This window comes from Bradyrhizobium sp. 23AC, from assembly GCF_054863025.1.
The window spans coordinates 1-55,221 of sequence record NZ_JAVAYN010000003.1 but is presented as its reverse complement, the minus strand read 5'-3'; the positions used below and the strand labels follow the sequence as shown (position 1 = coordinate 55,221).

Genomic DNA, 55,221 nt, shown 5'->3' with positions numbered 1-55,221 from the left:
ATCTTTTGCGAGGTGTAGGCGAAGATGTCCGAGATGATCCGCATCGAGGGCGCGGGCGGATAGATGTAGGTGTTGCGAACCATGAACTCTTTCAGAATGTCGTTCTGAATGGTGCCCGACAGCTTCTCCGGCGGCACGCCCTGTTCCTCGGCGGCGGCGACATAGAGCGCGAGGATCGGCAGCACCGCGCCGTTCATGGTCATGGACACGCTCATCTGGTCGAGCGGGATCCCAGCGAACAGTGTGCGCATGTCGTAGATGGAATCGATGGCCACACCGGCCATGCCGACGTCGCCGCCGACGCGCGGATGATCGCTGTCATAACCGCGATGGGTCGCAAGGTCGAAGGCGACCGAGAGGCCCTTCTGTCCGGCAGCTAAGTTGCGGCGGTAGAATGCGTTGGAATCCTCCGCCGTGGAGAAGCCGGCATATTGCCGGACGGTCCAGGGCTGGTTGACATACATGGTCGGGTAGGGCCCGCGCAGATAAGGCGCGATGCCGGGATAGGTCTCGAGGAAATCGAGCCCGGCCAGGTCAGCCTCGCCATAAGCGGGCTTCACCAGAATGCCCTCGGGCGTCAGCCACGGTTCGGCGCTGCCTGACGGCGCGGCGGTCATGGCGCGCTCGAAGGCGACGTCTGCGAAGTTGGGAATGCGGCTCATGGTTTCAACCATATCCTCAATCATGATCCGGATGCTGATGGCTGACGATGGTCGCCATCTTCTCCGGTCCGTAATTCTGCTGCGTGGTCTGGCTCGGCAGATTGGCGATGCCGACCACCCAGCCGAGACGGGATTCGGTGCCGAACTGTCGTGTCGGAATGATCTGGTCAGGACGGTCGAACGCGCCGGTCATGATCTCGATCCGGTCGCCGCCGATGCGGCCGAAGCTCAGCGGCGTGCCGCAGCCGGCGCAAAAGCCGCGTTCGGCGATGGTGGAGGAGCGGAAGAACGACGGCTGCCCCTTTGTCCAGGCAAAGTCCGTCTTGTTGATGTCGGCAAAGGAGGCGAACGGCGCGCCGGCCGCCTTCTGGCACATGCGGCAGTGGCAGATCGAAATCCTGGTTGGCGCCGTCGTGACGCCAAAGCGCACGGCCCCGCATTGGCAGCCGCCGGTGAGAACTGGTTTGCCTGGTTCGGTCATTTCTGTTCCATCCGTCGATAGGCGTCTTGCAGCGTGGCAAGCGCATCGCCTCCGGCGAAGACAAAACCCGTGACGCCAGCGGCCCGCAGCGCCGCCTCGGTCTCGCTCGGGCGGCCTGCCAGATAGATATGTCGCCCGCCGGCCGTTTGCAGGGCCTTCGCTGCAGCTTCGGCGTGTTCCGCATAAACCTTGTCGTTGGAACAAAGACAGACAAGCTCGGCGCCCGAGGCCTTGAACGCTGCCGCGACCTTCGCTGGATCGCCAAAGCCCTCGCTGTCGACAGCCTGGATGCCGCCGGCCTCGAAGAAGCTCTTGGCGAAGGTCGCGCGCGCCGTGAAATCGGCGGCCGTGCCGAGATTGGCCAGGAACACTTTTGGCCGCGCACCGCGCGACTTGAGTGCTGCATCCGACTTGTCGCGCAGCGCCTCGAACGGTTCCGCCAGCCGGATCGGCGGCAGCGCATCGAACTTGTATTTCTGTTCGCCGTAAGGCGCGAGCGCAACCGGCGTTGCCTTCAGCACCGTGGCTTCGCTCTCGTGCAGGTTCGGAAACTCGCTGGCGCCGGTCAGCACGTCGCGACGCTTTGCGATGTTGGCGTCACGCGCTTTTCGCGCGGTCGCGACCTTGCTCTGGAACAGGCCCTGCTGAAGCGCGGCGAAGGCGCCGCCGGCGGTCTCGCTCTCCTGGAACAGAGCCCAGGCCGACTCGCAAAGCTGCGCCGTCAGCGTCTCGATGCCGCCTGCGCCAGCCGCGGGATCGCTGACCTTGGCGAGGTTGCTTTCTTCCAGTAGCAGGGCTTGCGTGTTGCGCGCCACGCGCCGCGCGAACGGATCGGGCAGGCCGAGCGCCAGCGTGTGCGGCAGCACGGTGATCGCGTTGGCGCCGGCGAGCCCTGCCGCGAACGTCGCGATGGTCGCGCGCAGCATGTTCACATAGGGATCGCGCTGCGTCAGCATGCGCCAGGCCGTATCGGCGGCGATGAACAATGGTTTGGGCGTCAGCCCGCACGCCGTTTCGATGCGCGCCCACAACAGCCGCAGCGCGCGGAATTTCGCCATGGTCAGGAACTGGTCGGCATCTGCGGCAAGCCGCGCATAGACCATGCCTTGCGCGGCTTCGAGCGGAATGCCAGCGCCTTCGATCGCGCGCAGATAAGCGACGCCGCAGGCGAGCACGAAGGCGAGCTCCTGCACCTCGGAGCCGCCGGCATCGTGGATCACGCGTCCGTCGGCGGAGGCGAACGGTCCCTTGAAGCCGAGCCCGGCGAGGCCCTTGATCGCGCCGGTGACGGCGGGAGCGATCTCCTCCCAGGTATAGGGACTGTGGCCCCACACCGCGCCGGCCGCGAGCGGATCGAGTCCGAAGCGGATGTTGCAGGCGGCGGGATCGAGGCCGTTGCCTTTCACATATTCCGCGACGTGGATCGCGGCCATCCGCGATTGCGGACCGATCTCGAGCTCGATGCCGATGCCGGCGTCGAGGTGAATGTCCTTTAGGACCTTTGCGATGGCTTCGGCCGAAGGTTCCAGGCCGAAACCGCGTGCGCCGTTGGCCCCAGCAAACACCAGCGCGAGCCCGGTCGCACCGTTCTCCAGGTCCTGCAAAGCCTGCGCATTGGCGAGCGCCGGATCGGGATGGTCGATCCGCTGGATGATTTGCCAGGGTGCAGCGGCCGGCCGTCCCATCACGGGCGCAACGTCCTTGGCGCGCGGATAGAGCGGTTCAATCTTGATTCCGTCATAGGTCTTGCCGACCAGCTTCTCGAACGGCGCGCCCTTCAGCACGCCGTCGACCAGCTTGCGCCAATCCTCGACGGTCGCCTTGGGAAAATCGGCCGCCAGCGGCAGGTCGTCAGTCACGGAGGTCATGCGGCCAAGGGCTCCCAAACGTATCGTTATTCGCAGGCGAAATTGCCACGGCGGGCCGCCCCTGCAAACGGTTGTTTTTGGTTAACCGGTATCCGGAAGCCGCTCAATGCCTTGCGTCGAGACGCTGGCGAGCCCGTCGCGCACCGGAATGCCCGAGATCACGCGGTCGGGTGCAATCTCGGCCAGCGGCACCAGCACGAAAGCGCGCTCGAACAGGCGCGGATGCGGCAGGGTCAGATCCGGCTTCTGCAAGTTGACATCGTCATAGGCGATCATGTCGAGATCGAGCGTGCGCGGGCCCCAGCGCCGCTCCTTGTTCCGCGTGCGGCCGAATTTCTGCTCGACCTTTTGCAGCACGAACAGCAGAGCGTGCGGATCGAGGTCGGTCTCGATCTCGATGCAGGCATTGATGAAGGGCTCCTGGTCCTCGTCGCCCCACGGCGGCGTCGCATAGTCCGAGGATCGCGCGATCAGCGCAGCTTGCGCCATGCCGCAGATATGGGCGATCGCCTTGGCGAATGTCGCGCGGACATCGCCGACATTGCCGCCGAGCGCGATCAGCACGCTTGCCATCAGGGATGCCGCGAGCGGGTTAGCATGATGCCGACGTCGTCGAAGATCGCGGCGATCGGCGCATGCGGCTTGTGTACGGTGATCTTCACGGCGCGGATGCGCGGGAAGTGCGACAGGATGGCGTCGGCCACCGCGCCGGCGGCGCGCTCCAGAAGCTTGTAATTGGTATTCTTGAACGCCGCCGTCGTCGTCGCCACGACCTCGGCGTAGGACACCGTATCGGCGAGCCGGTCGCTGCGCGAAGGCTCCGACAGGTCGGTATAGAGTTCGAGATCGATGACGAAGCGCTGGCCGACTTCGGTCTCGTGATCCATCACGCCGTGGCGGGCGTGGATCGACAGGCCGGAGACGAAGATCGTATCGGTCATTGCTTGCCCTCGATTGCGTTCGCCACCCGCAGCGCCTGCAAGGTCTCGGCGACGTCATGAGTCCGGATGATCTTTGCGCCGCGCTGTGCGGCGATCAGATGCGCGGCGATCGAGCCGGCGAGCCGGTCCTTCGGCTCGGACGGCGACACCGAGGCGATGAAACGCTTGCGCGAGGCGCCAACGAGGATCGGCAGGCCGAACATCTCGAATTCGCGCAAGCGCGCCAGCGCGGTCATGCTTTGCTCGGCGGTCTTGCCGAAGCCGATGCCGGGATCGAGCACGATCCTGTCGCGCGCAATGCCGGCCTTTGCGGCGATGTCCAGCGAACGCAGGAAGAACGTCTTCATGTCCGTGATGATGTCGATGGCGGGATCGGCGTCGTCGCGGTTGTGCATGACGATGACGGGGACGCCTCTTGCGGCCACCAGCGGCGCCATCGCGGCGTCGCGCTGCAGGCCCCAGACGTCGTTGGCGATCGCCGCGCCATGGTCGAGCGCGAAGGCCACCACCTCCGCCTTCATGCTGTCGATCGAGACCGGCACGCCGAGCGCGACTACGCCCGGTAGGACCGGCTTCAGCCGGGCGAGCTCGTCGTCCGCCGTGACTGCCTTCGCGCCCTTGTAGGGCCGGGTGGATTCGGCACCGATATCGATGATGTCGACGCCATCCGCGATCATCGCCCGCGCCCGCGCGAGCGCCTGGTCGGGCGCGATGAACTCGCCGCCGTCGGAGAAGGAATCCGGGGTGATGTTGAGCACGCCCATCACCGCCGGGATCGGTCGTTCCAGCAGTTTCCGCAGCGCATCTGGCCTGGCCGAGCCGGCCGGCGGGACGGATGTGGAGGGCGAGGCATTCATGGCGCCCGCTTTGCGCGGTCGGGGAGGGGGAGTCAAGACCAACCCCTCGCTGTCATTGCCCGCGAAAGCGGGCAATCCAGTACTCCGAGGCATTGCGACGATACGGAGGAGGCGCGGCGTACTGGATACCCCGCCTTCGCGGGGTATGACGGAAAGAGCGTGTGGCTAATACGTAATCTTCGGCTGCAGCTTCTTCGCCTTGGCGATGATGTCGCCGACCGACTTCTCCGAAGGCAGGATGCGCAGCAGCTTCTTCTTCTCGTTGGCGTCCCGCATGCTCTGGGCGAGCCTTGCCGGATTCCGATAGGCGAGCTCGCGCACGGTCGTGACGCCGGCGGCGCGGACCAGGCCGACCTTGGCCCGGCCCATGCCGGGGATGCGCATGTAGTCGGAGACGTTGGCCCATTCCAGCAGCAGCTGCTCGCTGATGCCGGTCTTGGCGGAAAGCGCCTTGCGGCCCTTCACCGTGCCGGCCGCCTCGAGCAGCCCGTCGGTGGTGCGGATACCCTGCGCCTTCAACTTGTTGGCGGCAAAGACCGACAGGCCCTCAATCTCGGAGATCGGATATGTCATGATACTCGATATGAATTGCCAAAGCTTCAGGCGAACTGGCTGAGGCCCGGCGTCCCCGCAACGATCTTGCCCATCTGATCTGCTCCGATTTTGTCTCGGCCGAAGCGGAAAAGTTCACGGGCGACGTTTTGAATCTCCGACATGCCAAGTCCGAGGCCCATCAGGCGCGTGCCGACCGCCATCAAGCCGCCGCCCATCAGCCGCGACAGTCCGCCGCCGCTCCTGGATGCCTCGATCGCGGCTTCCGCTCCGGGGATCTGGTCGATCAGGACCTGCACGCTGTCGGAAGGACCCTCGTTGCGGAGGAAGCCCAGGATGATGCCGACGCTCTTTTCAGCGACAGCACTATCTATGCTGGCGTTTGTCGCCAGCCGCCCGATCAGCTCGTCCATAAGGCCCGCCCCTCAGCCGGTTTGCTTGCCGGAGTATTTCTTTCGAAAATGATCTTGAGCCGGTGTGATGTGAAATTCAAGCGATGAACGCACGCGCCGTCGCGATTCACCTTCGAACGCGCGAAAGGTGTTGCAGCGGTGCAAGAGCGGAGATGGAATCGGCGAAAAATTGCCGCGTTGCGAATACCTCGATCCTACTTTCGGCTGATGTCGTCCGTCTGTTTCCGACAATGTCGCATGTTCGGCCGCGTTGAACCGTTTTAATCGGCGCGCAACATGCGTTAAACTACGGAACTGGTGCATTTGAGTTTCAATACGCGAAACCCGGCAGAGAGATCAGAGAGAATAATGACCGCACAGGACAGCAAGCTCGGCGATACCGACGACAAGATCTTCGTCGGCAAGGGAGACGAGCAGGCATGGCTGACGCTGGCGCTCGCCAATCGCCACGGCCTCGTCACGGGTGCAACCGGAACCGGCAAGACCGTGACGCTGCAGGTGATGGCGGAAGGATTTGCGCGCGCCGGTGTTCCGGTCTTCGCGGCGGACATCAAGGGCGACCTCTCCGGCATCTCCGAGGTCGGCGAGGCCAAGGACTTCATCCTCAAGCGCGCTACCGAGATGGGGTTGACCTTCCAGCCCGACCAGTTCTCGACCGTGTTCTGGGACGTGTTCGGCGAGCAGGGCCACCCGGTGCGCGCGACGGTCACGGAAATGGGGCCGCTTCTGCTCGCGCGCATGCTCGACCTCAACGACGTGCAGGAAGGCGTGCTCAACGTCGCCTTCCGCGTCGCTGACGACAACGGGCTGACCCTCATCGACATGAAGGATCTGCGCGCACTGCTCGACGCCATCGTGCCCGATAGCGCGAAGAAGGGGGCGGACGTGGGGGAGGATCCGCTCGCCGCCATCCGCAAGGCCGCGCAGGGATTCGGCAACGTCACCAAGGCCACCGTCGGCACCATCCAGCGCCAGTTGCTGGTGCTGGAGAACCAGGGCGGCACCAAATTCTTCGGCGAGCCGGCGCTGACGCTGAAGGACTTCATGAAGACAGATCGCGACGGCCGCGGCATGGTCAACATCCTGGTCGCCGACAAGCTGCTCCAGAACCCCAGGCTTTACGCGACATTCCTGCTGTGGATGTTGTCGGAGCTGTTCGAGGAGCTGCCCGAGGCCGGCGATCTGCCCAAGCCGAAGCTCGTGTTCTTCTTCGACGAAGCCCATCTGCTGTTCAACGATGCGCCCAAGGCGCTGATGGACAAGATCGAGCAGGTGGTCCGCCTGATCCGCTCCAAGGGCGTCGGCGTCTACTTCGTGACGCAAAACCCGGTCGACGTCCCCGACCGCGTGCTCGGACAGCTCGGCAATCGGGTGCAACACGCGCTGCGCGCCTTCACCCCGCGGGACCAGAAGGCGGTCGCCGCTGCGGCCCAGACCTTCCGGCCCAACCCGAAGCTCGACACCGCCAAGGTGATCATGGAGCTCGGCAAGGGCGAGGCGCTGGTGTCCTTCCTCGAGGGCAACGGCACGCCGGCGATGGTCGAGCGGGTGATGATCCGGCCGCCGTCGGCTCGCATCGGGCCGATCACGCCGGACGAGCGCAAGGCGATCATGGCTGCAAGCCCGGTGAAGGGCAAATACGACACCGCCGTCGACGAAGAATCCGCCTACGAGATGATCCAGAAGCGCATTGCCGGCACGGCGGCCACCACGGACGGTTCGGCCGGCGGAAATGGCGGCGGGCTCCTCGGCCAGATCGGTTCGATCGTCGGCACTATCTTCGGCACCAACGTCAAGCGCGGCCGCCTGTCGACCGGCCAGGTCATTGCGCGGGACGTGACGCGATCGGTCACCAACCAGGTGATTGGCGGGATGGCCGCCAATATCGGCAAGTCCGTCGGCGGCCAGCTCGGCGGCTCGATCGGCCGCACGCTGGTCCGCGGCGCGCTCGGCGGATTGCTGCGGCGCTAGGCAAAACGCTTTGGGCAATTCCGCTTGCCCCCAAAAGGTCGTCATGCCCGGGCTTGTCCCGGGCATCCACGTTCTCAGTGCTGCGACAAAGGTCGTGGATGGCCGGGACAAGCCCGGCCATGACGCCGTGGAAGCTCGAACTCAGTCACCCAACGTGCCGTTGCCGGAGACCATCACCCCCTACAATTTCAGGTGAGGGGCTCTCCAAGCGTGCGCCGGTCTGCTACGTCCTGTTCGCCGCCGCACAGGACCACTCCGTGACCCCGCCCGCCCCGTTAGCCAAGCCTGACGCGCCCCGACACCTGTCGCTGCGCGCGCCGCTGGATCTGCTGTTTCTGTTCTGCTGCGTCCTCCTCACCGCCGACGTGCTCGTTCCCGAGATCTTCGGCAGCGGCAAGACCAAGGACTACCCGCTGTGGTTCTGGGCCGGGCAGCAGGTCTTGCAGGGTGAGCCACTCTATCCCGCCACCGCCGTCGAGTATTTCGAGTTCATCTATCCGCCGCTGCCGGCGATCCTGCTGGCGATCCCGAGCTGGTTCGGCAAATTCCAGCTCTATGTCGTCCTGTCGATCCTGAATGCCGCGGCGTGGTGGCACACCGGGACGTTCTCCCAGGTCATGGCCGGCTCGGGGCGCAGCCCCGGCCGCTGGCTGGAGGCGCTGCCTGCCGTCGTCACCGTGCCCTTCGTGTTCGACATGTTCGACCTCGGCCAGCCGAACCTCGTCCTGCTGGCCATGATGCTCTACGGTTTCTGGAGCTTGCGGCATCAACGTCCCTGGCTTGCGGGCTTCATGTTCGCGCTCGCCGCTGCCATCAAGGTGTTTCCGATCGCGGTCCTGCCGTATCTGGTCTGGCGGCGGAAATGGGCGGCGGCCGCCGCCACGGTCGCCTTCACCGGCATCCTTCTCTATGTCGTGCCGGCGCCGATCCGCGGCTTCGAGCGCAACGCGGCCGAGCTTGCGACCTGGTATCAGGGCATGGTCGGAACGAGCTCGGAAAAGGGCTTTGGCCAGCGTGACGAGCAGAACTGGTCGTGGGTCAACCAGTCCCTCATCGCCGTCACGCATCGCCTCGTCCGTCCGATCAACTTCAATCTGGAGGATCCCAGCAAGCCGCCGCGCACGATGAACATCATCGACGTCGACTACAGGACGGCGAACTGGATCGTGCTGGCGCTGTCGGCCTTGCTCGGGCTCGGCTTCGTCGCGATCATGCCGCAGCAAGCGCGGCGAACGGCGCGCTCGGATGCGGAGGAGCTCGCCATCCTGTTCTGCCTGATCACGGTGGCCTCGCCTTTGGCACGGCAATACTACTTCATGTGGCTGTTCTTCCCGATGACGGTGCTGATGCATCGCGCCGCCTTCGACGAGCGGGCGAATGTGCGTCTCGGAACCTGGCTCGCGCTCGGCGCGGCCGGCATTCTCATGCTGCTGGCGCTGCCGTGGTTTCCAACTGTCCTCCAGGCCTGGGGCAACAACCTCCTCGCGACCGCCGTTCTTGCAGGTAGTCTTGCATGGCACATCCGGCATCCGCCCGTTGCGGCTGGCTCCGAGCCCGCGACGGCGCTAAAACCCGGTACCTCTTGAGACTCGAACGTCAGGACCCACAACCATGGCCAATGCGCAGCTTCAATCCGTGCTCGACCACATCGACAAGGATTTCGACAACAGCCTCGAGCGCTTGTTCGCGCTGTTGCGGATCAAGTCGATCTCCGCCGATCCGGCCTTCGCCGGGGATTGCAAGGCAGCGGCCGAGCATCTCGCCAAGGACATCGCGAGCCTCGGCGTCGCCACTGAAGTGAGGCCGACCGCGGGCCATCCCGCCATCGTCGGCAAGACCGGGGCCGGCGGACGGCCGCATGTGATCTTTTACGGCCATTACGACGTACAGCCGGTCGACCCGCTCGATCTCTGGCACCGTCCGCCGTTCGAGCCCGTCGTCACCGACCATGCCGACGGCCGCAAGATCATCGTCGCGCGCGGCGCCGAGGACGACAAGGGCCAGGTGATGACTTTCGTCGAGGCCTGCCGCGCCTGGAAGAAGGTGACGGGCTCGCTGCCCGTCGACATCACCTTCCTGATCGAAGGAGAGGAGGAGGTCGGCTCGAAGAACTTCGTGCCCTTCATCGAGGCCAACAAGGACGAACTCAAAGCCGACTACGTGCTGGTCTGTGACACCGGCATGTGGGACCGCAACACGCCGGCGATCACGACCTCGCTGCGCGGCCTGCTCTATGAAGAGCTGAAGATCACCGCCGCCAATCGCGACCTGCATTCCGGCGTGTTCGGCGGCAGCGCGATGAACCCGATCCGGGTGCTCACCAAAATTCTGGGCGGCCTGTTCGACGACGACAACCGCATCACCATTCCCGGCTTCTACGACGGCGTGAAGGATCTGCCGCCTGATATCCTGGAGCAGTGGAAGAAGCTCAATCTGACGCCGGAGATGTTCCTCAAGCCGATCGGTTTGTCGATCCCGGCCGGCGAGAAGGGGCGCCTCTTGATCGAGCAGGCCTCATCGCGCCCGACCTGCGACGTCAACGGCATCTGGGGCGGCTATATCGGCGAGGGCTCAAAGACGGTGATCCCGTCGCATGCCTCGGCCAAGGTCTCGTTCCGCCTGGTCGAGGGGCAGGACCCGCAAAAGATCCGCAAGGCCTTCCGCGACTACGTGACGGCGCGCATTCCCGGCGACTGCAAGGTCGAGTTCGGCGACCATTCCGCCGCGCCCGCCGTCGCGCTCGACTGGAACATGAAGCCGCTCGCCGCCGCCAGCAAGGCGCTGACGGAGGAATGGGGCAAGGAGACCGTGCTGATGGGTTCAGGCGCCTCGATCCCGATCGTCGCCGACTTCAAGCGCACGCTTGGCTTGGACTCGCTCCTGGTCGGCTTCGGCCTCGACGACGACAACATCCACTCGCCGAACGAGAAGTACGATTTGAGAAGCTTCCAGAAGGGCATTCGCTCGTGGGCCCGCATCCTCGCTGCATTGGCGGAGGTGAAATAGCGCGAGCTGCCGTAGGGTGGGCAAAGGCGCAAAGCGCCGTGCCCACCATCTCTAAGTAATTGCGAAAGAACGTGGGCACGCTGCGCTTTGCCCACCCTACGGCTCTGCTGTCGTGGCGACCACCGCCCCAAAATAAAAACGCCGCCCGGAATTGGGCGGCGTTTCATTCCAAAAGGCGTAGAGGTTAGTTGGGAGCTACCCTACACCAAATCCCGAAAATCTCAAGACCGATAGCCCGGGAGCTCGCGGTCGAGCTTGCGCAGCAGCGGCGGCCACACGAGGTTGGTGGCGCGCAGCTCGGCGCGGTCGCGGTTGGCTAGCAGCTCGGTGTTCTTGTCGATTGCGGTATCGTCGACCGGGTAGACCGGCGTGCCGAGCGCGCGCGTGCGCACCTGCATCGAGCAGGCGCGCTCGAGATGATACATGCGCTCGAAGGCGGAGGCGACCGAACGGCCGACGGTGAGCGTGCCGTGATTGCGCAGCAGCATGTGGTTGTGGTCGCCGAGATCCTTCTGCAGCCGCGGCCGCTCGTCGTGATCGAGCGCGATGCCTTCATAGTCGTGATAGGCGAGGTCGTGGGTGACGAGCTGGGCGGTCTGGTTCAGCGGCAACAGGCCTTCTGCGCTGCTCGACACCGCGGTGCCGTCGAGGGTGTGGAGATGCAGCACGCAGATCGCGTCCTCGCGCACCTCGTGGATCGCCGAATGGATGGTGAAGCCCGCCGGGTTGATGCTGTATTCGCTCTCGGACAGCTGGTTGCCGTGCAAATCGACCTTGACGAGGCTCGAGGCCGTGATCTCGTCGAACATCAGCCCATAGGGATTGATGAGAAAATGATGGTCGGGACCGGGCACGCGCGCGGAGATGTGGGTGTCGACCAGATCGTCCCAGCCGTAGAGCGCGACCAGGCGATAGCAGGCGGCGAGATTGACACGTTGCTGCCACTCGGCCTCCGTCATATCAGACGGCACTTCCTTCAGGCGCGCTTCCGCTAGCGACATGGCTGATCTCTCCGAACATCGTTGTTGCGGGGAGGGAGCGTAGTACCGCTCGTGGCAAGCAGCAAGGCGCGACAAGCGCGCGGCAGTCAAGCGTAGCCCGCATGAGCGAAAGCGACATGCGGGGCCGCTCTGAGAGGGATTCCGGATGTCGCTTCGCTCATCCGGGCTACGGCTTCGAAGAAAATTATTACGGCGCCGGGATCGACAGCAGGCTGGAAATGCTGCGGCCGCGGATGTCGTAGACGCGGGCGAACACCACGTCGTCGCGCTTGATCTCGACCATCACGGGCGCGGTCAGGCCCTTGCAGTAGAACTCGCCGAGCGTCATCGCGAAATCGGCCGCGTTGGAATCCCAGCCGATGGTGAAGTCGGGCCCGAGCGCGACCTGGGCGGGGCGCTGCGGACCGCAGACCGCGACCTTCCATTTGCGATTGGTCGGCGGCACTTCCTGGCGCTCGACGATCTGCTCCCGCAGTTCATCGGAGGCCTGCTTCAGCGCGAGGCCCCAATAGTCCAGCATGAAGCGGTCGTCGGCGCCGCGCACGGTGCCGGCGATGTGGTTGAAGTGGGTGTACTGATAGGGATGCAGCCGGATCATCTCGGCGAGCGAGAGCGCAAGGCCAAAGCAGAACGTGGCGAGCACGACCGGCTGCCAGGTGCGGTGATTGGCGCGCAGGCGCTCCATGGCCCACGCGAAAGCGACGCCGCCGAGCACCGCCATCGGCGGAATCACGAAGACGAAATGGCGGATGCCGTTGTACAGCGCCGGCCGCTTCACCATCGCGATCGCGAGCGGCAGGGTCGCAGCCAGCGTCAGCATCAGCATGATGGTCTTGCGCCGCGCCGGCACCTCGCTTCGCGGCAGCATGGCGAAGGTGCTGACCACGGCGCCGGCCATCAGCACCAGCATCACCTCGGGCAGTTGCAGCGCGAACAGCGTCGGCAGATAGGACCAGGGCATGTCCGGCACGGACACGATCGCGCCGTCGAACATCTCCTTCCACGGCTTCTCGAAGAAGTGCGAGAAATAGGTCAGCGCCTCGAAGGGATTGCCGGGCTCCATGATCGACCACGGCCAGATCAGGCCCATCACGAGGTAGCCGAACGCCAGGCCGGGCAGCAGCACATAGACGACATGGGCGAAGCGGCGGACCGACTCGCGCAGGCCCTCGCTGCGCAGTTCCTCCAGGAACAGCGGGACGAAGCCGAGCACGGCGTAGACCAGCGCGAGCCCGCCGAGAACGCGGCAGCCCAGCGAAAGGCCGGCACCCAGACCGACGATCAGGATCGTGCGCGGCGACGGCTTGGGATATTCCTCGGCGAGCCGGACCAGGCCGAGCATCAGGATGATCATGGCCACCGCGAAGGGCGCATCCTTCGGATTCATGAACATGTGGCCGTAGAAGATCGGGCACAGCGCGAGCAGCAGCAGCGAGGCAAGACCGGCAAGGGGCCCGCCGATGCGGCGGCCGAGCCTCCACGTCACCGCAAGTCCGACCACGCCGACAATGGCGCCGACCAGACGTCGCGTCTCAAACAGCTCGAGCGGAATGATTTTGTGCAGGAGGGCCGCGACCATGTCGAAGCCGCCGCCATACATGTAGAGATTGGCGAAGGAGAGCGCCGCGGTGTCCTTGAAGCCGGAACCGAACATGCGCAGCAGCAAATCGGCATATTCAGCGTGGGTGTAGTCGTCCCAGCCGAGGCCGTAGTCGCGGAACGTCAGACCCGCAATGACCGCGACCGCGGCCAGCACCAGCATGGCGAGATCGTCGCAAGTCCGTTCGACCGAGCGCCGCAGAGGCGTGTCGATCGCCGAAGTCGTGATGGATGTCATGGCTATCGGTGCCCCGGAATCCCCTCTTGGCCCTGCTGGTGCGCGCGGGCCTGCTCCCCGGACTCCCTATAGCGCAGTTCCATTACCAAGTAATTGGGCATTATGGCTAAATTCCTGATGCGACGCAGCAATTCCGGTTACTTGAGAGCAGTCTAAGCAGTAGTGAGCCGTAGCTGAAGGGAATGTGAATAAGTCTCTGATTTCCTTCCCTTTAGGAACGCTACCGACGATTCCTCGTTGGCGTGGAACACCGGATGACGGTATCGTGGCGTAGCGGTTGTCGCGTGTGGATGGCGACCGGGGGTGAGTTCGATGAATCTGGCATTGTTGATCGCGGGGATTTTCGCCGTCGTGGCGGGCTTCCTTTCGATCCTGTTTGGCTTCTCCGTCAGGGAGTTCAGCCTCGGCAGCCCCCTCATAATCTCGGGCACGATCGCCGTCTGCTCCGGAATGTTACTGGGCGGCCTCTATGTCGTGGTCACGGAACTGAAGGGCCTCGCGCGCCGGCTGGCCGGTGCGCCGTCCGAGGTTCGGGTCAGGCCCGTGCTGCCGGGCCTCGCCGCATCAGGCGCCGCTGCGCCCGAGCCGATGCCTGCCGCTGCGGCGGCAAGGATCGAGCAGCCACCGCCGCCACCACCCGCCGCAGGCCCGCCGCCGTGGCAGAGCGAGGCCGCCGCGCGCGAGCGTCCGCGTGTCGAGACGCCGCCGGTGCCGGAAGCTCCAACGCCGCCCGCGGCTCCGGAAGCGCCGCGCCGGCGCAACCTGTTGTTCGCCTCGACCTCGCGCAAGGAGCGGGAGCGCGCGGAGGCGAAGGCCATCGAGGACGCTCCGCCGCAGCTACCGGCGGAGCCCGGTGAGGCCCTGGATATTCCGCCTGCAAGCTTTGACGATGCCTGGCCGAAGCCGGACCGCATGCGTCCGTCTGAGCCGCCGGCCGCCTTGCGCCGGCCGCCGCCGCGCTCGCCATCGACCTTTGCGGAGGCCGCTCCGCCGCCTGCACCCGAGCCGCCGCCCCCACCGCCACCTGTCGAGCAGCCGCCCGTCACCGTGCTCAAATCCGGAATCGTCGACGGCATGGCCTATTCGCTCTATTCCGACGGCTCGATCGAAGCGCAGATGCCGGAGGGCATGATGCGCTTTGCCTCGATCGACGAACTGCGCGCCCATCTCGACCAGCGGTCCTGAGCTCTGCCGCCAGAAGTAGAGCGCCGTTGTCGCACCGCGTCGGTCATCGTCTTGTTTCAGCCGAACGTCTTGTTGACACGGAAGAGTTCGGCGTCGTCTATCCCGTGAGGCGCAAGTGGAGGGGCGGGCCGATGTCGGACGCTGGGGCGAAGAATTTCATCGAGCTGACGGCGAGCATCGTGTCGGCCTATCTCAGCAACAATCCGACGCCTGCGACGGAGATTCCGAACCTGATCAGCCAGGTGCATGGTGCCCTGGTGCGGGTGTCGTCAGGTCGCACCGAGACCGCGCCACTCGAGCCGGCCAAGCCGGCGGTCTCGCTGAAGAAGTCGATCGCGCCCGATTATCTGGTCTGCCTGGAAGACGGCAAGCGCTTCAAGTCGCTAAAGCGCCATCTGCGCACGCAGTACAACATGACGCCGGAGCAATACCGCGAGAAATGGGGACTGCCCGCCGACTACCCCATGGTCGCGCCGAACTATGCAGTGGCGCGCTCGCAATTGGCCAAGCAGATGGGCCTCGGACAGCAGCAGCGGAAGCGGAAGTAGACCAGGCTTCGGATCTCGTAGGGTGGGCAAAGGCGCGCGCTTGCGCGACGTGCCCACGAATTCTCTCCAATCACACGCAAATTGTGGGCACGCTTCCGCCTTCGCTCTTCGAGCTACGGCGGACAAGCCGCTTTGCCCACCCTACGAGAGCGTCTTACGACGCCTCCGCGAGCGCCTCTTTCGCATCGGTCTTGATACGCTCGACCATCGAGCGCAGGCCATTGGAGCGCTGCGGCGTCAGATGATCGCGAAAGCCGAACTCGTTGAACACCGCGATCGCGTCGGTATCGATGATCTCCTGCGGCGTGCGGCCCGAATAGAGCGAGAGCACGATCGCGACCAGCCCGCGCACGATATGCGCGTCGCTGTCGCCGCGATATTTCAGGATCGGTGCTCCATGGCCGCGGTCGACCAGCTTCTGCAGCCAGACCTGACTGACGCACCCGTTGACCTTGTTCTCGGCGGAGTGTTCCGCCTCCGGCATCGGTTCCAGGGTGCGGCCAAGCTCGATGACATACCGGTAGCGGTCGTCCCACTCGTCCAGAAGCTCGAAATTATCCCTGATTTCGTCGATCGTCGTCATGTTGGCCCGTGTTCCCGTTAAGGCCAATATAAGGATGCGAGGAGATGAAATCGATAGGGTTTGGGCGCTAATTCGCCGCCGCCGGGCCGCGCCATTCCAGCGCAAGGTCGTCCTGGCTCAGGGTATCGCGCGGCGCCTCGGTCGATGCGGCATCGCCTTCGCCGGCCATCGCGATCGAGCCTGTGTGGTCGGGCGCCTTCTTGTCGTTCTTGTCGGTCTTCTCGTTCTTGTCGTTGGAGATCTGCTCTTTCTTGTCGTTGATGATCTGGTAGATCTTGCGCGCGCCATCCTGGGCGCGCTGGCCGATGATGGTCGCGGCCTGTCCGCCGACCTCGCAGGCCGCCGGCTGGCGCTTGCAGAACTGGGTCATGTCGGAGACGGCCGCGGTCGCAGCCTGCACCGCGTCGGCGGCACCGATCTGGGGCAGCTTCTCCGATTCGGGCGTCTTGTCCCTGGGCAGGAGCACCAGCACCAGCCCGAGCCAGAATGTGATGCGGAGCAGAAAGCGCATCTTATCGACCTGTTCGTTAGATCCCGCCCGCGGCGATGGTCCGCGCGCGTTTCGACCTAGCAACTCTCGATAAATCGCAAGTGATTGCCTTGAGCTTAATTCGCGGAAAATTTACGCAAAATTCTTCGGGATCGACGGTGTCGTAAATTTTCGATTGACGCCGGCGCCCGTGATCTTGCCGGCACGCATATCCACCAATTCGAAACCATGCCGGGAGGCGTGAAACCCTGTGTTCACCATCCTCGCCGAAGACGTCGCCAAATCGTCTAAAAAGCCCCGCGATGTCCCGGCGTTCGGCCGCACACCGGGCCGCCTTAGCACTCGTTTAAGGTCGCTCTGACACGGTGGCTCAACGACAAGGAGGCGTTGCGGCGCGTCTTCCAAAGACGATTGAGCCGAAGCGCGAGACCCGTGACAGTTTTGAGTATCATCCGCGATTGTCTCGATGCACTGCTGCATCCCTCCGCGCGTTACGATGCGCTGATGCGGGCGCGTCATCGTGCCTTCATGGCGCCGCGGCTGCTCGGCAGCCTGGCCGCCTTTGCCGCATTCCCGGTCTATCTCGCCATGCGTGGCGCACCGAGCGCGGTCGAGGTCGCCGCGTTCGCCTGGCTGATCGCGCCGATCCTGCTGTCCTGGTTCCTGTCGCGCACCGGCCGCTATGAAGGCGCCCACGTGCTGTCGTCGCTGGCGCTCGCCGGCCTGATCATGGCGGTCGCGGGCACCACGGGCGGCATCGAATCATTCGCCGCGGTCTGGCTGGTCGTGGTTCCCCTCGAAGCCGCGCTGTCGGCCTCGCGCCGCGTCGCGGCCTTTGCATCCTTGCTCGCGCTGTCCTGCGCGGGACTCCTGATCCTCGTCGGCCAGCTCGGCTGGCTGCCGGTTGCAGACACCAGCGCTGCTGAACGCGGCGTGCTGATGGCGTGCGGCGTCGTCTCGGCGACGCTCTATGCCGCCGGCCTTGCCTTCGGCGCGGAATCACTGGCGCGCACCAGCGTTGCGCTGCTGTCGCGCGAGGAGGAGCGTTATCGCCTGCTCGCCCGCAACATGAGCGACGTCGTCTCGCGGCATCAGCGCAACGGTGCGGTGCAGTTCATCTCGCCGGCGGCGGAAGCCATGCTCGGCATGCCGGTGGCGCAACTGCTGGGGCATGGCCTGTTCGACCGCGTCCATGTCGCCGATCGCCCGGCCTATCTCACCGCGCTCTCCGATGCCGCGCGCGGCGACGTGCGCAGCATCGAGTTCCGGCTGCGGCGTGAGCCTGACGGTTCGGAGCGCGGCCAGGTCGATTTCCTCTGGGTCGAGATGCGCTGCCGCCCGCTCGACGGGGATATCGGCCAGAATCCTCATAGCGACGTCACGCGCGAGGCCGAAGTCGTCGCCGTGATGCGCAACGTCACCGACCACAAGCTGTCCGAGCAGGCGCTGGATCAGGCGCGCACCGCCGCCGAGTCTGCCGATGCCGCCAAGACGCGCTTCCTCGCCACCATGAGCCATGAGCTGCGCACGCCGCTGAACGCCATCATCGGCTTCTCCGAGATGATCGCGCAGGAGCAGACCCTGATGCTGGGGGCGGCCCAGCGCCAGGAATACGCCCAGCTCATCAACGATTCCGGCCAGCATCTGTTGTCAGTCGTCAACGGCATCCTGGACATGTCGAAGATGGAGTCGGGCAATTTCGAGATCGCGTCCGAGCCGTTCGCGCCGCGCGCCTCGCTGTTGCATTGCTGCAATCTCTTGGCGCTGAAGGCGCGGGAGAACGGCATCGACCTCATCACCGACGCGCCGCAGGATCTGCCTGTCATGACCGGCGATCCCAGGGCGTTCAAGCAGATCGTGCTCAACCTCGTCGCCAACGCTATCAAGTTCACCGAGCGTGGCGGTCAGGTCTCGGTGACCGCTTCGGTGTCGGGTTCGCAGCTGACGCTGCGCATCAGCGACACCGGCGTCGGCATCGCGCCCGACGATCTCAAGCGCATCGGCGCGCCGTTCTTCCAGGCCGGCAAGACCTATCAGCGCCGTCACGAGGGAACCGGCCTCGGACTTTCGATCGTGAAGAGTCTCGTGGCGTTGCATCTCGGCGAATTGACGGTACAAAGCAGACTGGGAGAGGGCACCGCCGTCACCGTCAGGCTGCCGCTCGTCTACACGCCGCCGCAAGTCAAGCCGGTCGAAAGCAAAGTCGCGACGCTGACGCCGGTGCTGCGCCAGGACCTTCAGGACCAAACTCACGACCAGTCTCAGGACCAACCCGCTCTGGTGAAGAAAAGTGCCTAAGAAGTCTGCCAAGGACGAAGCCGCTCCGCGCCGCCGAGGCGCCAAGGCCGCGGTCATCGATGTCGAGACCGAGCGCAACCTCGTGATGCGCGTGCTGCTGCACAGCCCGAAGGACACGCTGGCTGGTCTCGTCGCCGTCGCCGCGATCGGCGCGATCGTTGCCAATGCGCTGTTCCTGCAGACCGGCCGGCATCCGGCGCCGATGTTCGGCACCGTGATCAATCTTCCCGCACCGTCCTCCGTGGCGCTGTCGAACCCAATGCCGCGTCCGCGCCCGGTCGGCGCCGATACCTCGCCGCTGGAGCCGCGCGCGACAGAGTTCCGCGCCGAGCCGAAACCTGCCGAGCGGGTCGCCGAGAAGCCGCCCGAAAAACCCGTCGAGGCGACCGCATCGACGCCGCGTGCGGGCAGTGATCCCATGACCAATCTGGTCAAGGCGACGACCTCGACGCCGCCGTCTGCCATGCGTCCGCCCGCGCCGATTCCCGTGCCGCAGAGCCCCGCCGCGCGGCGTATCGCCGGCGTTCAGCGCGCGCTGTCCGAATATGGCTACGGGAATTTGAAGATCACGGGCACGATGAGCGGCGAGACCCAGTCCGCGATCCAGAAGTTCGAGCGCGAGCACAAGATGCAGGTCACCGGCCAGCTGTCCGACCGGCTGCTGCGCGAGCTCGGCGCCGCGATCGGCCATCCCGTCGAATAACCCCACCGTCCGCTGTCATTGACGCCGATCAATTCCGGGCATCGCGCGCCGCCGCGCCCGCGCGCGGGCGATTTGCTTGGGATCAATGACGGCCGACAGCTTCGGGGAACATGATCGCTCATCTTCAACGAAGAAGAGAGGTTGTCATGTTCAAGGTCTCGGTTCTGGTCTGGATCATGCTGGGCACGACGCTGGCGGGCGTCAGTCTGATCGTCGTGCTGATGGTGCCGAGCTTCGCCGCCGACGCGATCAGGAACATCCCCTATGCAGTCGCCGTGGGATTCGCACTTGCGATGCCGCTGTCATATCTCGTCGCGCGCCAGATCAACGGCGGGCAAGGTGTAAGCAAGGCGTGACAATCGGACGCTGAGACTGGCGGCGCGCGTCACGCTGGCCTATCGTTCGACTCATGCGTTTGAAATCCAACATATGGGTCGCGGCTTACCTGCGTCGGTGCCAGACCGAGGGCGTGTTCGGCGCGGTGCGCCGTCGCGGTGCCGAGGAGGCGGGCGCGGTGTTCGTGAAGGTATCGCTGCTCGACGGCCATGCGATGCTCTACGCGCCGGCGCCGCAGACCGTCTATGACGATGGCCGTCCCGTCGATCGCTTCTTCGTGCCGGTCGCGCAGCAACCTCTGCCCGAGCACACGATCGAGGAGCGTCTGGCCAAGGAAATCCGCTTCGATCCGGACGCCTGGATCGTCGAGACCGAGGACCGTGCGGGCCGGCATTTCCTCGAGCTGGCGAAGACGTAACTGCTGCTCCCGTGTCCCGGACAAGCGGCGACGCGCCAGCGTTGCCGTGCAGAGCCGGGACCCAGAAGGCGACACGAACGCACGCGGAGAGATGGGCCCCGAGATCAACGATCCGATGACCCGTCGGTGCCGGTGCGGCGCGGCATCGCGCCGGGTTGCACGCCCGGCCGGGTCTGGCTTGCGCCCGCGCGGGCGCGCTGGCGTTCGCCGTCGTGCAGTGACGGCTGGTACTTTGCGCGGGTGACGGCGAGCGTCGAGCCGCGCCAGGCTGCCAGCATCACCAGCGCAGAGCGGTCGCTGAGCCGGTCGTAGAGCCGCGACAGCCGGTAGACCTCGTTCACGGACGTGCCGATCGCCGGTTTGAAGAACAGCAGGATGCGCTGGAACACCGGGCTCGGCATGTCGAGCGCGCGCGCGGCGACCGCGAGCGCCTCGCCGCCGGCGTCGTCGACGATCTGGGCCGCAACGCGCGAGGGCAGGATCAGGCTGTCGCCGAGCTCCAGGGTGAAATTCTCGACGTCGCCCGCGATCGCCGCCATCTCCAGGATATGAAACGCGCGCTTGGCGCGCACGGTCGGAATGCGGGGCGCGGCCTTCAGCGGGGTCTGCGCCAGATTGTGCAGGATCAGCGCGCGCTCGGAGGCGCCGGCGCGGAAGAACATGTCGTGGATCTCGGCGGCGTCCGTCGGCTGCATCGCCATGTTGGCGGCCATGCGCAGCTCGGCGTCGGTCGGCGTGCGGGCCGGCGAGGGGGCGGGTGCGGGCGTGGGGATCTCGCGGGCGAGCGGAACCCTGCGGCCTTCATGTGCGGCGACCAGCCCGAGCTTCTGCAGCACCGGGACGGGCGTCGATGGATAGATTGCGAGCTTGGCCTTGATGGCCGCGCGGGTCGCATCGTCGACCTGGTCGATCAGCCGCGTTGCAAGCTCGGTGAACTGGCGCTGCTCGTCGTCGCTGTGGATGCGCGTCTGCACATAGAGGTCGGTCAGCACGCGCAGCAGCGTCGGCCGAACATCGACGCCTTCGCGACGGGAGAGGGACATCAGCCCGTCGAATCCGGGAAACAGCGACTTGGTCATGGAGAGATACGCGACCTGGAAGAGATACTGCTCGCCAGCCTATCGCAGGCTCCTTTAAAGGCTCGTTAAGGAAAACGAGGCGTGAAGCCGAACGCTCGATTTGTAGCGATCCCAGTGCCGCAACGGGACGTCGCGGCCGGCCCGTGTGGTTACGGTCCGACCGCGACGTTTACACCCCGTTAACCATGAACTGATCTTAATGAATGCATGTTGCATGAGCGCGCTTGGTCGCGCGGCAATTGAAGAGAGCTGACATGGGGACCATCATTGAATTTCCGGCCGGTCGCCGGGTGGGCTCGTCGGGGGATGCCGCTCCGCGCGCGGACATGGGAACGATCCTGATCCTTCCCGTCATCCGTATCGAGCGCGAGGCAGACGAAACCAGCGGCGATCACGGGCCGGAGCAGGGCACAGCGCCGGGGCGCCGTCGTCGTCGTCGCTGATTTCGGGCCTTTGCAATGCCGGACACCATCCGCCAGATCCGGTCTGTCCTATCGGCCGTGCTGCTCACGCTGCTTGGCGCTGCGCTCGGCGCCTGTAGCGGCGGCGATTTCGGCCGCACCCGCGCTGACATGCGCAGCGACGACATGCATCGCTGGTTAGGGGCCGAAGCCACCGGCAGCGTCGGCCTGGGTCCCTCGCAATTCCAGCTCACCGACGAGGAGCGCCAGCTGCGCGACCTCGCCTATCCCATGATCGAGCCGCCGCTGTCGCGCCCCGCCTGGAAGAGCGTGTTCGGCGACTACAAGGCGATGCCCTCGCCCTGGCGGCAGAAGATCGTGTTCGACCGCACCATGTACGGTCGCACGCTGATCGACGAGCCGCACCGCTCGCATTCCTCGCGCTATGCGCAGCTGATCGAGGACGTGCGCAACGACATCACCCGCTTCGAGCCGTTCTTCGCCAGCGCGATCCGCGTCATCGACCTCGACAGGAAACGCAATGCCAGCATGGCGCGCGTCTCCGCGCTCTCGCCGAGAGAGAGGGACGACGCGGTCGCGCGGATGCAGGAGAACTCGCTGATCGTGCAGTGGGTGCAGCATTGTCTGGAGCAGCGCATCTCGTCCTATCGCTGGGCACTGGAGCGCCTGGTGATCCAGGCCCCTGACGGCATGGCCGCCGACGCAGACCGCCTGATCGGCGAGCTCGCCGCCCAGACCGCCAACCCGCCGGTCCAGGCGCAACCGCCCTATGGGCGCGCGGTGGTTTCGAAGGGCTGACGAACTCACCGGCCTCGCGCCGATCGCGTCACCGCTGCCCGTCATGCACGGAGATCTCGGATGCCTTGAGGCCTCCGATGCGCGCGTGGGGGCGGCCGCCGGTTGCCATCACGAGTCCGAAGGCGATCTCGTCGCGCCGCGGCGCATCCCACAGCGTCATCTCGGCCGTGCCGAAATGGCTGCGGACATAGGCGGCATGGATGTGGCCGAGCGGCACCATCAGGCGCGTGCCGGGACCGCCGATGGTTTTAGCAGCAGGGACGATCGCCTTCGGTTGTCCCAGCACCTCGCGCATGCCATGGCCGCCGGCTTCGTGCCAGACGGCGCCATGCTCGAGCTCGCCGTCTTCGCCGACGATGATGCCCTTGCCGTAGGCTTCGATCCGCGGCGCACCGCCGAGCTGCGCGATCAGCGCGCCGGCGAGCTCGCGCCCGAGCTCACGCAAGGCCGCCTGGAATGGCATCAGGTCAGGCTCATAGCGGCCGGCGAAGGGATTGCGGATCACCGCGACGGCGGTTCCGACCTGCAGCGGCTTCTCCAACCGCGGCCCGCGCTCATGCCAGATGGTCTCGACGCTGAGCGCGGTCTTGCGAATATCGTAGGACATCGGCGGCCCTACGCCTCGTCCACGACGGGATTGCTGAGCACGCCGATGTTCTCGATCTCGACCTCGACCACATCGCCCGGCTTGAGGAAGATCGGCGGCTTGCGGGTGAAGCCGACGCCGGCCGGCGTGCCGGTGGCGATGACGTCGCCGGGCACGAGGTCGAAAATGGTCGAGCAATATTCGATCAGCCGCGGGATCGAGAAGATCAACATCGAAGTGTCGGAGGACTGCACGGTCGCGCCGTTGACGCGGGTTTCGAGCTTGAGCTTGGTGGGATCGCCGATCTCGTCCGGCGTGACCAGCCACGGTCCGAACGGGCCGGTGCCGACGAAGTTCTTGCCGGAGGCGATCTGCTGGGCATGACGCTGCCAGTCGCGCACGCTGACGTCGTTGTAGATCGAATAGCCCGCCACATGATTCCATGCGTCGGCCTGGCTGATGTGACGGCCGCCCTTGCCGATGACGACGGCGAGCTCGCCCTCCCAGTCGAAATTGTCCGAGACCTTCGGCCTGATCACCGGCGCGTTGTGCGCAACCTGGGACCGCCAGACCCGCAGGAAGATCGGCGGGAATTCCGTGATCTCGCGCTTCATGCCGAACGCCACGGCTTCATTGTGGTGGTCGAGATAGTTGCGCACGGCGCAGACGATCTTCTCGGGCCGCGGGATCACCGGCAGATACTTGACGTCGCTCAGCGCCAGCGTGGGCTTGCGCCCGGCGACGATCGCCTCGCGCTTGGCGTAGTCATCGCTGCCGAGAAAGTCCGCAAGCGTCGGGTACTGGGGCAGGGCGCGGCCCAGATCCACCACGCGGTTTTCGACAACGGCGCCCCAGCTTTCCCGATTTCCATCCAAGAACGACAGCAGCTTCATGGTTTCGCCCCAAGGGTTCCTATTTTCGATCTAGCGTATTATTTTCGAAAATTTGTCCCGGCGCAAGCCCACGGCGCAAAAATGCCGGTCGCCTATTCGGCGTCGAGCAGATGGCCGGCGTATTTGGCGACGTTGTCGGAGGTCGAGCGGATATGGGTCTCGATCAGCTGCACGGCGAGATCCGCGTTGCGCGAGATGGCGGCCTGCATGATGGCTTGGTGCTCGCCGGCCTTGTCGCGCGGGCGCGGCCGGAAATTGGCGGAGAGATGCCGGTAGCGCTCGGCGCGATCGAACAGCTCGGCGCGAATGGCGAGCAACGTGGCCGAGCCGCAGGCGGAGACCAGCGCCTGGTGGAATTGGCGATGCGCGATCTTCCACTCGGGATCGCGCAGGGGATGCTCGGGATCGCGCTGCTCGATTCGCTTCAATCTGTGCAGGGTCGAGATCACGGCGATTTCCCAATCGTCATCGCCCCGCTCGATCGAGCGGCGGATCAATTCCACCTCGATCAGCACCCTTGCATCGGTGACCTCGACCAGATCCTGGCGGCTGACCGGCGCCACGCGAAAGCCGCGCTGCTCCTGGGCGTCGACCAGGCCTTCCGCGGCGAGCGCGGTCAGCGCCTCGCGCAGCGTCGTGAAGCTCGCGCCGAACCGTTCGCGCAGCACATCGAAGCGCAGCGGCTCGCCGGGCGGAAGGGCGCAGGCAATGATCTCCTCGCGCAGCCGATGCGTGATGTCGGCGGCGATGGTCTTGCCGAATTCCTTGCGGGGGCGGATGGCGCTCTCGGGCATGGGGATCTGTCGCTGAATCGATGCCTCAACATGCCGCGCTAACGAGCATCTTGCAATAATTTTCGTAAACGGTATGATTTTCGAAAATATGGTCTAGGGAGCACGTGAAGTCATGAGGGCGGTGCTGGTGCGTCAGCCGGGTGGGCCGGATGCACTTGAGGTGGTCGAGCTTCCGGTGCCTGTGCCCGGAGCCGGCCAGGTGCAAATCCGGGCCGAGGCGTTCGGGGTCGGCCAGCCCGACGTGCTGATCCGGCGCGGCGTCTACAAATGGATGCCGCCGTTGCCGGCCAATCCCGGCAACGACGTTGCGGGGCGCATTTCTGCGCTCGGGTCCGGCGTCGAGGGGTTTTCCCTCGGCCAGAAGGTGCTGCTCAGCGCCCGCGATCTGGCCCAGCGCGGCGGCTGCTACGCCGATTACGTGGTCGCGCCCGCGGATGCCGTTCACGCGCTGCCCGACAATGTCGATCTGCAGGCCGCCGTGTGCCTGTCGAACTACCAGGTCGCCTACGCGCTGCTGCACGAGTGCCGCCATCCGCGCGCGCCCGCAACCGCGCTGGTGATCGGCGCGGCCGGCGGCGTCGGCACCGCGCTGGTGCAACTGGCCAAGCTTGCCGGGATGACCGTGATCGGCACGGTCTCCACCGAAGAGAAAGCCGCCTTCGCCAAGGCCAACGGCGCCGATCACGTCATCTTCTACCGAAGCGAGGATGTCGTGGCGCGTACGCGCGAGCTGAGTGGCGGCGAGGGCGTCGGCGTCGTGCTCGATCACGTCTGCGGGGCCGAGTTCACCTCTTATCTCGGCGCGCTCGGCAAATGGGGCACGCTGCTCTCGTACAACGCCTTCGCCGGATTGCCGGAAGAGAATCTGATGGCGGCGATGCGCGATCATCTCGACATCTGTCCGGCGATACGCTGCTTCTCCTTCCACATCTACGACCACGATCGCGACGGACGCCGTGCCCTGATGCGCAGCGTGATCGAGGCCTTGAGCCGCAATGCGATCAAGCCGGCGATCTCGGCAGTGCTGAAGCTCGACGAGGTCAGGAAGGCCCATACGCTGCTGGAGCAGGGCTCCGCGCTCGGCAAGATCATCATGATTCCATGAGGGGGTGAACCGCACGATGAGCACACAAGCACCCATTGCACGCTTCACCCGGCTGCGGCACGCGACCTTCACCTCGCCCGATCCGGAGCGGCTGCTCGACTATTATCGCGGCGTGATCGGACTTGGCCTCGTTGCCCGCGATGGAAACCGCATTTTCCTCGCTAGCGATTCCGAGCAGCTCTCGCTCGTGATCGAGCCCGGCGATGCGCTACTTAGCAGCATCGCCTTTGAGATCTCCCCGGAGGTCCAGATCGAGGCGCTGGGCGCCGCGCTCAAGCAGGCGGACTTACGGCCCGAGCTTCGGAGCGATCCCCTGCCGGGTGTGTCCCGGTTGCTGTCGTTTGCCGATCCCGAAGGCACACGCTTCGAGCTGATCCAGGGCTGGACGCCCACGCCCGCGCAGGAGCGGATCGGTGGGCTTGCTGTGGCCAAGCTCGGCCACGTCGCGCTCCGTACGCCCGATCCCAAAGCCGCTTCGGAGTTCTACGCGAACGTAATGGGGCTGCGGATCTCCGACTGGATCGAGGATCGCTTCGTGTTCATGCGCAGCGGCTTCGAGCATCACACGCTCAACTTCGCGCTCGCGCCCGACCGCGGTCTGCATCACTTTGCTTTCGAGCTGCGCGGCCCCGAGCACATGCATCGGGCCTGCGACCATCTCGCGCGGCACAAGCTGCCCGTGCTCTGGGGACCGGTGCGTCACGGCCCCGGCCACAACACCGCGATCTATCACCGCAATCCCGATGGGCATCTGGTCGAGTTGTTTCATGACCTCGACCGGATGGTGGACGAAGAGCTCGGCTATTTCGAGCCGCGTCCCTGGCATCGCGATCGTCCGCAGCGGCCGAAGGTATGGGTCGGGCTGCCGCGCGACGTCTGGGGCATGCCGCCATCGCCTGAATGCACGGAGTTCGCGCGCTAGCGGATGTGAGTTCTAACGGAAGATCGCCGCACGCGCGGCCAACGACATAACAATCAAAGGGAGGATGCATCCATGCGTCGGATGAAGCGGCTTGCTGCGGCCATTTTTCTGCTTGGCGGTTGTCTGGTGACCGGCCCTGCATGGGCGGACAATTATCCGTCGCGTCCGATCCGCCTGCTGCATGGCTTTGCCGCCGGCGGCGCGGCCGACACGCTGTCGCGCATCATCGCCGACGGGCTGTCGAAGAAGCTCGGGCAGCCGATCATCGTCGAGGCCAAGCCGGGTGCCGGCGGCAACATCGCGGCGGACGCGGTCGCCAAGGCGGCGCCCGACGGTTACACGCTCGGCCTCGTCACCGGCGCGCACGCGATTTCCGCGGCGACCTACAAGAGTCTCGCCTATCAGCCGGCCGAAAGCTTCGAGATGATTTCGACGCTGGTCTACTACGCGCTCGTCATCGCCGTGCGCAGCGACTACCCCGCAAAATCGCTGGGTGAGCTCATTGCCATGGCCAAGGCAAAGCCGGGTTCGCTCAGCTTCGGATCAGTCGGCTTCGGCAGCACGCATCATCTTGCCGGCGAGCTGCTGAACGCCACCGCCGGCGTCGAGATCGTGCACGTGCCGTATCGCGGCGATTCTCAATCCGTCACCGCGCTGCTCGGTGGCGACGTTCCCGTCATCGTCGGCACGCCCGTCTTGCTGGCCCCACAGATCCAGAGCGGCGCGATCCGTGGCCTGGCGGTAACCTCGCCGACGCGCACGGCGCTGCTGCCCGATGTGCCCACGGCGCAGGAGGCCGGCATCAAGGGCTACGACGTGCGCACCTGGGCCGGCTTGCTCGCCCCCAAGGGAACGCCGCCTGCCATCATCGCGGCGCTCAATGCCGCGACGCTGGAGGCGCTTAGGGATCCCGAGCTCAGGCAGCGTCTGGAGACCGCCGTCGGCGGCGAGGTCCGCGGCAGCTCGCCGGAGGAGATGAAGACGCTGATCGGGACCGAGATCGCCAAATGGACCGGCGTGGTCGAGCGCGCGAAGATCCCGAAGATCTGAGCCGGGCCGGCGGTAGGGTCGGTGCCGGCCGGCCCCTGCTCACGAATGCTTGATCCGGATCAACAAGCGCCACCGGCACTGGGATATGCTACGAGGGATACGCTGCGACCTTGATAAGGTAACTCGATAAAGATGCGCCTCGTTCGTACCATCCTGGCATTCGCAATCGCCATATCCTTGGCGATGCTGCCCGTTGGCGCGTCTGCATCCGGCCTTGCCATGTCGTCGGACGATACGCCGGCGACTATGCAAATGGGCAGCGACGCCGGGATGTCGATGGACGATTGCTGCCCCGACATGAAGGGGACGCCGTCCCAGACCGGCGGTTACAAATGCGGGATGGGCTTCTGCTGCGTCGGCGGCACCATCGCGCTCGATGCCATCAGGCCCGTCGTCTTCGGGTATTTCGCCTTAGCGGTGAGCACGATCGCCATTCCCGCGGACCAAGTCGTCTCCTTCTCCCGCGGCAGTCCTCCCTTCCGACCTCCTCGAATCTGATCTCGCAACAGCCGAACGCGCGCAGCACGTTTGTGCGCGACGACGACTGACGTGTGCGCGCCATCGCCACGGCGAAAGATCAGATCATGAGGACAGGACAATGCTTTCCAAATTCACCACCGCGGCGCTCGCCGCCACCCTTTCGCTTGCCGCTTCCGCGGCGATGGCGGGCGCCGGCGATTACGCCTTCGAGCCGGTCACTGCGCAAATGAAGAAGGGCGACGACGTTACGCTCTCGGTTCGCCTGACCAACAAGCAGACCGGCAAGCCGGTGGCGGACGCCGTCATCTTCAAGACCCGTGTCGACATGGCCCCGGACGGAATGGCCGAGATGGAATCGGCGGTGGCGCCGCTGCCGTCGAAGGAGCCGGGCGTCTATGCCTTCCGCACGGATCTGCCGATGGCCGGCCGCTACCAGGTCACGCTGTCGGCCAAGGTGCAGGGCGAGGTGGAGACCGTCACCGGCAAGGTGATCGTCACGGCGACCAAGTGAGCGTGCGGACGCCGCCCGCGGCGTCCGAACTTCTCTGTCCCATTCACATGGATGCGCGCCGGGCGCGCGAAGGCACACCATGAAGACGCTACGTCTCCTGACAACTCTCGCGCTGGCCGGTGGCTTGGCCATGGGCGCGTACTGGTCCTCGCACGACGGGCGCTGGTCCGTTCATGCCGAGGCGACCCCGGCTCCGGCCCAGGCGGATCGGACTCCGCTCTACTATCGCGATCCCAGCGGCGCGCCGCTCTGGTCCCCTGGTCCGAAGCAGGACGACCGCGGCCGGGATTATCTGCCGGTCTATGAGGACGGTCAGGCGGCTGCGACGGCACCAAAGCCACCGCAGGCGACTTTCTCGCGAAAAATCCTCTACTACCGCAACCCCATGGGCCTGCCCGACACCTCGCCGGTGCCGAAGAAGGACCCGATGGGGATGAACTACGTCCCCGTCTACGAAGGCGACGAGGTCGACGACGGCACGGTGAAGCTGTCGCCGGGCAAGATCCAGCGCACCGGCGTCAAGTCCGAGCCCGCCCGGCGGCGCGCGATCCGCGTCGCGGTGAAGGCGCCCGGCACGATCCAGCTCGACGAGCGCCGCGTCTCTGTCATCGCGATGCGCGCCGAAAGCTTCGTGCAGAAAGTCGCCGACGTCACCACCGGCACGCGCGTGAAGGCGGGCCAACCGCTGATGGAGATCTACAGTTCGGCGGTCGCGTCCGCGGCGGCGGAATATCTGGCAACGATCACCTCGAAGACAGTCGGCGGCGTCGAGATGTACGGCCGCGGCTCGCGGCAACGGCTGGTCAATCTCGACGTGCCCGAGCCTGTGATCGCCGAGATGGAGCGGACGCGCGTTGCGCCCGTCACCATCCATTGGTCGGCGCCGCGCGACGGCATCGTGCTCGAGCGCAACGCGATCGAAGGCATGCGCGCCAATCCCGGCGACGTGCTGTTCCGGATCGCGGACATTTCGCTGGTCTGGGCGCTGGTCGACGTCGCCGAGCGCGATCTCGGCAATGTCTCGGTGGGCCAGCCCGTGGCGGTGCGTGCGCGGAGCTTTCCCGGCCGCATCTTCAGCGGCAAGATCGCCGTGGTCTATCCGCAAGTGAACCGCGACACCAGGACGGTTCGCGTCCGGATCGAGCTCGCCAATCCCGATGCAGTGTTGCTGCCGGACATGTATGTCGATGCCGAGATCGACACGGCCGATAGCGCGCCCGTCCTGGCGATCCAGGATAGCTCGGTGCTCGACACCGGCACGCGCCAGGCCGTCCTCGTCGACAAGGGGGAAGGGCGCTTCGAGCCGCGTGAGGTGAAGCTCGGCCGGCGCGGCGGCGGCTATATCGAGGTGCGCGACGGACTTGCGGATGGGGAGGCAGTGGTCACTTCCGCCACCTTCCTGATCGATGCGGAAAGCAATCTGAAGGCCGCGCTCAAGGGTTTTGCGGAAGGAGCGCCTCAGGCGTCCGATGCGGGCCGTGCGACGGGAGAGCACAAATGATCGCCCGCATTATCGCCTGGTCGGCGCGCAATTTGCTGCTGGTGCTGTTCGGCACCGGCTTTGCGGCCGCTGCCGGTCTCTATGCGCTGATTCACCTGCCGCTGGATGCGATCCCGGATCTCTCCGACACCCAGGTCATCGTCTACACCGAATATCCCGGTCAGGCGCCGCAGGTGATCGAGGACCAGGTCACCTATCCCCTGACCACGGCGATGCTGACCGTGCCGAAATCGAAAGTCGTGCGCGGCTTCTCCTTCTTCGGCGCCTCGTTCGTCTACGTGATCTTCGAGGATGGCACCGACATCTATTGGGCGCGCTCGCGCGTCCTGGAATTCCTCAACGGTGCTGCGTCGCGGCTTCCCGCCGGCGTCAGCCCGACCATCGGGCCCGACGCCACCGGCGTCGGCTGGGTCTACCAGTACGCGGTCCTGTCGAAGGAATTGAACTTGGCGGACACCCGCACGATCCAAGACTGGAATCTGAAATTCGCGCTGGCCAAGGCCGAAGGCGTCGCCGAGGTCGCCAGCATCGGCGGCTTCGTCAAGCAGTACAATGTCGTGCTCGATCCGCAGCGGATGCGCGACCGCGGCATCAGCATGCAGAAGATCCGTGAGGCGATCCGTGCCAGCAACGCCGACGTCGGCGGACGCACCGTCGAGCTCGCCGAGTTCGAATACGTCATTCGCGGCAAGGGCTACATCAAGAGCATCAACGATCTCGGCAACATCGTGCTGAAGACGAGCAATGGCACGCCGGTGCTGCTCCGCGACGTCGCCAATGTCGAGCTCGGACCGGACGAGCGCAGGGGCATCACCGAGCTGAATGGTGAGGGCGAGGTCGCCAGCGGCATCGTGCTGCAGCGTTTCGGCGTCAACGCGCTCGACGTCATCGAGAACGTCAAGAAGCGCTTCAAGGAAATCGCGAGCAGCCTGCCGAAATCGGTCGAGGTCGTGCCGGTCTACGATCGCTCCAACCTGATCTACGCGGCGATCGACACGCTCAAGCACACGCTGTTCGAGGAGAGCATCGTCGTCGCGCTGGTCTGCATCGTGTTCCTGCTGCACGTCCGCAGCGCGCTGGTCGCGATCCTGATGCTGCCGGTGGGCGTGCTGATGGCGTTCGGCGCCATGAAGCTGCTCGGTCTCGGCTCCAACATCATGAGCCTAGGTGGTATTGCGATTGCGATCGGCGCCATGGTCGATGCCGCGATCGTCATGATCGAGAATGCCCACAAGCACCTCGAACGCGCCGAGCCCGGCCAATCGCGCGTGCAGATCCTGATCGATGCCGCCGCGGAGGTCGGCCCCGCGCTGTTCTTCAGCTTGCTGATCATCACCGTGTCGTTCATGCCGATCTTCACACTGGAATCGCAGGAGGGGCGGCTGTTCAGCCCGCTGGCGTTCACCAAGACCTTCTCGATGGCGGCCGCCGCCCTCTTGTCCGTCACGCTTGTACCCGCGCTGATGGTGATCTTCGTCCGCGGCCGGATCGTGCCGGAGAGCAAAAATGTCATCAATCGTTTCCTGATCTGGATCTACCGGCCCGTGATCAAGGGCGTGCTTCGCGCCAGGACGCTGGTGATCCTGGCCTCGGTCGCAGTCCTTGCCGTCACGACATGGCCGGCGCGGCAGCTCGGCACCGAGTTCATGCCGGCGCTGAACGAGGGCACGCTGCTCTACATGCCGACGACGCTGCCCGGCATCTCCGTGACCAAGGCGGCCGAGCTGATGCAGATTCAGGATCGCATCATCAAGGCGTTCCCCGAAGTCTCCTCGGTCTACGGCAAGGCGGGACGGGCGGCGACCGCGACCGATCCGGCGCCGACCGAAATGTTCGAGACGGTGGTCAATCTGAAGCCGAAGGAGCAGTGGCGTTCCGGCGTCACTGTCGACAGTTTGATTGCGGAGATGGACAAGGCGCTGCAGTTTCCCGGCGTCTCCAACGCCTGGACCATGCCGATCAAGGCGCGCATCGACATGCTCTCCACCGGCATCCGCACGCCTGTCGGCGTCAAGGTCATGGGCACCGACCTCGTCGAGATCGACCGGCTGGCGCGGCAGGTCGAGCGGGTGATCAAGTCCGTCCCGGGTACGTCGTCGGCCTACGCCGAGCGCGGCATCGGCGGCTACTATCTCGAGATCGTCCCGGACCGCGAGGCGCTCGCCCGCTACGGCATCCTGATCCAGGACGTTCAGGACACCATCGCGGCCGCGCTCGGCGGCCAGACGGTCACGACGACGGTGGAAGGACGGCAGCGCTTCACGGTGAACATGCGCTATCCGCGTGATCTGCGCGACAATCCCAAGGCGATCGCCAGCGACATCCTGGTGCCGATGCCCGCGGGCGGCGCCGTGCCGCTCGGCGAGGTGGCGAAGGTCGAGCCGGCGCGCGGGCCGACCTCGATCCGGACCGAGAACGGCCAGCTGGCGACCTACATCTATGTCGACATCCGCGATCGCGACATCGGCAGCTACGTCGCGGATGCGCAACGCGCGGTGACGGAGAGCATCCAGTTTCCCGCCGGCACCTATGTTGTCTGGAGCGGCCAGTACGAATATCTCCAGCGCGCGGCCGCGCGCCTGAAGATCGTCGTGCCCGTGACGCTCACCATCATCTTTCTGCTGCTGTATCTGAACTTCAGGGCGCTGACCGAGACGCTGATCGTGATGCTGTCGCTGCCGTTCGCGCTGGTCGGCGGCATCTGGATGATGTGGTGGTTTGGCTTCAACCTGTCTGTCGCCGTCGCCGTCGGCTTCATCGCGCTTGCAGGCGTCGCCGCCGAGACCGGCGTCGTGATGCTGATCTACCTCGATCACGCGCTGACCGAGATGAAGGCGAGGCGCGAGGCCGAGGGCGGGGTCTTCACCCGGCGCGATCTCCATGACGCCATCATGGTGGGCGCGGTCGAGCGTGTCCGGCCCAAGATGATGACGGTGGTCGCCATCATGGCGGGCCTGCTGCCGATCATGTGGAGCACCGGTGCCGGATCGGAGATCATGCAGCGCATCGCGTTGCCGATGATCGGCGGAATGATCTCGTCGACACTGCTGACGCTGATCGTGATCCCCGCGATCTTCGGGCTGGTGAAGGGGCGGGGGCTGCCGGGCGGCGAGCAACCGGCGCTCGCCGACCAGCCTGCCGTTGAAACGGAGAACGGCATGCGCGCTCCGCAAGCGGCCGAATAGGATCGCGAGACGTCGTCCGGCTTCCCGGGCTTTGTCTCAGCCGGACCGTGCCTCCTGGCTCCGCAGCAGACGGTGCGTCACCGTTCGTGCGATCGCCGCCGGCGCTTCCTCGGGGATCGCAAAGCAGGAGCTCGCGTTGATCTCGCACAGCACGTAGGTGTCGGCGCCCGCCGCATCGCGCGGCCCGTACAGGAAATCCGCATCCCAGATCACCGGCAGTGACCATTCATCGATACCGAGCGTTTCCATCATCTGCGGCGTCCATTCGTCCTCCATCGACCTTCGCAGCGCCTGGAACGGCGGAGCATCGGGGCCGTGCATGATCCGCGGTCCCGGCTGCGCCGCCGGCGCATCAGGGCCTTCCGGCGGCGGTGGGATCAAGGCCTTGATCAATTGGTGCCCAAAGCCCGCGACCCTGGCGCCGCTCATGTAGCAGCGGATCATCCCGTCGGGCAGGCGAGGTTGAAACGCCTGGTCGATGATGCAGCCGCCCCATCCGAAATACGGCACGCAGCGCGCCACCAGGTCGTCGAACCTGATGTCCTCGGGCCGGCTCCCGCGCTGGGCATGGAGCACACGAACCGTCTCGGTCGTGTTCGGAAGCGCTTCGACCTTCCAGACGCCCTGGCCGCCATTGCCGCGATTTTGCTTGAGCACGCGGGGACCGTCCGCCTGAAGGCGCGAGGGAAATTCGGCGCGGAACGCCGCGGCGGTGTCATAGCGATGGATATCGGTCCCCCAGCCCAGGTGGCGCGTTCGGTAAAGCACCTCCTTGACGCCCATCTTCAGGATCACGTCGGGATGAGCGCTCACCCAGGGACCTCGCGCCGCGACGTCGCGCAACAGGGGATCGAGCTCGGCGCGCGTCTTGCCCTGGTGGATCGGATCGACCCAGACCAGCACGCCCTCGGCCGCGAGCAGTTGATCGCGGACTGCGTCGGCAAAGCTCTCGTCGTAGATCACGGGACGCGCGTCGATGCCGACGGCGGCGAGCGCCTCGAAGACGCGGACGAAGCGGCTGTTTTGCGGCGTTGCATCCTGGCGGGCGGCGGCGTCTCCGCGTGAGAGGATGGCGAGTGTTTGGCGGGGGGATGGGTGTCGTTCGGTGTCCATGCGCAAGCTCCACGAATGGCGTGCTGCGCAGAGCTTGGACCGGGGTCTCACGGGGAGTCTGCTTCGTCCCCACGTGACGAACCTAATGAGATCGTCCGGTCGTTTCAAGATGCCGGTTGGCGCGGTTCCGTTCCGAGTGAACTCTTCGTGACGCGCCTCGGCGATGCGCGTGTTGACAGCTGGGCCACCCGGGTTTCTATTCGACGTGACGGGGATTTGCGATCTCCCCGCGAGGCGACATGCCCAAGAATCGCGTCCTGATCACCAAGGGCGCAGCATGTCATCGTTTCCCAATCTCATCGGACAAATCGGGATTTTTCATTCGTGTGCGGCGGCCGCGCCGAAGCGCGTTGGCATCATCTCGTCGCGCCGCGCCGAACGATTTCACCTGGGGCAGGAGACGCCAGGAGAATGTCATGCGGACAAAGGTCATCTTTCACACAATCCTCTTTCTGGCGATCGCCAGCGGGCTGTCGAGCGCACGCGCTCTGACACAAGAGGAGGTCGTCGCCAAAATCCAGGCGGCCGGCTACACGCAGGTCAGCGACATCAAATCGACCGCCGAGGGCACGACCGCAAAAGCCGTGAAGAACGGCAAGGACGTGCGGCTCGTCGTCGACAGCGCCGGCCAGATCAAGGAGCAGAAGTGAGACACTGAACGGCTGAAATCCAAGCTAAGGGAGCAGTTCAATGCGAAAGACAATTTTGGCACTGATCGGCGCCAGTGCCTGCTTCATCGTGAGCGCTCATGCGCAGGATCCCGACTGGAAGAAGGTCGACGAGACGCTGGGCCGCAAGCCCGCCGTTGCGGATGATGTCCACCGCTACGGCTTTCCCCGCACCGATCTCACCGTGACCTTGGACGGGGTGGCGATCAAGCCGGCGCTGGCGCTCGGCGGCTGGCTCGCGTTCAAGCCCGCGCATGGCGGTGCCATGGTCATGGGCGATCTCGTGCTCCTCGAGACCGAGATCAATCCCGTGATGGCGAAGATGATCGCGAGCGGTCTGGAGATCACCGCCGTGCACAATCATCTGCTGCGCGCGAGCCCGGCGACGTTTTACATGCACGTCGCCGGACACGGCGATCCCGTCAAGCTGGCCTCGGCGATCCACGATGCGTTGGCCGAAAGCAAGACTCCCTTGACGGTCGCGGCGCCGGCGGGCCCGCCGCCTGCCATCGACCTCGACACCGCAAAGCTCGATCAGGTCATCGGCGTCAAAGGGCAGGCCAACGGCGGCGTCTACCAGTTCAACGTCAAGCGGCGCGACCCGATCACTGAGGATGGCATGCTGCTCACCCCCGTCGGTGCGATGGGCGTTGCGATCGCCATCAACTTCCAGCCGACCGGAGCAGGCAAGGCCGCCATCACCGGCGATTTCGTCCTGACCAGCGACGAGGTGAACCCGGTCATCGTGGCGCTGCGTACGCACGGCATCGAGGTGACGGCGCTGCACAGCCACATGCTGGACGAGCAGCCGCGGCTGTTCTTCATGCACTTCTGGGCCAACGACGACGCGGTCAAGCTCGCGAATGGCCTGCGTGCCGCGCTCGACAAGACCGCAAGCACGAAGAGCTGAAGTGAACTGTACATGGCCGCAAAACACCAACTGATGACCTGCACCGCCGCAAGCCTTCCGTCCCGATCTTCAGCGTGGGCGAGGCTTGCCTTGGTGTCCATGCTGGCTCTGTTTGTAGGAGGAAACGCCGTGGCCGAGACCGTGAATTTTGACGACGCTCCTGCCGGAATGCCGCCCGCAGGGTGGACTTTAACGATGACCGGCAAGGGAGAACCGAAATGGACCGTCGAGGTCGACGTCACGGCACCGAGCAAGCCGAATGTTCTCAAGCAGTCCGGACGAGCGACGTTTCCGCTGGCCATCAAGAGCGATACTTCCATCCGTGACGGCTTCGTGGAGGTCAAATTCAAGGCGGTGACCGGCTCCGAGGATCGCGCCGCGGGAATCATCTGGCGCGCGAGGGACGCCGACAATTATTACGTCGTCCGGGCCAACGCGCTGGAAGATAATGTCGTGCTCTACAAGACGGTGAAGGGTGTCCGAACCTCACTGGAGATCGTCGGTCGCAAGGGCGGCTATGGCGTCGGCACGCCGGTGCCATCCGGGCGATGGCACGCGCTACGCTGTGATTTCGCGGGAAGTCGCTTCAAGGTGACCTATGACGGACAGCTTTTATTCGAGGTGGAGGACACGACCATGACGGACGCCGGCATGATCGGCCTGTGGACCAAAGCGGATAGCGTCACGCTGTTCGATGATCTGACCTATGGTGAGACCAAATAGGTGTTTGTCCACTCTTACTGGAGATCGTTATGAATGTTCGATGTCTGTCGGTCGCGACCGCCGTACTGATCGCGTCCATCAGTCCAATGCGGGCGGAAGAAGCCCTCGTCGCTTACAAATCGCTTAGCCCGGAACTGGCGCTCGATCTTGCGCGCGCCGCGTTGGACGGCTGTCGAAGTCGTGGGTATCAAGTCGCCGTCGCTGTCGTCGATCGTTTGGGCGTCACGCAAGTGATGCTGCGCGATCGCTTTGCCGGGCCCCACACGCCAACGACGGCCTCCGGAAAAGCGTGGAGCTCCGTGTCGTTCAAGACCAGTACGACCGATCTGAATGCGATCAGCCAGCCTGGCATGATGCAGGCGGGGATTCGCAATCTTCCCGGAGCCGTCATCATAGGAGGAGGACTGATCGTCGAAGCAGGCGGCTCTCTGGTCGGAGCGGTCGGCGTATCCGGCGCACCCGGCGGTGACGCGGACGAAGCCTGCGCGAAAGCCGGGATCGAGGCCGTCCGCGACAAACTGGAGTTCTGAGAGCGGACGCCAAGCTCGCGGCTCGACCGTCGCCGAACGTTGGCGCGAGCTTGGCAGGCCACCGCTATTCGCGCAGACGAGCAGACGCGCCGCTCTCGCAGAGCGAGGTGCGGCGCGCTTGGTCGAGGGAAATTGAACAATCAACCAGTGTTGCCCAGTCGGCAAAGGAAGACCTTCGAGCGTCCGCAACGATTGATCTCGATAAACCAACGTCCGCGAGCAGCCGGTCATCCAGTTCGAGAAGCTCGTCGTATTCGCGGCGCCGCGCTATTGCGTTCAAGAGCGCGAGCGGCACTCTCCAGAGCCATGCAAGGTTTGGAGAAGGGGCGAAGGCTGCGCGGGATGTGTCGGTTGAGGCAGTGGTGCTGTCGCAAGACATGTTTCACCTCCGAAATGGAGCGAAACAACGCTTGGCTCGAAAGCTGGTCGGGCGGTTGTATGTGGCCCGAAACCCATCGCTATCATGCTCCTCCTTGGCGCACAAGCAATCCCTGTCGCCTGGTCCCGCACACGACCCGCACCGATGTCGCGAAAGGCCCGTGGCAGTGGAACACGTTCGTCATCGAGGCGATCGGCAGCCGCATCACGGTGACGCTGAACGATGTGGTCGTGAACGACTTCATCGATCCCAGGCCCAGGTCTCTGCGTGGACACATCGCGCGGCAAAACCATCACGATGGTTCGAAGGTGCAATTCCGCAACATTCGTATCAAGGCGGTTGTGCCGGGGGTCACCGGGTTGCCTGTCGCGAGGCTCGCCTAATCTCTTCAGGCCGCAGTGCGCCCGCGATCCTGACCGCGTCGGTCACGGTCGCGGGTAGTCGAGGAGGGAAGATGGCCGTCGTCATCTGACGGCGCCGGTGGTCGCCTCTTGCCGCTTACGGCTGTGGCGGAAAGCGTTCGAACGTCGGCAGTTCGTGTGCGTGCTCCATCCAGCGCAGGCGCTCGGCGACCTGGATCTGCATCGTCGCCGGCACGGCCTCTGGATCGTCATAGGTCGCGCTTTGGATATCGATGATACCGGGCATCAGGCTGGCATTGTCGTAGAACAGGCCGGTGCCGCAATTGGCGCAAAAGTGCCGCCGGACATGTTCAGAGGAGCGGTAGACCTTCGGCTCACCCTTGGTGACCTTGAGAGCGCTCTCCGGATACATCGTCCAGCCGACGACCGGCGCGCCGGCGTGGAGCCGGCAGTCGCGGCAATGGCACAGCGCATGCACGATCGCGTCACCCTCGACCTCGTAGTGGATCGCGCCGCAGTGACAGCCGCCGGTGATGGTGCTCATGCGTTCCTCCGATGAAAGGCGGGTTTCGTGGATCGATAACTCGCGAGACGCGCGGGTTCAACGGCGCAAACGATTTGAAGTTGCGTCCTACTGTCGCCTGACAGCTGCTGCCAAGCCAAGCCTTCGGTGCCGCGGCTTCGTTTTCGGCGCCGCGACTTCACCGCGGGATCTTCAGCCTCGGTTGTCCACACCCACGACCCGCAGTATCGAATTGCGCGCTCGACCTACTAGCGATCGATAATTTGCCAGCGCCGTCGGGCGCAGCTTTGATGACGGCATGAGCACCAAATCACGCGAGGTCATCTGGAGCGGCCGGATTCTGGGTGCGGAAATTTCGGCCAAGCACGCACGCGAAGAGGCCAAAAAGGCCGTTCGCGAGGCCGACCGCGCTGAAGCCGAAGCCTGGTCGGTACGCATGGAAGGTTACGGCGGCCCTTCGCAGCCCTCGCCGACGATCGGCCAATGCCTCAACGGCGGCATGGGCTGGCTCGAAGTCGAGTGCAACAGGTGCAAGGCGCGTGCGAGCCTGCCGCTCGACGCAATCCGCCGTCCCCGCGATACGCCGATCTGGAAGCTGGAAGCTTCGCTCAAGTGCCGGTCATGCCGAAAGGGACGTTCCGCGCCGCCGGTCCACATGATCAAGCTGACCGCCACGCAAAGCATCACGCCCTACAAATGGGTGCATCCGACCGAGGAGCGGTAATCTGGCGGCGCTGCGACGACAACAGCCCGCGCGCCTTGTCGACCTCTGGCCCCTAGCGCCGATGTCCATCCTCGCCTTGGCGTCGGCTCTTCGGGCGAAACCGGTCATCGTCACGGTCAAATGTGCCTCGGCAGAACCAAACGCGAGTTCAGGCTGGATCGATAGAAAAGATATCGTCGACTTCGAGCCGCATGGTGTCGCGGCATTCGCACGCCACCGCTGCGAGCCGCGATGGGTCGATCTCGATTTCGCCTCGCCGTTCGGATCTGATCGCTCCGGAAGCACGCAGATTGCGCATCAGGAGCGTCACGGTCGTCCGTCGTACACCCAGTATTTGCGAAAGCGTCTCCTGGGTGAGCGGGAGGACGTCGTGGTCGACGCGGTCGTGAAGATGGAGCAGCCAGCGTGCCATGCGGGCTTGGACCGGATGCAGCGCATTGCAGGCTCCGCCGATTTGTAGCTGTATCAGCATCGCCTTGAAGTGAAGCTGGACAGCGTGGCGGATCGCGGGGCTACGGCTAAAAGCCGCGTGGAATCGCGATACGGGGATCCGCGAGGCGGTGCCGGCGGCACGAACGATGGCGGTAAGGGCCGCAGGGGACGGCCCCAGTACGGAAAGGGTGCCTACTGCTCCTTCGCGCCCTATCGCAGCACTGGCGACCGTCTCCCCGTTCGCCATGTCGATCATCACCGAAATGGCCCCACTATGAGGGAAGAGGACGTGCTCGGTCTGGTCACCCGCCCGCGAGATGACCGCGTCCCGATCGAGCGCGACCATCTCCAGCTCGGGTGCTAGCAGACCGAAGTCTGCCACCGGCAGGGCTGCGAGAAGTCGGTTACCAATTCCGCTGGGATGCGTCACCGTAGCCCACCGCGAACCGCATTTCGAGCGGCATAGGACGGCAAACTCGAACTTTGTTTGAACCCGCGTACGCTTCGCGCTCCGAAATCGAATTCGGCCGCGGAAGCTCTCAATTTCAAAAATAAAACTCCGAACACACGCGATCCTGAGGCGACGTTTTGTCTTACGCCATCATTCAGGACTTAGATTCAAGCGCTATGTGGCACAATTGCAAAATGCGTATGGGTAACACCATAGGGGTTCCAATTTCCGGAGTGCGGCAAACGCTGCGGTGAGAGAGTTGCGCGAACCATGCCTTTCACCGCGATCTACGCGATGATGAGCACAAGCTGCTGAAGGGGCCGTTCAGCAACTCCGCCAGCACACTCCGCCGGTTTCGTTTGGTCCGAAAGTGGCCCGTGAGCGAAATCGCGGTAGGGCATCATCGACCGTCGGCAGTTGCGGTATGCCGGACCTGTCTTAGGCGTGACTAGATCGACGCGAATTGGCCCAAGGTGGACATCGTGTCGCGGAGGGCGCCTCAGTGACAATGGCTGCTCCGGGCTCGGTCAATAGGAACAGATCGCGCTAATATGGGTTCCCACTGGATTGTTGTTTCGTGCGTTCGATAAAGGGACATCCAAGATGGCCCTCCTGCCGAGCCCTGGGAATAGACTCTTGGCAGCATTGCCACCTGGAGATTTCGACTTGCTCGCGCCTCACCTTCAACGGATGTCATTTGGGCTCGACACCGTCTTGGTGCGAATGGAAGAACAGTTCGAACATGTCTATTTTCCGGTTAGTGGAGTTGTAGCGTTTCTGGTCGAGATGTCGGATGGACACACGGTGGCCTCCACGCTGATGGGCTCGGAAGGAGCGGTTGGCGCTCTCTCGGTGCTCAGTTCGTCACGATCGCCTGTGACGGCTACAGCCTATGTGCCCGGCAGTGCGTTGCGGATACCCTCCTCAAAATTGAAGTATGCTTTTGAGCAAAGCGCCGCGGTTAAACACGTCCTGCGACTTCACCTCGGCACACAGCTCTTGCAGCTCCAGAACGTGGCGGCCTGCAACGCGGTGCATCCGGTCGAATGCCGGATGGCACGGTGGTTGCTCGAACTGCACGATCGGGTTGCGGGCGACGTAATTCAGCTGACGCAGGAGGCGCTTGCACAGCTTTTGGGGGTGCGACGAACCACGGTGACATTAACAATGAACAAGCTTCGCGGAGCTGGCTGCATCAAACCCGATCGTCGCGGACTGCTGAACCTCGAGCGAACTCAACTGGAGGGTATTGCTTGCGAGTGCTATGGTGTCATGCGAGGCCGAATTGATCGCATGTGCTGTCAGGAGCTATCCTGCGAAGCGGGTGGAAAACGAGAAAGTTTCAATTAGGCAGAGTGAAGCAGAAGGGTAGGCGGCTCGAGGCTTGCGAGCTACCGTTGCCGGTACGTCGCGTGATGTCCGTTCTTGCGCAAACGTAGCGCATCCCAACGCAGCTAGCGCGGGGCTCCTTTTGCAATGCTTGCGCTAAAGGAAGGAACTTCCCACCCCCTGCGATATCCCTGTTATGCACAGTCACTCCCCGACATACCTTCGTCTGTGTTGACAATCCCAAAAAAAGTTTGAGCGAGAGTCACAAACCGAACCGACTTCCCGCTTCTCGCAGCACAAAGTCATGCCGGGTCGGGGCTAGATCAAGGCTCATCCAAAATCTGATCGAACACGGAGCGTGAGCTCTCGTGACGCAAGCCAGCGTTGCGAGGAATGCTTTCGCTTGAGAAAGGAAATGTTGCGTGACTGAAAGCCAAATGAACGGAACGAACGTTTTCGCGATGCCATGGTTGGATTTCTCGAAGGTCATGTTGCCTGGCCTGGGGCGCGAGCTTGCCGAGCAGGGCCTCGCCCGCGCACGGGAAGGCTGCGAGAAGATCAAGACCGCATCGGAAGAGATGACGCAGGCGCTGCGTGAGACCTATTCGAGCAATGCGAGATGCACGACCGACTACGGGCTCAAGGTGTTCGAAATCTCAAACGCCAATGCCGCTTCTGCGCTCGATTTCTTCGTCCATCTGTTCGGCAGCAAGTCCGCGACCGATGCCTATACATTGTCGGCGGCGCACGCGCGCAAGGCTTTCGACACCGCCTCTGACCAGAACAGGGAATTGTGGGCGCTTGCCCAGAAGGTCGCGACGGAAACGGGTGAGCCGATCAGGAAGCACTTCACCAGGGTCCTCCACCCAGGCGGCTAAAAGCGCGTTCAATTTCACATTCGGATTCGTTTGAAGAGGAGATCCGGCTGGTTGGAACACGCCCAACTGAGCGAGCGCGCCCCACTGCCCCATGCTCGACTCTCAGGCCTCGCACCGACGAGAGGCGCATTCCAACCGGCCGGTGCTTTTCTGCAAACCACAACAAAAACAAATCGCAAGGGAGGCAATATGGGAATGGTCATGGTCAAATGTCCACAAACCGGACACGCGATTCCCACCGGCATCAAGACTGATCGCGAGAGCTTTGGACGCCGCGCGGTGTTTTTCTCCCGCACCCGGTGTCCGATCTGCCGCACCGATCACGCGTGGTTCGCGCGGGAAGCCTGGGTCGACGAGCCGGCCACCCGTGCCGCGAGCTGGCGTCTGGCACCGGAATATGGATGAAATGGTCGCCGGCGCCCCTCATTGAAAGGCACCGCGTCAAAGACGACATGACACATGAGTTGGTGCTGGCGGACCACAGCTCAGGGTCTTGATCTTTCCAGCAGCGTTAAATTGCCAAAGACCGCGTCGAGGAAAACGCGACCGAAGCCGCCGGTACGCGCCGACTGGCGCGGTTTCCTCCAAATGGTGAACTCTTCGTGACGCGTTTACCGCCGCCGTGACGCGGTCGTTGTCGCAGACCGCCCGGCGATGGGTGCCGCGGCTTTGGCGCGCGACTTGGCATAATCGGCCGACATCGCCAGCGCGGGGTCGCGGTCCCGGAGCTCCTCGGCCACGATTGTTTGAAGCCAGCGCACGGCGGGCTCGTTGTCCATCCGCCGGTGCCAGTGCTGTTTCAACTCGATGAGAGGTATCGAGACCGGCGGGGGCAGCAGCTTCAGCCCGGCGTTCGCGTACCAGGCCCCGAGCGAGAACGGCACGGTGGAGATCATGTCGCTCGTCGCAATCAATTGCGGCACGCTCATGAAATGCGGCAGGTGCAGCACGACGCGGCGTTGCAGCTTGAGCTCGCGAACACGCCTTTCGAAGATCTCCTGACTGCGCCCCTGCTGGTTTACGACGATATGGTCCGCGGCGAGAAACTGTTCGAGCGAGAGGGTGTCACCGATCGTTGGATGGTCCTTTCGGACGATGCTGGTGAAGGGATGATCGAACAGGTCCTCTGTCACGATGTTCGGACCGACGAGGTCCGGAAAATAGCCTATCGCCAGATCGATCTCGCCGCTTTCGAGCGCGTCTTCCAGATCCTCGTGCGACGTCGGCAGGCACCGCAAGCTCGCTCCGGGAGCCATGCTGCGAATGCGTTGGAGGATCGGCGGGATGAAAATCAGGACGCCAATATCCGAGGTTGTGACCGTGAACACGCGGTCGCTCTCTTCTGGCACGAAACGCGGCTTGCGGAGTATCTGCTGATCGACGGTGGACAGCACTGTCCGCACGGCTTCGGCGATTGATTCCGCGAAGGGCGTTGGCCGCATGCCGCGCCCGGTCGAGAGAAACAGGGGATCGCCAAAGAAATCCCGCAGCTTTCGCAGGCCGGTGCTGGCCATCGGCTGGCTCATTCCGAGCTCACGGGAGAGCGCCGACAGGTTCTGGGTGCGGAAGAGCCCGTCGAGCAGCAGAAGAAGGTTCAGGTCGAGCCGTCTGATATCCATCACATTGATAGCTTGTATTGAATAATACCGGATTTTCAATGACGGCTTTATGCGCGATGGTCCCTGCGCAACGCCCGCAGGGGCGACTTTGGGAGTGAAATCAAAGCCGTAGGTCGCCGGCCGCGCAGGCCGGGCCGGTCCTCTTCCTCAGTCCGCCTCTCACCTTTCCCCACATCCGCTCACCCCGTCGGTGCGTCGGACCACGACCGCGCGTGGCGCGAGGAATCGTCCGTAGATGCAGCCTGAACTTGCTGGAAGCTCTCAATACATCCTGACCCTGTCATGCCGCGATGTGCCCGGGATCGTGGCCGACGTTTCGCGCTGTTTGTTCGAGAACGGCGGCAACATCATCGAGGCGGCGCAGGTCGACGAGATCATGAGCGAACGCTTCTTCATGAGGGTCGGTGTCACCCTGTCGGACGAGGGCGCGCAGAAGGCGCGAGCAGGCCTTGAGATCATCGCCCGACGGTTCGGCATGGAGTGGAAGCTCCGATCCCAGGCCGAACGCAAGCGCGTGCTCCTGTTCGTCTCCAAATTCGATCACTGCCTGGGCGATCTCCTCTATCGCCACAGGCTCGGCGAGCTCCAGATGGACGTCGTCGGGATCGTTTCCAACCATCCGCGTTCGGCCCTTGCCGTCAGCCTCGTCGGCGACATCCCTTTCCATCACCTTCCGGTTACGAAGGAAACCAAGATGGAGCAGGAAGCGCAGATCAAGGCGCTTGTCGCGACGACGAATGCCGATCTCGTCGTTCTCGCGCGTTACATGCAGATCCTCTCGGATGATCTCTCGCGCCATCTCCATGGCCGTTGCATCAACATCCACCATAGCTTCCTGCCGGGGTTCAAGGGCGCAAAACCCTATCACCAGGCGCACGCGCGCGGCGTGAAGCTCATCGGAGCGACCGCGCACTTCGCGACGAGCGATCTGGACGAAGGTCCGATCATCGAACAGGACGTCGAACGCGTCAGCCACCGCGATACGCCGGACGATCTGGTCCGGAAGGGGCGCGACATCGAACGGCGCGTCCTCTCGCGCGCGGTCCATCTCTTTCTCGAGGACCGCGTCATCATCAACGGCGATCGAACGATCGTCTTCTCTAATTGAGAAACGGAGCACGACAATGTTGACCCCCAAGGGCATGCGCAAGACACCCGAAGGCTATTTCACCTCGCGTTGGGGCCTTCCCGAATACACCGACTGGATCGACGAGAGCATGTCGTGGAAGGAGACCTGCGCCATCGGCGACTGGTCGTTCCTCTGGGAGCGGCGCTTCAAGGGACCCGATGCCCTGAAGCTTTTCTCGGATACTTCCGTCAACAGCTTCCAGAAGTTCGACATCCGTCAGTCCAAGCACGTCGTCCATACGACAAAGCAGGGAAAAGTCATCGCCGAGGGCATCCTCACGCGGTTGTCCGAAGACGAGTTCATGTTGTTCGGGCGCGGCACATTCTGGGTCGACTACATCCGCCGGCACGGCGACTACAAGGTGACGTCCGCAGCCGATGACTGGTTCAATTTCCAGGTCCAGGGGCCGACGTCGCTCGCGCTTCTTGAAAAGGTCGCGAAGCAGTCGCTGCGAGACGTCAAGTTCATGCATTCGGGCGAGATCGAGATTGCCGGCTGCAAGATGCTCGCGCTGCGACAGGGCATGTCTGGCGAGATCGGCTTCGAGCTTCAGGGGCCGATGGGGCAGGCGGCGGCCGTCTACGACGCCATCGTCGCTGCCGGCCAGGAGTTCGGCCTGCGCCGGATCGGCGGCCGCGCGATTTTCATCAACCATCTCGAGGCCTGCTTCCCGACGATCGTCACCGACTACATGCCCGCGATCTTCGACGAGGACATGAAGGAGTATCAGGATGAGTTCCGCGCAGCGATGCCGGGGTTCGCCTCGACCTTCAACATCGCAGGCAGCTTCCAGTCGGACGACGTCCGTGACTGGTACCGGAGCCCGGTCGAGCTGGGCTGGGCCAAGAACATCAAGTTCGATCATGACTTCATCGGACGCGCGGCGCTCGAGGACGAAGTTGCCCATCCAAAGCGCGTGATCCGCACGCTCGTCTGGAACGGAGACGACGTGGCCGACGTTCACGCCTCCCTCTTTCAGAAGGAGCAGGAGCCGTACCAGTACATGGAGATGCCTCGCGACCAGCGCGGCTTCATGTACGCAGACCGGGTGCTGAGTGGCGGACAGGACGTCGGCGTGACGACGTCGCGGGGATATAGCTACTTCTTCCGCGAAATGTTGTCGCTCTGCACCATCGACATCGATCATTCCGAGATTGGCAATGAGGTCGTCGTGGTCTGGGGCGAGCCCGGACGTCGGCAAAAGCAGATCCGCGCGAAGGTGGCGCCGGCGCCCTACAAGAAGGACAACCGTCGCGCTGATCTCTCCAAGGTCTGATCTACCCATGTCCGCGCGCATCATCGATGGAAGGGCGCTCGCTGCCGAGGTTCGGAATGAAGTGGCCGAAGGCGTCGCCGCCCTGGTTGCTGGCGGCGCGGCGGTCCCGGAGTTGGCCGTCGTGCTGATCGGCGACGACCCCGCCAGTCACGTCTATGTCTCGAACAAGGTGCGGCAGAGCGAAGCTGTTGGCATGCGATCACGCCGGTTCGTGCTCGCTGCGGACACGCCGGAGCGGTTGTTGCTCGACTTGATCGAGCAGTTGAACCGCGATCCCGCGGTGAGCGGGATATTGGTTCAGTTTCCGTTGCCCCCTCAGATCGATGCCGCGCGCGTCGTGACGGCTATCCGGCCCGACAAGGATGTCGATGGATTCAATCCGTTGAACGTGGGGCGGACGGCCGCCGGAATGGAAGGCGCCTTGGTTCCGTGCACGCCTCTCGGCGTCCTGCGTTTGATCAAATCGGTGCACGACGACATCGCCGGCTTCGGAGCGCTGGTCGTCGGAGCATCGAACGTCGTGGGCCGGCCGATGGCGCGGCTGCTGTTGCAAGAAATGTGCACGGTCTCCATCGCGCACGTTCGGACCACCGATCTGGAACGGCGCTGCAGGGAAGCCGACATCCTCGTTGTCGCAACCGGCGTCCCAGGCCTGATCCGCGGTCATTTCATCAAGCCGGGCGCAACGGTCATCGACGTCGGCATCACTCGCATCAAGTCCGGTTCAGGAGCCGAGAGGCTTGTCGGCGATGTCGCTTTCGACGAGGCGATTGAGGTCGCCGGCGCGATCACGCCTGTCCCGGGTGGCGTCGGGCCGATGACGATCGCGTGTCTGCTCGCCAACACGTTGGGCGCGGCCCGAATGGAAGCTGCCCGGTCGAACGCGAAAGAGGCGGACGTGACGACGGCTGTCTGACTGGAGCGCCGGACGAACGTGCCTGGCGAGAATTGGGCGGCCGAGTTGTGGCCGCCCGAGCAGAGATATTCGAAAGCGTTTACAAAAAGGGGGAGAACGAACGTGACGACACAGGTCCTGGACACACCGCAGCAGCGGGTTATCGACATCGGTTCGCTCGCAGAGGAGGGGACGTGGAACGCCTCGCGAAAGCAGGTGCTGCTCCTCTGCGCTCTCGCTATCGTCCTCGACGGTCTGGACAATCAAATTCTCGGCTTCGCCATACCATCGATGATCAAGGAGTGGAGCGTCACGCGCAGCGATTTCGCTCCAGCCCTCGCGTTGGGCTTCGTGGGCATGACGATCGGCACGCCGATCGGAGGCGTCGTCGGCGACTGGCTCGGACGCAAGGTTGCCCTCATCGCATCCGTCTTCCTGTTTGGTGCGGCGACCTTTGCGATTGCGGTCGCTCATGGTGTCGGCGAGGTCGGCTTGTATCGTTTCCTGGCGGGCCTTGGGCTTGGCGGTGCCCTTCCGGCGGCGACCGCGTTGATCGCAGAATTCACGCCTAGGCGAAATCGCAGTCTTTCCGTGATGCTGGGCATTGTCTGCATCCCCATCGGAGGCATGATTGGTGGCCTGATCGCCGCTCAGCTGCAGCCCGAATATGGTTGGCGCATGCTCTTCGTGGTCAGCGGCGTGTTGCCGGTGATCGTCGCCGCGATCCTGATGTTCGCACTGCCGGAATCGCCGCAATATCTGTTGGCGCGTGGCGCTGACATGGAAAGGGTGGCGAAATCCGTTCGGATCCTGGACGAGACCGCTGCCGCTTCCAAAGCCTTCATCGACCGGCGCGACGTCGATGTTGAACGTGCTTCGCTCACCGCACTGTTCATTGCCGGATTTCGTCGTACGACGACGGCGCTCTGGATCGCGTTCTTCTTCTGTTTGTTGCCGGTCTACGTCCTCTACGCGTGGGCTCCCACTCTCTTGACCAGCAAGGGTTTTGACGTGCAGACGGCGAGCTTCGGTCTGGCACTGTTCAACTTCGGGGGCGTCGGTGGCTGCATCGTCACCGGTTGGGCGATCGGCAGGTATGGAACGCGCGTTGCGATCCTGACTGTTGCCGGCGCAGCAACCATCGGCGCGATGATCCTGGCATCGATACCGCTATCGACCGAAACCCAGCCGTTGCTCATGGCTCTCTTGTGCATCGAAGGCTTCTGTCTGCTCGGCGCGCAGGGCTCTCTCTATGCGCTGGCGGCCCACATCTATCCGACCAACGTCCGGTCGACCGGTGTCGGTGCGGCAGCCGGCTTCGGCCGAGCGGGGGCCATTGTCAGCGCGTATATCGGCACATTCGCACTCAACTACGGTGCGACCGTGTTCTTCGCCGTCATCGCATTCTGCGTCGCGATTACGTTCATCGCGGTGGCGGTCATCGATATGCATCAGGCGGCGATGAGAGCCGAAACGGCGAGTTCCGGAATCTGAGGAGATGCATCCGCTACTGTGCATGGGGTTGTTTTCGCGCTTTTGTTTTGCGAACGCCTAAACAGCCCCGCTCAGCGCCGGCCGCGCGGGGCCTCGTTACACCCAGAGCAACGAAGACGTCCGCTTCCGACAGGTGACCCGACCAAGCTCATGCTGGCCGGCCAGGGCAGCCTTTGACCAAAAAGCCGTCCTTACGGAAGGGGCCTTGAAGTATCGGAATAACATCCATATACCATCCAATGGGATGGTAAGAATGGATGTTAGCTATGGCCGATAATGTGCGCGAGCTGCGACCCAAGGCCCCGGACACCGAGAAGATCACGATCAACCTTGGCTATGTCGACCTCGGTCATGTCGATCTCATGGTGCAGGAAGGGTTCTATTCGAATCGGACCGATTTCATCCGGACAGCAATCCGGAACCAGCTCGAGCGCCACGTAGAGGTCGTCAGACAATCCACGGCCCGGAAGAACCTGGACCTCGGGCTGCGCAACTACACTCGCGAGGATCTCGAAGCGGCGCGGCGCGCCGGCGAAATGCTGCAGATCAATGTTTTGGGCTTAGCCACCATCGCCCAGGACGTCACTCCCGAGTTGGCTCGCGCCACAATCGCGTCGATCTCGGTGCTGGGGGCCCTTCACGCCACTCCCGCGGTCAAGGCCGCTCTCGCCGACAGAACGAGGTGAATGATGCTGGATCAAGACATAGTCCGCGAAGCCACCCGCCTCACGCGTGCCGGCCAACTGGTCGAGGCCACCGCGCTCCTGCAACGCATGCTCCAGGGCGGCGGCGCTTCAAGACCGGAGTCTCGCAGCGCCGCTCAAGCTCGGCTCCCGCGGCTCGATCCGCTTACCATCGACGCCACGGCCAACTTCGTCGAGGAGCGGAAGGCTCCGCAGATCTCGCCGGCCCGCTTTGATCGAGGACGCAGACGCTCCTCACCGCTCGACGGCATGCGGGATTTTTCCGGGCTCGGCCTGCGAAGTCCGATCACGCGCGCTCCTCTGTCCCCATCGGACATCATGCCCGACGGCACACGGTTTATCGCCGGTACTTTCAGTAACGCCGCGGGAAGCCGGACCTACAAGCTGTTCATCCCAAGCCGCTGTCAGGGACAACGGCTTCCCCTGATCGTCATGCTTCATGGCTGCACCCAGTCGCCGGACGATTTCGCGGCCGGCACCCGGATGAACTTCCGGGCGGAAGAGCAGAATTGCTTCGTGGTCTATCCTGAGCAGCCGAGCGGAGCCAACCAGTCGAAGTGCTGGAACTGGTTTCGCACCGGTGACCAGCGCCGCGGCGGGGGCGAGCCTTCGATGATCGCCGGCATTACCCGTCAGATCATGCGCGACCATGCGATCGATCCGAAGCGCGTATACGTCGCGGGTCTCTCTGCCGGTGGGGCCGCCGCCGCCATCATGGGCGCAACATATAGTGACCTGTACGCGGCCGTCGGCATTCATTCAGGCCTGGCGTGTGGGGCCGCGAGCGATCTTCCCTCCGCGTTCGTCGCGATGCGGCAGGGGGGCGGCTCCAAGGCAATTGCGGATGGCAAAACTTGTGTGCCGCCGACCATCGTTTTCCATGGTGATCGCGACACGACGGTGCATCCAAAGAATGGCAATCAGATTATCGAGCAATCCGCCAGGGCAACTAGGCCGACGACGAAGGTACTTCGTGGACGCGTACCCCACGGCCATGCCTATACTCGCACGGTCCTGACCGACGAGGCCGGTCGGGCGATCTCCGAACACTGGACTATCGATGGCGCCGGACACGCGTGGTCAGGCGGCAGTCCCGCCGGGTCCTACACTGATCCACATGGGCCGGATGCGACGAGGGAAATGCTGCGCTTCTTCCTCGAGCATTCGCTCGGTGGGTAATCTGGTTGCAAGGGCGCTCAGGTTGTCCTCGAGCACGTCGCAGAGCTTCTGAACTGCTGGTGACGAGAGCATTCAAATTGCTGCAGCGATGCGGCCTATCAATGGCCGCAGCCGATGCTGCCCTCCGAAGGTTCAATACGAGGCGGTCTCGCGATCAAGGCATGAATGTTTGCGTAGTCGCCGCAAAGCACAACGAGCGGAGAGCTAATTGTTCTCAGGCCGAGGCCCATTGAGCATAGGTCTGGAAGATCGCCAGCTAGACGTTTGTTGGTTGGAGTTGCTACCTGAAATCAACGTCCACATCGCAGAACCTGCGTGTCTCAGTTCATGCGGGGCGCTCCAACAATGCGCGGGTTTTGGAACGCCACATCACAAAGCCTGTTGTCCGTTCAGAAATGACCGTGGTCGCCCCCCATATTCTTGGAGCGTCAGATGAGCAAACGCAAACCGCCACCAGCGTCAAAGCGCGCCCGCAATCCGAAAACGGCCGCGCGGGCCCAACGGAACAAGCAGGCCATTGTTAAAAGCTCGAAAGAGAATGGACCTCGCTCTGTTGCGGCAGCCTCGATTGAACCACCTCTTAGGCTTCGTGACGATCCTAGACCCGGGGTTCCTATCATTGAGTCTCGGGTGGATGCCCTGCCAGATGACCTCAGTCGGAGAATGATTAATAGCGATCCAATGAAAGGCTTTGCCTTAGCCACGGCAAACACGCAGGCGTACCAAGCAAAGCTTCTTGAGATAGCTCAGGCCAACGTGCAATTTGCTTTCGATTTCAGCCTGAGACTTGCGACGATCAGGTCACCAACTGAATTTTTCGCCGTCATTATGGAGTTTACAAGCAGACGGGTCGATATGTTCGGGCAGCATTCGAAAGAGTTGTCGGCATATCCGTTCTGGCGCATCGAGCCGCCCCGAGAGCTCACGGTTCTGCCGGGACGATAACTGCAAGCCGTTCCTGCTGCGGCAAAGGATGGACGCAACGCGGACCACGCACGGGGCGATCACGGTTCTTTTGGCTGGGGAGCGCGGAGCGAGCGGAATCAGCAGCCCTTAGAGGGCTCGATGCCGCCAATCCGAGGGACCCGCGATCGGGAATGGAGGTTGACACCATGTCGACAACTGAAGCCGTTCTGCTGATCGTTTTGGCAGGGCTTGTCGTTCTGATCCTCTGCAACATCACGTTTCAGGTGACGGCGGAACGAACGAATCCGCCTATCGGCGTCTTCACCGTGTGCGACGGAGTGCGCCTTCACTATATCGAACGGGGCGACGCCGCCGCGCCTTGCGTGGTCCTCCTCCACGGAAATGGCACCATGGTTCAGGATCTCGTCCTCAGCGGATTGGTCGACCGTCTGGCCCGCAACTATCGCGTTGTTTGCTTCGACCGGCCAGGGTTTGGCTACAGCGACCGTCCGCGCACGCGCATCTGGACGCCCACAACGCAAGCTTCCTTGTTCGCGAAGGCTCTTGATCAGCTCGGAGTGCGCAATCCCGTGGTGCTCGGCCACTCCTGGGGAACGCTGGTGGCAATCGCGCTGGCGCTACGGAGCGGTTATGCCGTGAGCGGGCTGGTGCTTGTGTCCGGCTACTATTTTCCAACCTCTCGGATGGACTTTTGGCTCATGTCAGGTCCGGCACTGCCGTTGCTGGGCGATCTGATGCGCTACACGATCTCGCCGATCATATCGTGGGCTATTGCGCCGAAGCTGATGCGCACGCTGTTCGCGCCGCGTGCCGTTCCGCCGGAATTCAAGAATGAATTTCCGATCTCGTTGGCTCTCCGGCCCAAGCAGTTGAGGGCGGCAGCCGAGGAGAGCGCGTTCCTTATTCCAGCTGCTGCGCAATTGCAGCTTGAGTATCAGGGTATCCGGTGTCCCGTCAGGATCGTGCATGGGAAGAGTGACCGGCTCATCGAGGCCGACCAGTCGCGCTGCCTGCACGAGGCGTTGCCCCGCTCCGTGCTACACTTGGTCGAGGATGCCGGTCACATGGTTACCTATGCAGATTCGCCGGGAATAGCGGATGCCGTGGCGGCGCTGGCGCTCACCGCGCCGCTGAGGACCGCATAGGGTTTCCTGTTGCAATGTGGGCGTCCGGAAGCCTTAGCCGAACCACGCTGATCCCGATGTGATGTCGAGTCTCGCCGGCAGACCGGACGCGGGGCCGTGCCCACTTCGAGGGCCGCTGGTGATCCGCACCAGACATCGCCAACGTTTCAATCCACCATTTCAACGGCTATGATGGCAAGCTCGCGCGCTGCCGAAATTGGAAATGCATCATCAGAGCGATCATGAGTGGGCGCCGGTGTTTTATAGCTTTAATGGGAGCGGCCATCGTCGTCGCGCCGCTCTCGACACGCGCGCAACAGCCGGCCACACCGGTCATTGGATTCCTCAACAACTTGTCGCCTGGTGCGATCGCCCGCCCCGTAGCCGCGTTCCGCGAGGGCCTGAAGGAAGCCGGCTTTATCGAAGGCCACAACCTCGTGATCGAATATCGCTGGGCCGAGAATCACAATGATCGTTTGCCCGCGCTGGCTGCCGATCTGGTCCGGCGCCAGGTTGCGGTGGTTGTTGCGACCGGCGGTGGCGCCTCGGCGCTAGCCGCGAAGGCTGCGACCACCACAATTCCGACCGTGTTTTCCTCAGCCACTGATCCTGTCGAGCTGGGCCTCGTTGTCAGCCTAAACCGACCCGGCGGAAACGCCACCGGCGTTTATGTGATGACCAACTCTTTGGAAGCCAAGCGGCTGGGCCTGCTGCACGAACTGCTTCCAAACGCCGCGACCATCGCCATGCTGGTCAATCCGGGCACTCCCGGCGCCGATAGCCAGTTGACGGAAGCGAAGACGGCTGCGCAAACCCTCGCGCGGGAGATTCACGTTCTAAGGGCACACAACGAGCCGGAACTCGACAGGGCCTTCGCGATCCTGGCCGAGCACCATACCGACGCTCTCCTCGTCGCGGCCGATCCGTTCTTCAACGCTCACCGCCAGCAGATCGTCACAATGGCAGCGCGCTACGCCGTTCCCGCAATCTACGAGTTCCGGGAGTTTGTGGTGGCCGGCGGCCTGATGAGCTACGGGATCAGCCTGGCCGACGCGTACCGGCAGATTGGACTTTATACCGGCAAAATTCTTCAGGGCGCCAAGGCCGCTGACTTGCCGGTTATGCAGCCGACCAAATTCGAGTTGGTCATCAATCTCAAGGCCGCGAAGGCGCTGGGCATCACTGTCCCGCCGATGCTGCTCGCACGTGCCGACGAGGTGATCGATTAGGGGAGTTGTTGCTGCGGTGCACGAGTCAGCTTGTGGCCGTTGCTGATCTCAGCCCAGAGCTGCGTCGATGTCCGCTTCATAGAGGTGACCCGACCAAGGTCTTCTGGCTGCCGAAGGCAGCCTTTGACCCATTGCGGGCATATCTTCACGCCGCTTTGCGACGCAATATTGCACTCACCAAGTGCCACCTCTGTCGAGAACTGATATACTGCACCGCGTCGTCCTCAAGTTGTGATGAGGGTCGAATGAAGCGGCGGGAGTTCATAGCGGCCGCTGCGGCGTTACTCGTTTCGTCACGGGGTTTGCGGGCGCAGAGCAGACGCTATCGACTTGGCTTTCTCGCTGTAGGTGATGGAAGCGGGCGGACGCTCAATCAAACCGAACTGGCGTTGTTTGATGGGCTGCGAAACCACGGTTGGATAGACGGAAGAAATCTGATTATCGATTATCGTTTTTCCCAACCTCCGGATCGACTGCCCGCTTCAGTTGCCGATCTGATTGCCCTCAGTCCCGATGTGCTCATCGTCGCGGCACCGCAGGCAACCAAGGCCCTGAAATCGGCAACTGCTACCATTCCCATCGTATTCGTAGCCGTGGCTGACCCTGTGGGACTTGGCCTCGTGCAAAGCCTAGCGCGTCCCGGCGGCAACATAACGGGACTTGCGACTTACGTGCCGGGAGATTTTGTCGCAAAACGAATAGAAATCCTGCGGGAACTGGTGCCTGGTGCCTCGCGGTTTGCAATCCTGGCCAATCCAGGCAACCCGATGCATAGGCTGTTGTTAGCCGACGAGGTACCCAGTACGGCCCGCAACCTAGGTGTGGCTCTGCCGATAGTTCAGGCGATCACGGCCGAGGAGCTTGATGTGGCCTTTGCCTCGGCCGCCGCTCAGGGCGCTGATGCTATCATTGTTTTTGGCGATACTCTGACCGTTGTCGAGGCCCCCCGAGTCGTCGCGCTCGCGGCGAAACATCATCTGCCTGCCGTTCATTTCTCCCGACAATTCGCCAATGGGGGATTGATCGTCTACGGCCCCGATTTCGCCGATCTGTTCCGCCGTGCAGGCGGCTACGTCGATAAGATACTTAAAGGCGCCAAGCCGTCCGATCTGCCGGTAGAGCAGCCGACTAAATTCGAGTTCGTGAT

Annotated in this window: 60 protein-coding genes (1 of these 60 only partly in view); 38 read left to right on the top strand and 22 right to left on the bottom strand. The window is 63.8% G+C overall.

All coding sequences use genetic code 11. From position 1 onward, the window contains the following. The 9 genes from scpA to RAD10_RS08670 all read right to left on the bottom strand — a co-directional run. Positions 1-662: the 5' end (the start) of a methylmalonyl-CoA mutase gene (gene scpA / locus RAD10_RS08710; RefSeq protein WP_461617124.1), read on the bottom strand. 1,495 nt of this gene lie to the left of the window's left edge; 662 of the gene's 2,157 nt are visible here — the first part of the coding sequence; its start codon is at positions 660-662; its stop codon lies beyond the left edge, outside the window. Positions 663-678: 16 nt separating this feature from the next. Further along, on the bottom strand, positions 679-1,143 hold the full coding sequence (locus RAD10_RS08705; protein WP_092256652.1) for a GFA family protein: 465 nt from the start codon (positions 1,141-1,143) through the stop codon (positions 679-681). Further along, complete coding sequence (locus RAD10_RS08700) at positions 1,140-3,011, bottom strand: methylmalonyl-CoA mutase family protein (protein ID WP_461617123.1); 1,872 nt, start codon at positions 3,009-3,011, stop codon at positions 1,140-1,142. The genes RAD10_RS08705 and RAD10_RS08700 overlap by 4 nt, the downstream gene beginning before the upstream one ends. An 81-nt stretch (positions 3,012-3,092) precedes the next feature. Next, positions 3,093-3,584, bottom strand: a complete 492-nt coding sequence (gene folK / locus RAD10_RS08695; protein ID WP_461617122.1) for a 2-amino-4-hydroxy-6-hydroxymethyldihydropteridine diphosphokinase — start codon at positions 3,582-3,584, stop codon at positions 3,093-3,095. Further along, positions 3,584-3,952 carry a dihydroneopterin aldolase gene (folB, locus tag RAD10_RS08690; protein WP_091953248.1) on the bottom strand — a complete coding sequence of 123 codons (369 nt, stop codon included), beginning with the start codon at positions 3,950-3,952 and terminating at the stop codon, positions 3,584-3,586. Before folB ends, folK begins: the two co-directional genes overlap by 1 nt. Continuing rightward, positions 3,949-4,809, bottom strand: coding sequence for a dihydropteroate synthase (folP, locus tag RAD10_RS08685; protein ID WP_461617121.1), 861 nt, complete (start codon positions 4,807-4,809; stop codon positions 3,949-3,951). Before folP ends, folB begins: the two co-directional genes overlap by 4 nt. A gap of 165 nt (positions 4,810-4,974) precedes the next feature. Next, the gene (locus tag RAD10_RS08680) at positions 4,975-5,382 is read right to left on the bottom strand and encodes a DUF4332 domain-containing protein (RefSeq protein WP_018315752.1); all 408 of its coding nucleotides are present in this window, start codon (positions 5,380-5,382) and stop codon (positions 4,975-4,977) included. Between the two features lie 26 nt (positions 5,383-5,408). After that, on the bottom strand, positions 5,409-5,774 hold the full coding sequence (locus tag RAD10_RS08675) for a DUF2267 domain-containing protein (RefSeq protein WP_461617120.1): 366 nt from the start codon (positions 5,772-5,774) through the stop codon (positions 5,409-5,411). Between the two features lie 12 nt (positions 5,775-5,786). Then, positions 5,787-6,077 (bottom strand): hypothetical protein, encoded by a 291-nt coding sequence (locus tag RAD10_RS08670; RefSeq protein WP_461617119.1) that lies wholly within the window; start codon positions 6,075-6,077, stop codon positions 5,787-5,789. Between the two features lie 45 nt (positions 6,078-6,122). Here RAD10_RS08670 and RAD10_RS08665 point away from each other — a divergent pair, with 45 nt between their 5' ends. The 4 genes from RAD10_RS08665 to RAD10_RS08650 all read left to right on the top strand — a co-directional run bounded on the left by RAD10_RS08665 (position 6,123) and on the right by RAD10_RS08650 (position 10,751). Beyond that, positions 6,123-7,745, top strand: a complete 1,623-nt coding sequence (locus tag RAD10_RS08665; protein WP_461617118.1) for a helicase HerA-like domain-containing protein — start codon at positions 6,123-6,125, stop codon at positions 7,743-7,745. A 43-nt stretch (positions 7,746-7,788) separates the two neighbouring features. Then, on the top strand, positions 7,789-7,941 hold the full coding sequence (locus tag RAD10_RS08660; protein ID WP_165637114.1) for a hypothetical protein: 153 nt from the start codon (positions 7,789-7,791) through the stop codon (positions 7,939-7,941). Between the two features lie 61 nt (positions 7,942-8,002). Beyond that, positions 8,003-9,331 carry a glycosyltransferase family 87 protein gene (locus RAD10_RS08655; RefSeq protein WP_461617117.1) on the top strand — a complete coding sequence of 443 codons (1,329 nt, stop codon included), beginning with the start codon at positions 8,003-8,005 and terminating at the stop codon, positions 9,329-9,331. 25 nt (positions 9,332-9,356) lie between these two features. Further along, positions 9,357-10,751 carry a M20/M25/M40 family metallo-hydrolase gene (locus tag RAD10_RS08650; protein WP_091953233.1) on the top strand — a complete coding sequence of 465 codons (1,395 nt, stop codon included), beginning with the start codon at positions 9,357-9,359 and terminating at the stop codon, positions 10,749-10,751. A gap of 221 nt (positions 10,752-10,972) precedes the next feature. Here RAD10_RS08650 and RAD10_RS08645 read toward each other — a convergent pair whose 3' ends face one another. Both RAD10_RS08645 and RAD10_RS08640 read right to left on the bottom strand, forming a co-directional pair. After that, a complete protein-coding gene (locus tag RAD10_RS08645) occupies positions 10,973-11,752 on the bottom strand; it encodes a class II aldolase/adducin family protein (protein ID WP_461617116.1) in 780 nt (259 codons plus the stop codon). Positions 11,753-11,939: 187 nt separating this feature from the next. After that, the gene (locus RAD10_RS08640) at positions 11,940-13,589 is read right to left on the bottom strand and encodes a glycosyltransferase family 39 protein (RefSeq protein WP_091953227.1); all 1,650 of its coding nucleotides are present in this window, start codon (positions 13,587-13,589) and stop codon (positions 11,940-11,942) included. A gap of 312 nt (positions 13,590-13,901) precedes the next feature. On the opposite strand from RAD10_RS08640, the gene RAD10_RS08635 reads away from it, so the two are divergent. Both RAD10_RS08635 and RAD10_RS08630 read left to right on the top strand, forming a co-directional pair. Further along, entirely contained in the window at positions 13,902-14,774 is an 873-nt protein-coding gene (locus RAD10_RS08635) for a DUF308 domain-containing protein (RefSeq protein ID WP_461617115.1), read from the top strand. A 131-nt stretch (positions 14,775-14,905) separates the two neighbouring features. After that, on the top strand, positions 14,906-15,322 hold the full coding sequence (locus tag RAD10_RS08630) for a Ros/MucR family transcriptional regulator (RefSeq protein ID WP_007608200.1): 417 nt from the start codon (positions 14,906-14,908) through the stop codon (positions 15,320-15,322). A gap of 154 nt (positions 15,323-15,476) precedes the next feature. Here RAD10_RS08630 and RAD10_RS08625 read toward each other — a convergent pair whose 3' ends face one another. Then, a complete protein-coding gene (locus RAD10_RS08625; RefSeq protein ID WP_028142948.1) occupies positions 15,477-15,905 on the bottom strand; it encodes a SufE family protein in 429 nt (142 codons plus the stop codon). A 67-nt stretch (positions 15,906-15,972) separates the two neighbouring features. After that, a complete protein-coding gene (locus RAD10_RS08620; RefSeq protein ID WP_461617114.1) occupies positions 15,973-16,416 on the bottom strand; it encodes a DUF5330 domain-containing protein in 444 nt (147 codons plus the stop codon). A gap of 411 nt (positions 16,417-16,827) precedes the next feature. Here RAD10_RS08620 and RAD10_RS08615 point away from each other — a divergent pair, with 411 nt between their 5' ends. The 4 genes from RAD10_RS08615 to RAD10_RS08600 all read left to right on the top strand — a co-directional run bounded on the left by RAD10_RS08615 (position 16,828) and on the right by RAD10_RS08600 (position 20,150). Next, on the top strand, positions 16,828-18,693 hold the full coding sequence (locus RAD10_RS08615) for a PAS domain-containing sensor histidine kinase (RefSeq protein ID WP_461617113.1): 1,866 nt from the start codon (positions 16,828-16,830) through the stop codon (positions 18,691-18,693). Then, positions 18,686-19,396 (top strand): peptidoglycan-binding domain-containing protein, encoded by a 711-nt coding sequence (locus tag RAD10_RS08610; RefSeq protein ID WP_461617112.1) that lies wholly within the window; start codon positions 18,686-18,688, stop codon positions 19,394-19,396. Before RAD10_RS08615 ends, RAD10_RS08610 begins: the two co-directional genes overlap by 8 nt. A gap of 146 nt (positions 19,397-19,542) precedes the next feature. Then, a complete protein-coding gene (locus RAD10_RS08605; RefSeq protein ID WP_461617111.1) occupies positions 19,543-19,752 on the top strand; it encodes a hypothetical protein in 210 nt (69 codons plus the stop codon). A gap of 53 nt (positions 19,753-19,805) precedes the next feature. Further along, entirely contained in the window at positions 19,806-20,150 is a 345-nt protein-coding gene (locus tag RAD10_RS08600) for a DUF1491 family protein (protein ID WP_461617110.1), read from the top strand. Positions 20,151-20,254: 104 nt separating this feature from the next. On the opposite strand, the gene RAD10_RS08595 is transcribed toward RAD10_RS08600, so the two are convergent. Continuing rightward, complete coding sequence (locus tag RAD10_RS08595; RefSeq protein ID WP_461617109.1) at positions 20,255-21,229, bottom strand: DUF2336 domain-containing protein; 975 nt, start codon at positions 21,227-21,229, stop codon at positions 20,255-20,257. A 254-nt stretch (positions 21,230-21,483) separates the two neighbouring features. On the opposite strand from RAD10_RS08595, the gene RAD10_RS08590 reads away from it, so the two are divergent. After that, on the top strand, positions 21,484-21,672 hold the full coding sequence (locus RAD10_RS08590) for a hypothetical protein (RefSeq protein WP_461617108.1): 189 nt from the start codon (positions 21,484-21,486) through the stop codon (positions 21,670-21,672). A gap of 15 nt (positions 21,673-21,687) precedes the next feature. Further along, on the top strand, positions 21,688-22,449 hold the full coding sequence (locus RAD10_RS08585) for a hypothetical protein (RefSeq protein WP_461617107.1): 762 nt from the start codon (positions 21,688-21,690) through the stop codon (positions 22,447-22,449). Between the two features lie 28 nt (positions 22,450-22,477). Here RAD10_RS08585 and RAD10_RS08580 read toward each other — a convergent pair whose 3' ends face one another. From RAD10_RS08580 to RAD10_RS08570, 3 genes are all read right to left on the bottom strand, one after another. Next, positions 22,478-23,056, bottom strand: a complete 579-nt coding sequence (locus tag RAD10_RS08580; RefSeq protein WP_461617106.1) for an amino acid synthesis family protein — start codon at positions 23,054-23,056, stop codon at positions 22,478-22,480. Between the two features lie 8 nt (positions 23,057-23,064). Continuing rightward, the gene (locus RAD10_RS08575) at positions 23,065-23,928 is read right to left on the bottom strand and encodes a fumarylacetoacetate hydrolase family protein (RefSeq protein WP_461617105.1); all 864 of its coding nucleotides are present in this window, start codon (positions 23,926-23,928) and stop codon (positions 23,065-23,067) included. A 92-nt stretch (positions 23,929-24,020) separates the two neighbouring features. Further along, positions 24,021-24,722: a GntR family transcriptional regulator gene (locus RAD10_RS08570; RefSeq protein ID WP_104462792.1), complete on the bottom strand. Its 702-nt coding sequence runs from the start codon at positions 24,720-24,722 to the stop codon at positions 24,021-24,023. A 112-nt stretch (positions 24,723-24,834) separates the two neighbouring features. Between RAD10_RS08570 and RAD10_RS08565 the strand changes: the two genes are divergently transcribed. From RAD10_RS08565 to RAD10_RS08535, 7 genes are all read left to right on the top strand, one after another. Then, on the top strand, positions 24,835-25,827 hold the full coding sequence (locus tag RAD10_RS08565) for a zinc-dependent alcohol dehydrogenase family protein (protein ID WP_461617104.1): 993 nt from the start codon (positions 24,835-24,837) through the stop codon (positions 25,825-25,827). A gap of 16 nt (positions 25,828-25,843) precedes the next feature. Next, positions 25,844-26,749 (top strand): VOC family protein, encoded by a 906-nt coding sequence (locus RAD10_RS08560; protein WP_461617103.1) that lies wholly within the window; start codon positions 25,844-25,846, stop codon positions 26,747-26,749. A gap of 72 nt (positions 26,750-26,821) precedes the next feature. Further along, complete coding sequence (locus RAD10_RS08555; RefSeq protein ID WP_461617102.1) at positions 26,822-27,799, top strand: tripartite tricarboxylate transporter substrate binding protein; 978 nt, start codon at positions 26,822-26,824, stop codon at positions 27,797-27,799. Between the two features lie 132 nt (positions 27,800-27,931). Further along, a complete protein-coding gene (locus tag RAD10_RS08550; RefSeq protein WP_461617101.1) occupies positions 27,932-28,297 on the top strand; it encodes a hypothetical protein in 366 nt (121 codons plus the stop codon). 100 nt (positions 28,298-28,397) lie between these two features. Next, on the top strand, positions 28,398-28,790 hold the full coding sequence (locus RAD10_RS08545) for a FixH family protein (RefSeq protein ID WP_461617100.1): 393 nt from the start codon (positions 28,398-28,400) through the stop codon (positions 28,788-28,790). Between the two features lie 79 nt (positions 28,791-28,869). Further along, entirely contained in the window at positions 28,870-30,291 is a 1,422-nt protein-coding gene (locus tag RAD10_RS08540; RefSeq protein WP_461617099.1) for an efflux RND transporter periplasmic adaptor subunit, read from the top strand. Next, positions 30,288-33,476 (top strand): efflux RND transporter permease subunit, encoded by a 3,189-nt coding sequence (locus RAD10_RS08535; RefSeq protein WP_461617098.1) that lies wholly within the window; start codon positions 30,288-30,290, stop codon positions 33,474-33,476. Before RAD10_RS08540 ends, RAD10_RS08535 begins: the two co-directional genes overlap by 4 nt. Positions 33,477-33,512: 36 nt before the next feature. Here the strand turns inward: RAD10_RS08535 and RAD10_RS08530 are convergent, their stop codons facing one another. Beyond that, on the bottom strand, positions 33,513-34,589 hold the full coding sequence (locus RAD10_RS08530) for a Cj0069 family protein (protein WP_461617097.1): 1,077 nt from the start codon (positions 34,587-34,589) through the stop codon (positions 33,513-33,515). Positions 34,590-35,005: 416 nt separating this feature from the next. Here RAD10_RS08530 and RAD10_RS08525 point away from each other — a divergent pair, with 416 nt between their 5' ends. The 4 genes from RAD10_RS08525 to RAD10_RS08510 are packed head-to-tail and all read left to right on the top strand — an operon-like array spanning position 35,006 to position 37,420. Continuing rightward, a complete protein-coding gene (locus RAD10_RS08525; protein WP_461617096.1) occupies positions 35,006-35,239 on the top strand; it encodes a hypothetical protein in 234 nt (77 codons plus the stop codon). A gap of 40 nt (positions 35,240-35,279) precedes the next feature. Beyond that, positions 35,280-36,167, top strand: coding sequence for a DUF1259 domain-containing protein (locus tag RAD10_RS08520; protein WP_461617095.1), 888 nt, complete (start codon positions 35,280-35,282; stop codon positions 36,165-36,167). Positions 36,168-36,179: 12 nt separating this feature from the next. Next, complete coding sequence (locus RAD10_RS08515; protein ID WP_461617094.1) at positions 36,180-36,890, top strand: hypothetical protein; 711 nt, start codon at positions 36,180-36,182, stop codon at positions 36,888-36,890. Positions 36,891-36,919: 29 nt separating this feature from the next. Next, positions 36,920-37,420, top strand: a complete 501-nt coding sequence (locus tag RAD10_RS08510) for a GlcG/HbpS family heme-binding protein (RefSeq protein ID WP_461617093.1) — start codon at positions 36,920-36,922, stop codon at positions 37,418-37,420. 64 nt (positions 37,421-37,484) lie between these two features. On the opposite strand, the gene RAD10_RS08505 is transcribed toward RAD10_RS08510, so the two are convergent. Next, entirely contained in the window at positions 37,485-37,799 is a 315-nt protein-coding gene (locus RAD10_RS08505) for a DUF1127 domain-containing protein (protein ID WP_461617092.1), read from the bottom strand. Between the two features lie 59 nt (positions 37,800-37,858). On the opposite strand from RAD10_RS08505, the gene RAD10_RS08500 reads away from it, so the two are divergent. After that, on the top strand, positions 37,859-38,182 hold the full coding sequence (locus RAD10_RS08500; protein WP_461617091.1) for a 3-keto-disaccharide hydrolase: 324 nt from the start codon (positions 37,859-37,861) through the stop codon (positions 38,180-38,182). A gap of 115 nt (positions 38,183-38,297) precedes the next feature. On the opposite strand, the gene RAD10_RS08495 is transcribed toward RAD10_RS08500, so the two are convergent. Beyond that, positions 38,298-38,705, bottom strand: coding sequence for a GFA family protein (locus tag RAD10_RS08495; protein ID WP_461617090.1), 408 nt, complete (start codon positions 38,703-38,705; stop codon positions 38,298-38,300). A gap of 277 nt (positions 38,706-38,982) precedes the next feature. Between RAD10_RS08495 and RAD10_RS08490 the strand changes: the two genes are divergently transcribed. After that, positions 38,983-39,408 (top strand): hypothetical protein, encoded by a 426-nt coding sequence (locus RAD10_RS08490; RefSeq protein WP_091953155.1) that lies wholly within the window; start codon positions 38,983-38,985, stop codon positions 39,406-39,408. Positions 39,409-39,556: 148 nt separating this feature from the next. On the opposite strand, the gene RAD10_RS08485 is transcribed toward RAD10_RS08490, so the two are convergent. Continuing rightward, positions 39,557-40,270: a Crp/Fnr family transcriptional regulator gene (locus tag RAD10_RS08485; protein WP_461617089.1), complete on the bottom strand. Its 714-nt coding sequence runs from the start codon at positions 40,268-40,270 to the stop codon at positions 39,557-39,559. Positions 40,271-40,927: 657 nt separating this feature from the next. Between RAD10_RS08485 and RAD10_RS08480 the strand changes: the two genes are divergently transcribed. From RAD10_RS08480 to RAD10_RS08470, 3 genes are all read left to right on the top strand, one after another. Then, positions 40,928-41,641 (top strand): Crp/Fnr family transcriptional regulator, encoded by a 714-nt coding sequence (locus tag RAD10_RS08480; RefSeq protein ID WP_461617088.1) that lies wholly within the window; start codon positions 40,928-40,930, stop codon positions 41,639-41,641. A 401-nt stretch (positions 41,642-42,042) separates the two neighbouring features. Beyond that, complete coding sequence (locus RAD10_RS08475) at positions 42,043-42,498, top strand: phasin family protein (protein ID WP_461617087.1); 456 nt, start codon at positions 42,043-42,045, stop codon at positions 42,496-42,498. 189 nt (positions 42,499-42,687) lie between these two features. Then, a complete protein-coding gene (locus RAD10_RS08470) occupies positions 42,688-42,903 on the top strand; it encodes a hypothetical protein (protein ID WP_092256539.1) in 216 nt (71 codons plus the stop codon). Positions 42,904-43,109: 206 nt separating this feature from the next. On the opposite strand, the gene RAD10_RS08465 is transcribed toward RAD10_RS08470, so the two are convergent. Continuing rightward, positions 43,110-44,117 carry a LysR family transcriptional regulator gene (locus tag RAD10_RS08465; RefSeq protein ID WP_461617086.1) on the bottom strand — a complete coding sequence of 336 codons (1,008 nt, stop codon included), beginning with the start codon at positions 44,115-44,117 and terminating at the stop codon, positions 43,110-43,112. Positions 44,118-44,352: 235 nt separating this feature from the next. On the opposite strand from RAD10_RS08465, the gene purU reads away from it, so the two are divergent. The 10 genes from purU to RAD10_RS08415 all read left to right on the top strand — a co-directional run. After that, the gene (gene purU / locus RAD10_RS08460; RefSeq protein WP_018315797.1) at positions 44,353-45,225 is read left to right on the top strand and encodes a formyltetrahydrofolate deformylase; all 873 of its coding nucleotides are present in this window, start codon (positions 44,353-44,355) and stop codon (positions 45,223-45,225) included. 16 nt (positions 45,226-45,241) lie between these two features. Further along, on the top strand, positions 45,242-46,522 hold the full coding sequence (locus RAD10_RS08455; RefSeq protein ID WP_461617085.1) for an aminomethyltransferase family protein: 1,281 nt from the start codon (positions 45,242-45,244) through the stop codon (positions 46,520-46,522). Between the two features lie 7 nt (positions 46,523-46,529). Further along, positions 46,530-47,438 (top strand): bifunctional 5,10-methylenetetrahydrofolate dehydrogenase/5,10-methenyltetrahydrofolate cyclohydrolase, encoded by a 909-nt coding sequence (locus RAD10_RS08450; protein ID WP_461617084.1) that lies wholly within the window; start codon positions 46,530-46,532, stop codon positions 47,436-47,438. An 18-nt stretch (positions 47,439-47,456) separates the two neighbouring features. Then, positions 47,457-48,911, top strand: coding sequence for an MFS transporter (locus RAD10_RS08445; RefSeq protein WP_461617083.1), 1,455 nt, complete (start codon positions 47,457-47,459; stop codon positions 48,909-48,911). Positions 48,912-49,177: 266 nt separating this feature from the next. After that, positions 49,178-49,597, top strand: a complete 420-nt coding sequence (locus RAD10_RS08440) for a CopG family transcriptional regulator (RefSeq protein WP_091953913.1) — start codon at positions 49,178-49,180, stop codon at positions 49,595-49,597. 3 nt (positions 49,598-49,600) lie between these two features. Beyond that, a complete protein-coding gene (locus tag RAD10_RS08435; protein ID WP_461617492.1) occupies positions 49,601-50,794 on the top strand; it encodes an extracellular catalytic domain type 1 short-chain-length polyhydroxyalkanoate depolymerase in 1,194 nt (397 codons plus the stop codon). Between the two features lie 432 nt (positions 50,795-51,226). Next, on the top strand, positions 51,227-51,739 hold the full coding sequence (locus RAD10_RS08430; RefSeq protein ID WP_461617082.1) for a phasin family protein: 513 nt from the start codon (positions 51,227-51,229) through the stop codon (positions 51,737-51,739). 167 nt (positions 51,740-51,906) lie between these two features. Continuing rightward, positions 51,907-52,866: an alpha/beta fold hydrolase gene (locus RAD10_RS08425; protein ID WP_461617081.1), complete on the top strand. Its 960-nt coding sequence runs from the start codon at positions 51,907-51,909 to the stop codon at positions 52,864-52,866. A 251-nt stretch (positions 52,867-53,117) separates the two neighbouring features. Further along, on the top strand, positions 53,118-54,074 hold the full coding sequence (locus RAD10_RS08420) for an ABC transporter substrate-binding protein (protein ID WP_461617080.1): 957 nt from the start codon (positions 53,118-53,120) through the stop codon (positions 54,072-54,074). A 245-nt stretch (positions 54,075-54,319) separates the two neighbouring features. Next, on the top strand, positions 54,320-55,221 hold a 902-nt coding region (locus tag RAD10_RS08415; protein ID WP_461617079.1), incomplete at its 3' end, for an ABC transporter substrate-binding protein.

Coding starts and splice junctions, on each gene's coding strand:
- RAD10_RS08550 (WP_461617101.1), top strand. CDS start 27,932: ATGCGCCTCGTTCGTACCATCCTGGCATTCGCAATCGCCATATCCTTG.
- RAD10_RS08675 (WP_461617120.1), bottom strand. CDS start 5,774: ATGGACGAGCTGATCGGGCGGCTGGCGACAAACGCCAGCATAGATAGT.
- RAD10_RS08560 (WP_461617103.1), top strand. CDS start 25,844: ATGAGCACACAAGCACCCATTGCACGCTTCACCCGGCTGCGGCACGCG.
- RAD10_RS08580 (WP_461617106.1), bottom strand. CDS start 23,056: ATGTCCTACGATATTCGCAAGACCGCGCTCAGCGTCGAGACCATCTGG.
- RAD10_RS08660 (WP_165637114.1), top strand. CDS start 7,789: ATGCCCGGGCTTGTCCCGGGCATCCACGTTCTCAGTGCTGCGACAAAG.
- RAD10_RS08630 (WP_007608200.1), top strand. CDS start 14,906: ATGTCGGACGCTGGGGCGAAGAATTTCATCGAGCTGACGGCGAGCATC.
- RAD10_RS08450 (WP_461617084.1), top strand. CDS start 46,530: ATGTCCGCGCGCATCATCGATGGAAGGGCGCTCGCTGCCGAGGTTCGG.
- folB (WP_091953248.1), bottom strand. CDS start 3,952: ATGACCGATACGATCTTCGTCTCCGGCCTGTCGATCCACGCCCGCCAC.
- RAD10_RS08430 (WP_461617082.1), top strand. CDS start 51,227: ATGAGCAAACGCAAACCGCCACCAGCGTCAAAGCGCGCCCGCAATCCG.
- RAD10_RS08525 (WP_461617096.1), top strand. CDS start 35,006: ATGCGGACAAAGGTCATCTTTCACACAATCCTCTTTCTGGCGATCGCC.
- RAD10_RS08620 (WP_461617114.1), bottom strand. CDS start 16,416: ATGCGCTTTCTGCTCCGCATCACATTCTGGCTCGGGCTGGTGCTGGTG.
- RAD10_RS08640 (WP_091953227.1), bottom strand. CDS start 13,589: ATGACATCCATCACGACTTCGGCGATCGACACGCCTCTGCGGCGCTCG.
- RAD10_RS08650 (WP_091953233.1), top strand. CDS start 9,357: ATGGCCAATGCGCAGCTTCAATCCGTGCTCGACCACATCGACAAGGAT.
- RAD10_RS08510 (WP_461617093.1), top strand. CDS start 36,920: ATGAATGTTCGATGTCTGTCGGTCGCGACCGCCGTACTGATCGCGTCC.
- RAD10_RS08420 (WP_461617080.1), top strand. CDS start 53,118: ATGGGAGCGGCCATCGTCGTCGCGCCGCTCTCGACACGCGCGCAACAG.
- RAD10_RS08590 (WP_461617108.1), top strand. CDS start 21,484: ATGGGGACCATCATTGAATTTCCGGCCGGTCGCCGGGTGGGCTCGTCG.
- RAD10_RS08530 (WP_461617097.1), bottom strand. CDS start 34,589: ATGGACACCGAACGACACCCATCCCCCCGCCAAACACTCGCCATCCTC.
- RAD10_RS08645 (WP_461617116.1), bottom strand. CDS start 11,752: ATGTCGCTAGCGGAAGCGCGCCTGAAGGAAGTGCCGTCTGATATGACG.
- RAD10_RS08495 (WP_461617090.1), bottom strand. CDS start 38,705: ATGAGCACCATCACCGGCGGCTGTCACTGCGGCGCGATCCACTACGAG.
- RAD10_RS08585 (WP_461617107.1), top strand. CDS start 21,688: ATGCCGGACACCATCCGCCAGATCCGGTCTGTCCTATCGGCCGTGCTG.
- RAD10_RS08555 (WP_461617102.1), top strand. CDS start 26,822: ATGCGTCGGATGAAGCGGCTTGCTGCGGCCATTTTTCTGCTTGGCGGT.
- RAD10_RS08680 (WP_018315752.1), bottom strand. CDS start 5,382: ATGACATATCCGATCTCCGAGATTGAGGGCCTGTCGGTCTTTGCCGCC.
- folK (WP_461617122.1), bottom strand. CDS start 3,584: ATGGCAAGCGTGCTGATCGCGCTCGGCGGCAATGTCGGCGATGTCCGC.
- RAD10_RS08505 (WP_461617092.1), bottom strand. CDS start 37,799: ATGTCTTGCGACAGCACCACTGCCTCAACCGACACATCCCGCGCAGCC.
- RAD10_RS08490 (WP_091953155.1), top strand. CDS start 38,983: ATGAGCACCAAATCACGCGAGGTCATCTGGAGCGGCCGGATTCTGGGT.
- RAD10_RS08465 (WP_461617086.1), bottom strand. CDS start 44,117: ATGGATATCAGACGGCTCGACCTGAACCTTCTTCTGCTGCTCGACGGG.
- RAD10_RS08635 (WP_461617115.1), top strand. CDS start 13,902: ATGAATCTGGCATTGTTGATCGCGGGGATTTTCGCCGTCGTGGCGGGC.
- RAD10_RS08540 (WP_461617099.1), top strand. CDS start 28,870: ATGAAGACGCTACGTCTCCTGACAACTCTCGCGCTGGCCGGTGGCTTG.
- RAD10_RS08570 (WP_104462792.1), bottom strand. CDS start 24,722: ATGCCCGAGAGCGCCATCCGCCCCCGCAAGGAATTCGGCAAGACCATC.
- RAD10_RS08470 (WP_092256539.1), top strand. CDS start 42,688: ATGGGAATGGTCATGGTCAAATGTCCACAAACCGGACACGCGATTCCC.
- RAD10_RS08440 (WP_091953913.1), top strand. CDS start 49,178: ATGGCCGATAATGTGCGCGAGCTGCGACCCAAGGCCCCGGACACCGAG.
- RAD10_RS08545 (WP_461617100.1), top strand. CDS start 28,398: ATGCTTTCCAAATTCACCACCGCGGCGCTCGCCGCCACCCTTTCGCTT.
- RAD10_RS08425 (WP_461617081.1), top strand. CDS start 51,907: ATGTCGACAACTGAAGCCGTTCTGCTGATCGTTTTGGCAGGGCTTGTC.
- RAD10_RS08500 (WP_461617091.1), top strand. CDS start 37,859: ATGTGGCCCGAAACCCATCGCTATCATGCTCCTCCTTGGCGCACAAGC.
- RAD10_RS08535 (WP_461617098.1), top strand. CDS start 30,288: ATGATCGCCCGCATTATCGCCTGGTCGGCGCGCAATTTGCTGCTGGTG.
- RAD10_RS08600 (WP_461617110.1), top strand. CDS start 19,806: ATGCGTTTGAAATCCAACATATGGGTCGCGGCTTACCTGCGTCGGTGC.
- RAD10_RS08575 (WP_461617105.1), bottom strand. CDS start 23,928: ATGAAGCTGCTGTCGTTCTTGGATGGAAATCGGGAAAGCTGGGGCGCC.
- RAD10_RS08700 (WP_461617123.1), bottom strand. CDS start 3,011: ATGACCTCCGTGACTGACGACCTGCCGCTGGCGGCCGATTTTCCCAAG.
- RAD10_RS08605 (WP_461617111.1), top strand. CDS start 19,543: ATGTTCAAGGTCTCGGTTCTGGTCTGGATCATGCTGGGCACGACGCTG.
- RAD10_RS08520 (WP_461617095.1), top strand. CDS start 35,280: ATGCGAAAGACAATTTTGGCACTGATCGGCGCCAGTGCCTGCTTCATC.
- RAD10_RS08595 (WP_461617109.1), bottom strand. CDS start 21,229: ATGACCAAGTCGCTGTTTCCCGGATTCGACGGGCTGATGTCCCTCTCC.
- RAD10_RS08625 (WP_028142948.1), bottom strand. CDS start 15,905: ATGACGACGATCGACGAAATCAGGGATAATTTCGAGCTTCTGGACGAG.
- folP (WP_461617121.1), bottom strand. CDS start 4,809: ATGAATGCCTCGCCCTCCACATCCGTCCCGCCGGCCGGCTCGGCCAGG.
- RAD10_RS08515 (WP_461617094.1), top strand. CDS start 36,180: ATGGCCGCAAAACACCAACTGATGACCTGCACCGCCGCAAGCCTTCCG.
- RAD10_RS08435 (WP_461617492.1), top strand. CDS start 49,601: ATGCTGGATCAAGACATAGTCCGCGAAGCCACCCGCCTCACGCGTGCC.
- RAD10_RS08565 (WP_461617104.1), top strand. CDS start 24,835: ATGAGGGCGGTGCTGGTGCGTCAGCCGGGTGGGCCGGATGCACTTGAG.
- RAD10_RS08665 (WP_461617118.1), top strand. CDS start 6,123: ATGACCGCACAGGACAGCAAGCTCGGCGATACCGACGACAAGATCTTC.
- purU (WP_018315797.1), top strand. CDS start 44,353: ATGCAGCCTGAACTTGCTGGAAGCTCTCAATACATCCTGACCCTGTCA.
- RAD10_RS08705 (WP_092256652.1), bottom strand. CDS start 1,143: ATGACCGAACCAGGCAAACCAGTTCTCACCGGCGGCTGCCAATGCGGG.
- RAD10_RS08455 (WP_461617085.1), top strand. CDS start 45,242: ATGTTGACCCCCAAGGGCATGCGCAAGACACCCGAAGGCTATTTCACC.
- RAD10_RS08670 (WP_461617119.1), bottom strand. CDS start 6,077: ATGCACCAGTTCCGTAGTTTAACGCATGTTGCGCGCCGATTAAAACGG.